Source organism: Nonomuraea sp. NPDC049504, assembly GCF_040676845.1.
GTDB classification, from domain to species: domain Bacteria; phylum Actinomycetota; class Actinomycetes; order Streptosporangiales; family Streptosporangiaceae; genus Nonomuraea; species Nonomuraea salmonea.
The window spans coordinates 282,276-331,602 of sequence record NZ_JBFAPT010000008.1; the positions used below are offsets into that span (position 1 = coordinate 282,276).

Below are 49,327 nucleotides of genomic sequence, written 5' to 3' on the forward strand. Positions count from 1 at the left end.
ACGTGTCGAGGAAGGCGGCGATCGTGCGCAGCTCGCCGGTGCTGAACCGGCTCAGCACCCGCTCGGTGCCGTGCCCGAGCGGCCGGAAGAACGCGCCGGCCAGCTCTTGGGCGGCCTCGCGATAATGCAGGTGGACCACCCGCCGGTCGTGCGCGTCGCGGACCCGGCGGATGTGCCCCGCCCGCTCCAGCCGGTCGAGACAGGCGGTGACCGCGCCCGAGGTGAGGTTGAGCTCCTCGCGCAACTTGCCCGGCGTGATCGGCTCGGCCGCGTCGAAGATCATGATGAGCGCCTGGACGTCGGTGGTGTGCAGCCCCTGCGCCTGGGCGAACTCGTGGGCGATGCGATTGAACTCGGCGGTCATCCGGCGCAGCCGGGCCGCGAAGGATCGCAGGTCGATCTGTGTCTCGCCGTCCCCGTCGCCGCCGTTCATGCGGACCATGCTACATTAGCTTGATAATTGAGAATCTCACTGATCGAGCTACTAGGCATGGCGAAAGGGTGACCCCGCATGGCGCGGCGATCGATCCGCTGGCTCGTCCCGGCACTGCTGGTGCTGGCCTGGCTGGCCGTGGGCGGCGGTCTCGGACCGTTCGCCGGCAAGCTCTCCGAGGTCGCCACGAACGACCAGGCCGCCTTCCTGCCCGAGAGCGCCGAAGCCACACGGGTCCTGGAGGTGCAGGAGAAGTTCCGGCAGGGAGACGCGCAACCCGTCATCGTCATCTGGACCTCCGGCGGCGCCGCCGTCACCCCCGAGCAGACCGCGGCGGCGACCAAGGCGCTCGCCGCCCTGCGCGGCACGTCCGGTGTCGTCGGCGCCCCTTCGCCCGCCTTCGCCTCCGACGACGAGAAGGCGCTGCAGGGCATCGTGCAGCTCAGCCCCGACATCAGCAGCGGCGGCCTCGGCGACGTGCTGGACCGCATCCGCGAGGCCGTCCCCGTCGAGGGTCTGACCACGCAGCTCGGCGGCCCCGCCGCCACCAGGGCCGACCTGGGCGACGCCTTCTCCGGCATCGACGGCCTGCTGCTCGGCGTCGCGCTGATCACCGTCCTGGTCATCCTGCTGGCCGTCTACCGCAGCGTGCTGCTGCCGCTGGCCATCATCTCCGGCGCCGTCTTCGCGCTCGGCCTGGCCTGCGCCGTGGTCTACTTCCTGGCCGACCGCGACATCGTCCGCGTGGACGGTCAGGTGCAGGGCATCCTGTCCATCCTCGTCATCGGCGCGGCCACCGACTACGCGCTGCTGCTCACCGCCCGCTTCCGCGAGGAGCTGGCCGCCGGGCGCGACAGGTTCGCGGCCGGGCGCATCGCGCTGCGCCGCTCGATCGAGCCCATCGTGGCCAGCGCCGCCACCGTGGCGCTCGGCCTGCTCGCCCTCCTGCTCAGCAGCCTGACCAACAACCGCGCGCTCGGCCCGGTCGGCGCCATCGGCATCGCCTGCGCCGCGCTCAGCGCGCTCACCTTCCTGCCCGCCACCCTGGTCCTGCTCGGCCGCGCCGCCCTGTGGCCGGCCAAGCCGCGCCCGGCCGACGCCGGCGCGGGCGGCATCTGGGGCCGCGTGGCCACGCTCATCGACCGCAGGCCGCGCCTGGTGTGGGCCGCGTCCGTGCTGCCGCTCGCCGCGCTCGCCCTCTTCGCGCCCCAGCTCAACGCGCGCGGCGTGCCGCTGGAGGAGACGTTCGTCAACGACGCGCCCTCCGTGGCCGCGCAGGCGGCGCTCAGCGAGCACTTCCCCGGCGGCTCCGGCCAGCCCGCCGTCATCGTCGCGCCGGAGGACCGCGCCGCCGACGTGACGGAGCGGGCGAAGGCCGTCGACGGCGTCTTCGAGGCCGCGCCGGTCAGCGAGAGCGGCCGTCCCGGCGGCGCGGCCAAGGTGGTCGACGGCAAGGTGCTGATCGAGGCCACACTGCGCGACGAGCCCGACAGTGACGCCGCCAAGGACACCGTCAAGCGGCTGCGCGACTCACTGCACTCCGAGGGCGGCGTGCTGGTCGGCGGCTACAGCGCCCAGCAGCTCGACACCACCGACACCGCGAAGAAGGACACGCTGCTCATCGTCCCCGTCGTGCTGGTGATCATCCTGCTCATCCTCATCGTGCTGCTGCGCTCGCTGGCCATGCCCGTGCTGCTGGTCGCCACCGTGGCGCTGAACTTCCTGGCCACGCTCGGCGTCTCCACGCTCGTCTTCGAGCACCTGTTCGGCTTCACCGGCTCCGACGCGTCGGTGCCGCTGTACGGGTTCGTCTTCCTGGTGGCCCTGGGCGTCGACTACAACATCTTCCTGATGTCCAGGGTCCGCGAGGAGACGGAGCTGCACGGGGCCCGCGAGGGCGTGCTGCGCGGCCTGGTCAGCACCGGCGGAGTGATCACCTCGGCGGGCGTGGTGCTCGCGGCCACGTTCGCCGCGCTGGTCGTGATCCCGCTGACGTTCCTCGTGCAGACCGCGTTCATCGTCGCGTTCGGCGTGCTGCTCGACACGCTCGTCGTGCGGTCGCTGCTGGTGCCGGCGCTCGTCCGCGACCTCGGCGGCCGGGCCTGGTGGCCCAGCAGGCTGGGCCGAGCGCACGAGTCGCGGCCGGCCGCCGAGCCGTCACCCGCTCAGCGGCACTGACCAGCTGCGGCGGGCGTTGAGCGTGGCGGGCTCGAACCCGGCCAGCCTCTTGTAGTGCAGGGCGATCTCCTCGCGCTCTGCCCGCGGCATGACGTACTCGATGTCGGAGAAGCCCAGCGGCGCGCGCTCGTCCGCGATCTTCAGGATGACCTCGGGCCCGTCCTTCCTGTTGGCCAGCACGATCTCGCCGGTGACCGGGCGGCGCTGCTCCTCGTAGAAGGCGAGGCCCAGGTCGTTGGCCAGCGCGTACGCCAGCACCCGCGCGTCGATGACCGCCTGCGTGCCGCCGTTGGAGCCCGTCGGGTACATCGGGTGCGCCGCGTCGCCGAGTAACGTCACGTTCCCCTTCGACCAGTACGGCAGCGGATCCCGGTCCACCAGCGGATATTCGAGCACCTGCGCGGCCCCCGCGACGAGCCCGCACACGTCGAGCTCGTCGCAGTGCCAGCCCTGCACGTGGGGCAGCACCTTGGAGACGCCGATCGGCTGGTTCCAGTCGCCGGTGGGCACGCCCCGCACGTCCGTCCTGTGCTGGACGGCCCAGTTGATGAGCTGGGTGCCGTCCTCCGACGGCGGCGCTATGGGGTAGATGACGAGCTTCTGCCCGCGGTCGCCGATCATCAGCATGGACCGGCCGGTCATGAACGGCCTGCCGTAGGTGGTGCCGCGCCACAGCACGTCGCCGCCCGGCACCGGCCCGCCCTCGCCGGGGAACATCGCCCGCCGCACGTCCGACACGATGCCGTCGGCGCCGATCAGCAGGTCGGCGTCGTGGTCGAGAGCGGTGATGCGGGAGCCGAGCACGACCGCGCCCGGGCCGAGCCGCTCGCGTACGGCGTCGAGCAGCAGGAGCAGCAGCCGGCCCCGATGGATCGAGTATTGGGGCCAGCGGTAGCCGGCGGCGCGGCCGCGCGGCTCGGACCAGATGCGCTGCCCGCGCGGGTTGAGGAAGGTGAGGTCGGCCGTGGCCACGCCGGTCTCGGCCAGCCGGTCGCCCAGGCCGAGCTCCATGAGCTCGCGCACGGCGTGGGGCAGGAGGTTGATGCCGACGCCGAGTGGCTGGATCTCCTCCGCCGCCTCGTGCACGGTCACGTCGGTGATGCCGGCGGCGTGCAGGCTGAGCGCGGCGGTGAGCCCGGCGATGCCGGCACCGGCGATGATCACGCGCATCGAGCTGGGTCCGGTCATGAACGCTCCCCGGGACACATGATCCTTGTCAGGAGCGTAGAGCGGAACCAGGAAGATCGCCATGCCCGCCGGCCGGGCGGGACGGCCGGGGGAGCCGGATCACGGGAGGGCGGGGACGGCCGGTGGCGTGTCGGTCCAACCGGCCTCGATCATCGTGCTCTCTTCCCTGCTGGCCGGCTGCGCATCAGGGCCGTCGGTCGCGCTGCCGGACGACAGCAGCATCATCCGCTCGGTGTCCACGATGAACCGCTGGGTGGTCGTTTTCTTACCTCCCGAGCGGGTGTGCACGACGGCGCTGCCGGTGCGGCCGAGCGCGTCCGTGGCCTGGCCGTCGGCGCGGACGTCCGGCATCGTGAGCAGCAGCCGGTACGCGGCGGTGCGGACCTCCTTCGGAGCCGGCAGCTCGTGCAGGAGCATGGGCAGCGCCGACATCACCCACGAGTCCAGTCCGTTCTCCGGGACTCGGAAGACCCGGCCGGCCTGGCGCAGCCAGTCCTTCAGCCGCTCGGCGTCGGCGGGCAGGCGCTGCACCTCCTCGTACGTCAGCCGCTGCCCCGCCAGGAAGAACTGGGTCGTGGTCCGGTTCGGCCTGACGTGCCCGTTGGCCGGCTCGGTGGACATCCTCACCGTCTTGCCGTCGATGGACTCGCTCCACTTGCCGGGGGAGCCGTCACGCTGCCATGCCTGCTCGTCGGCCGCGCTGCTCGGCCGTGCCCCCAGCTCCCTGCCGCCGTTCCAGAACCGGCCGTCGCGCGTGGCCCACTGCTCCATGATCTGCCGCTCGGTCAGCCGGTAAGGGTCCGCCTTGGTGCCGAACCGCCACGGATGCTCCGACGCGTAGATGACCCGGGTGTGCCAGTAGGCGCCCCCGGGGGACACGGCGTCAGCGGTCGAGGCGGTCATGATGCCGGCGCCCAGGGCCAGTCCGCCGGCGACGGCGGCCGCCAGGAGGCCCACGAATCTCGTACGTCTCGTCACGCCCTCCTATACGCCCGAGCCCGGCCGGAGGTTGCCCCGCGAAATAATCGCCGGCCTCCGGGCAACGCGGCTCCCCGCCCGGGCGTATCAGAGGGCGTGACATTGGACAGACGATCGTGAACGGCGTGGAACACGACTTCGGAGCGTTCGTGGCCGCGCGCGGCACGAGCCTGCTGCGCGTGGCGTACCTCGCCTGCGGCGACGCGAGCGAGGCCGAGGACGTGCTGCAGACCGCGCTGGAGCGTACCTATCGGAACTGGGACAGAGTCCGCCACGACAGCCCCGAGCCCTACGTGCGCCGCACCATCATCAACCTCTCCATCAGCCGCGCCCGCCGCCGCGCGATCCTCAGCTTCATCCCCGTGCACACCCCGCCGGAGCGCGCCGCCCGCACGACGGACGCCGACCTGCGGCACGTCCTCATGGAGGCGCTGCGCAAGCTGCCGCCACGGCAGCGCGCGGTGGTCGTGCTGCGCTACTGGGAGGACCTCAGCGAGCAGCAGGCGGCCGAGGTGCTGGGCTGCTCGACGGGGACGGTGAAGAGCCAGGCGTCGAAGGCGATGGCGAAGCTGCGTGCGGCGTTCGGCGGCGCGGACGTGGAGGGAGTGATCAGCAATGCCCACGCTTGAGAACGAGCTGCGCCGGCTCATGGCCGAGGAGACCGCGGACCTGCACGCGGCGCCCGACCTGCTGGACCGGGTGGTCGCCGGCGTCAGGAGCAGGCGCAGGAGGCTCACGGCGACCGCTGCGGCCCTGTCGGTGGCGGTGATCGCGGCCATGCCGGTCGGGTACGTGGCCGCCGGCTCGCTGGCGACCTTCCCCGACCAGGTGACGGCCACGGTGGAGCCGCCGGCCATCGACGACACCCCGCCGATGCGTTCGGATCCGCCGGACCTCGGGGATCTGGGCGACGGCCGGGAGTTCGGCCACGTCAAGGTGGGCTACCTGCCCAAGCGCCTGCAGTGGAAGCACTGGTCGATCGACTTCGGCGACAAGTACAGCGTCACCTACGACTACAAGGGCGACAAGAACGGCTTCTACTGCGTCCAGGTCTACATGTACGAGAACGACGCCTCCTTGGAGCTGACCGACCGGATCCAGATGTACCGGAGCGAGGAGGACGGCGAGGACGTCACCGTCGGCGGCCGGGCCGGCTACCTGGTGATCCAGAACGTCGGCGAGGACGGCATGAAGGGCACGCCGACGCTGTTCGTGCAGCTGAAGGAGCGGCAGTGGGCGGAGATCTCGTTCAGCCCCACCTACGCCAAGGACCTCAGGAGCGCCACAAGGGTCGAGGCGGAGCTGCGCAGGATCGGGCAGGGGCTCAGCTCGACGCTCTGACCGCCGGCCTGGCCACCAGCCGGCGGCCGAACGCGTGGGCCGGCCGCTCGACGTACCGGTAGGACAGGGCGGCCGACCCCACCACCGTGCAGCACACCACCAGCGAATAGCCGATGCGGGTGGGCAGCGGCACCGGGCCTGGGTCGGGGACCAGCCGCCGCAGCACCTGGATGAACAGGGGGTGCAGCAGGTAGACGGAGTAGCTGATCAGCCCGAGGCGGACGAGGGGCTGCGGCATCTCGTACGAGCGCACCAGGCGGCAGGCCAGGAACGTCAGCCAGGCCGCCGCCACCGCCGCCGACCAGCTCCACCGGAACGCCATCGCCTCGTCGTCCGGCATGCCCCAGCCGGGGCCGTACCAGAAGGCGGCGGCGATGGACGCGGCCGGCACCAGCCCGATCATCCAGCGCCCCACGCCGCGCCTGAGCTGCCCGTGGTCGAGCCGGTAGAGCGCGGTGCCGGCGAACATCGTGCCCAGGATCGCCACGCTCTGCCAGGCGCCGATCCTGCTGTTGACGCACAGCAGCACGATGGCCAGCGTCCCCACGGCGGCGCCGCCGGCCAGGCGGAGACGGTGACCGCCCATGAGGACGGCGGCCAGCCCCAGCACCCCCACGCCGGTGGCGGCCACGACGGTCACCTCGACGCCGAGCGCGCTCGACAGCGCGCCCGCGGGCAGCACCCCGCCCACGAGCACGCCCGCCACCGCCACGCCGAGCACGCCGGTCGTGCGGGGGCGTCCCCGCCCGAGCAGGAAGAGCGCGGTCACCAGCAGGTAGAAGACCATCTCGTACGACAGCGTCCAGAACACGTTGACGACGCTGGGCACCTGGAGGAAGTCCTGCATCATGGTCACGTGGGCGACGGCGCCCGTGAGCGGGTGGTCGGCGACCTGGTCGGGCAGCTCCCAGTAGACCGGCACCAGCCCGAACAACGTCCCGGCCAGCGCCACGAGGATCCACAGCGGATAGAGCCTGAACAACCGGCCCGTCCAGAACCCGGTGACGCTGCCCCGCCGCTCCAGCGAGGCCGGCACCACGTAGCCGCTGATGAGGAAGAACACCATCACGCCGTACTGGCCGAAGTCGAACCACGGGCTGACGTTGGCGCGGACCTCGGGGAAGAGCGCGTCAAGCAGATGCTCGAAGAGCACGGCCAGCACGGCCACACCGCGCAACGCGTCGAGCCAGGTCTGCCGCCCGGCCGCTGGCCGTTCGTGCCCCTGCAGGCCGCTGCCCTTCTCGGCGGCCACGTTGGTAACCATCCCATAACGCTAAAGGGTCAAGCTGGGTGAATGCTGAGAGTCAAGACCGGAACCCTCCGCCGGGCACGCTCGTGAGATCCTCGACCGCGTCCGCCGCTCACCGGATGACCTGGGGATTCACGGCGGCGTTCGAGGCGAGCGCGCGGAATGTCGTGACGGCGGCCACGCGATCGAATCCCGCGAGCGTTTCGGCCGCCCGGAACCGCACCTGCCCGTCCTGGGCCTCGTGTCACGGACCATCGATCGAGCGGGCCCGTGACCAGGTGTCATGCCAGGGGCACGGGGCATGAGGGGAGGGCGGCGGCATCTCGGGGGGTGGAGGTGAGCGAGCAGGGGCGCGACGACGGCGCGTACGGTGCGGACCTGGGCCCGCTGGGTGCCGAGAGTCTCCAGCGGTTGCGGGCCGGCCTGCGTCAGATCCAGGAGCTGCACGGCCGGATGGAGCGGCTGCTCGACGCGATCCTGGCGATCAGCTCCGAGCTGGAGCTGAACCAGGCGCTGCGCACCGTCGTGGAGGTCTCGGCCGACCTGGTGGACGCCCGCTACGGCGCGCTCGGGGTGCTGGACGAGCGGGGGCAGTTCAGCGACCTGGTCACCTACGGGGTGCCCGACGAGGTGGTCGACGCGATCGGCCGCATGCCCACCGCCCACGGCCTGCTGGCCGAGCTGGTCTCGCGGCCCCGCCCGATGCGGATCGACGACGTGACCACGCACCCCTCCTTCCGCGGCTACCCCGCCTCACACCCGATCATGAAGTCTCTGCTGGGCGTGCCCGTCCTGGTACGCGGCACCGTCTACGGCAACATGTACTTCGCCGACAAGCGCGGCGGCGGCCCGTTCACCGGCGACGACGAGCGGCTCATCGCGGCCCTGGCCAGCGCGGCCGGCGTGGCCATCGAGAACGCCCGCCTGTACGAGCGCATCCGCCGCAGCGCCGAGACCTTCCAGCGCAGCCTGCTCCCCGAGCTGCCCGACATGAACGGCCTGCGGGCGTGCGCCCGCTACCGCCCCTCCACCGCGATCCCGCCGATCGGCGGCGACTGGTACGACGTCGTCATGCTGCCCGACGGCGTGGCCTGCCTGGTGGTGGGCGACGTGATGGGTCACGACGTGCGCTCGGCGGTCGTCATGAGCCAGATCAGCAACATGCTCCGGGTGATCGCGTACGAGCGGTGCCGGCCGCCGTCCCGCATCCTCGCCTGCCTGGACGAGGTGCTGCACGGCCTGCACGGCGGGCCGATGGCGACGGTGCTGGTGGCCCGCCTGGAGGAGCGCGGCGCCGCGGAGTGGCTGCTGGGCTGGTCGAGCGCAGGCCATCCGCCGCCGCTGCTGGTCACCGGCGACGGCGCGGCCTTCTACCTGCGGGCGGAGGCCGGCCACCCGCTGGGGGTCGCACTCGACCTGCCGCGTCCCGACCACGAGCAGGTGGTCCCGGCCGGCTCGAACCTGATCTTCTACACCGACGGCCTGGTGGAGGAGCCGCCGGAGGGGATCGACGCGGGCATGGCCGACCTCGCGCGCGCCGCCGCCGAGCTGCGCGACCTGCCGCTGGAGGAGATGTGCGACCGGCTGCTCGCGCACCGGGGCGAGCGGTTCTGCGACGACGTCGCCCTGCTCGCCGTGCGGGTGGCCGCGCCCGCGGCGCTGCGGTCATGAGCCGGGACGGCGCTCGCGCAGGATGAGGAAGACCGCCATCGAGCCCAGCGCCCACACCGCGAGCACGAGGAACGGCATCAGCCGCTGGTGGCCGCCGAAGTAGACGGCGGTGTGCTGGGCGTTGACCGAGGCGCCGGGCGGCAGCCAGCGGCCGATGGCGCCGAGCGGCGAGGGCAGCAGCGGCCACGACACCGCGCCGCCCGACGACGGGTTGCCGAGCAGCACCATCAGTCCCCAGGTCGGCAGCATGGCCCAGCGCCCGACGAGGGTGTCGAACATGGTGAACACCATCCCCGACGCGAACATGGTCAGCGCCAGGATGAACCACGACTCCATGATCGGCAGGATGAGCGCGCCGAGCACCCAGTCGACGATGGCGACGATGGCCAGCGCGCCGAGCATCGAGTACGTGACGACGGCCGCGATGCGCTGCCAGGGCGTCAGCCCGCCCGCGTGCACGTTGAGCTGGACGGCGCCGATGAACCCCATGACCACCGCGGCCAGCGTGATGTAGAACAGCGCGAGGCCGCGCGGGTCGCCGCGCTGCAGCGGCTTGATGTCGCGCACGGTCATCCGGACCCCGATGCGCGCCGCCGCCACGGGGGCGGCCTGGGTGAGCACCTGCGCGACCGACGCGCCCGCCGCGCCGGAGACGTCGAGCCTGACGTCCGAGCCGCGCACCACGAGGATCCCGAAGACCCGCTGCTCCTCGACCAGCTGCCGGGCGCGCGCCGGTGACGGCTGGTAGATCAGCGCGAGCGAGGCGTTGAGCTGCCGCTCCAGGCCGGCGGCGAACGCCCTGCCGCGCACGGTCTCGTGGCTCACCCCGACCACCGCGACCGGGATCCGATGCGGGGTGGGGTTGGCCATGGCGTAGGTGTAGGAGCCCGCGAACAGCCCGGCGCCGGCCGAGACGATGAGGATGAGCACGGTGGCCGGCCCGTACGGCGACTCCTTGAGAGCCGCCCAGCGGTGCCGCAACCGTTCGTGCATGCCCTCACGCTAGGCATGCGCGGCCTGCCGCCCCGGCGGTGACACGCGCCCCTTGTGCAGGTTTGATCCTCCGGCGGCGGATAGGCTCGCGCGGTGAACGAGCCAGAACCTTTGACCGACGACCTGCTGGAGATCGCCGACGCGCTGGTGCCGGGCGCGCCGCTGGACCGGGCGCGGCGCGGTCCCGGCGGGGTGCACGACGTGGTGCTGCTGCCGGGCGTGGCCGCGGTACGCGTCTCCCGCCGCCCGCTCGGCGCGGCGCAGATGCCGCGCGGGGTCGAGATCCTGCGCGCGGTCCGGGCGGCCGGGCCGCCCTTCGAGGTGCCTGAGCCGCTGACGCCGGTGACCGACTTCGGCGAGCGCAGGGCCGTGGCGGTCTCCTGGCTCGACGGTACGGGGCTGCCGGAGGGCCAGGGCGATCCCGGGCAGATCGCCGGGCTGTTGGCGGCGCTGCGCGAGCTGCCGGTGACGGAGGAGCTGCGCGGGCTGCTGCCCGCGCCCAGGGCGCACGACGGGCACTGGGCGCGCGTGCTGGAGCACGAGGTGCTGCCCCGGCTGCCGGAACGGCTGCGGCCCGAGGCGGAGCGCAGGCTGGCCGCGGCGCTGGAGCTGGAGACGGTGCCCGACGTGCTGGTGCACGGCGACCTGGCCGGCGACAACGTGCACTGGGCGCAGGACGGCACGCTGGTCGGGGTGCTCGACTGGGACCGGGCGCAGCTGTTCGACCCGGCGATCGACGCCGCGTTCATGGCCTGGCACGGCTGGGAGAACGTGCGGGCGGCCGTGGACGCCGACACCTGTCGCCGGGCCAGGGTCTGGGACCGGTTGTTCGGGGTGAACATCCTCTGCGCGGTGTTCACCATCGGCGGCGATCCGCTGCCTCTCCCGGACAGTTACGCCCGGCACATCGCGGCCTGGATGGAGGCGGAGGCGGGCGCGGTCCGGTAGCCGCTTTACGTAGTGATATTGCCGTCAAGACACCGTGAAATCGCGAAATATGCCCCGGTTTGTGGTGATTTCCGGCCTAGCCTGAACACGAAGGGAGCAAAGCTACGGGGGGAGGGACGACCATGGCTGGAGGTCCCGGATTCGAGCAAGGGGGCGGCTGCGGCCGACGCGGCTGGCGATGCCGCTGGCGGAGGCGCCGCTGGCGCTGGAGGAGAAGGCGCTGGTGGGGCTGGGGCGGCCCCTGGGGAGGCGGCGGCTGGGGCTGGTGACGGCTCCTGACCGTACGAACGATCATGATCGTCCCGGGCCCGGGGGTCCCGGCACGGTCACGACCGCTCGACCCCGGCGCACCACACCCGCAGCACGTTGCGCGTGGCGGTGATGTCGGCGAGCGGGTCGCCGTCGATGAGCAGCAGGTCGGCCCGCAGGCCCGGCGCGATGACGCCGCGGTCGGCCAGCCCGAAGTGGCGGGCGGGCAGCGAGGTGGCGGCCCTGAGCGCGGCCGCCGTACTAAGCCCGGCCTCGACGAGCAGCGCCAGCTCGTCGTGCAGGCTCGTCCCGTACGGGACGGCGAGCGCGTCGCCCAGCTCGTCGTTGGCGTCGGTGCCGGCCAGGATCGGCACCCCGGCCCGGTGCAGGGCCTCGACCGTGGCCCGCGCGGCGGCGAAGCCCTCGGGCCGGCCGGAGAAGCTCGCGATGGCCCGCATCATCGTCAGCGTGGGGACGGCGACGCGCGTCCGCTCCACGTCGGACGTGCCGGCCGGTATCCCCAGCGGGGCATGGGTCACCACGTCGGCGCCCGCGTCGATCGCCATCGTGTAGGCGCCCGGGGATGCCGCGTGCGCGACGACCTGCTTGCCGTGCCGATGCGCCGCCTCGACCAGCGCCCGCGCGACCTCGACTCCCGGTCCGCCCTGGCCGGGCGCCTCCAGGATGACCTTGATGTAGTCGGATCCCTCCGCGACCCGCGCCGCGACCCACCCCTCGGCGGCAGCCGGTTCGGTCACGATGGCCTCCGCGGGCAGGCCGAGCAGCTTGGCGTGCCGCCCGCCGGGCCCGATGGCCGGCAGCCCGGCACTGCGCAGGTCCGTGGTGCCCGACGCGCGCCGCAGGGAATCCGGCAGCTCCGGTGGCCATGAGGCCATGTCGAGCGCCGTGGTCACACCGTGACGGGCCAGCACGTCCAGCGTTTCCCGCCGGCGTACGTGAACGTGCGCGTCGATCAGACCCGGCAGGAGGACGGCGCCACGCGCGTCGACGACCCTCCCGCCACCCGGCCCGCCCTCGATCACCCCGTCGCGCACGGTCACGGTCACCGGCGCGGTCAGCTCCCGTCCGTCGAAGACCCGCACATCGACCACCGAGAACGCTTCAGCCATGTCCACTCCCTTAAGAGACAGTTTTGTCCTCTAACAGAGTGTACGGCGGCGTCCGCTATAACCGGGGGGTGACCTTCCGTCCTGGCACCGAGCCGTCCACGCGGCGGCGGGGCAGTGAGCTGACCAGGGCCATCTACCAGGCGGCCTTCGAGGCGCTCGCCGAGCAGGGGTTCGGTGCGCTCGCGTTCGACAAGCTCGCGCCGCGTGCCGGCACCGGCAAGTCGGTGCTGTACCGGCGCTGGTCCTCGCCGGACGAGCTGCTGCTCGCCGCACTCCGTGACCCGGTCGTCGGGTTCGGCGGGCAGCACGTCCCTGACACCGGGTCGCTCCGCGGCGATCTGCTGGAGCTGCTGAACAGGTTCGCCGCCGTCCTGTCCGAGCCGCGGGGGCGGGCGCTGCACCAGCTCCTGAACGACCGCGGGCGGCCGCCCCGGCTGGCCGCGGCGATCAAGGAGCTGGTGATCGTCCCGCATCGGGACATCCTGCTCGGCTGCCTCAGGGCCGCCGCCGAGCGGGGCGAGGCCGACCCGGCGCGCGTGACCCCGCTGGTGGCCTCGGTGGGGCCGCGCATGCTCCTCGGCGAGTCCGCCGACAAGGGGTTCGTGACCGCCGAGGACGTCGTCACGCTCGTGGACGAGATCCTGCTCCCTCTGGCGGCCCCTCGCTGAGCGGCCGGCGGCGGGCCCCCGGCTCAAGGGCCCGCCGCCTCCCCCGGTCCGGCCGCGGCGGAAGGGCACAGGCGGCGCGGCCGGCCGGGGTGGTTCGCGGAGGGCGTCAGCTGGTGCGGCAGGAGACCGAGGGCCAGGTCCAGTTGCCGCCATGCAGGACGGTGAAGCCGAAGGTGTTGCCGTTGCCGTTCGGCCGCATCGTCATCACGCGCCCGCTGGAGTCCCAGGACGGGCTGCCGTTCCACGTGGCGATGACCCGCTGCGGCTGGTTCAGCGTCACCGTGACGATCCACGAGCTCGACCCCGACGCCGTCACGGACAGGTTGAACCGGTCGCCCCACTGCTGCCCCGGCGTGATGGTGGCGGTGCAGGAGCCGCCGGGCGGCGGGGTGGTGGGGCCGCCGCCGCCGTCGGGGGCGACGGCGCGGCCGGTGCTGGGGGAGATCATGCCGGCGCACAGGTTGCGGCTGCTCAGGTTCGCGGCGATCTGGGGGATGGCGGCCAGAGTGGTGGCGTACTGGTCGTGCATGAGGATGACCTGGCCGTTCTGCAGGCGGCCCGCGGCCTGGACGATCTGGGCGGTGCCGGCGCCGTTCCAGTCCTGGGAGTCGACGTCCCACAGCACCTCGGTGAGGCCGAGCTGCTGCTCGATGGATCGGACCGTGCCGTTGGTCTCCCCGTACGGCGGCCGGAACAGCCGCGGCGCGCTGCCCGTGACCTGCTGGATGATCTGCTGGGTGCGCTGCAGCTCGGAGGTGATCTGCGAGCTGCCGAGCTGCGTCAGGTGGGGGTGCGACCAGCTGTGGTTGCCGATCCACATGCCCGCGTCGCGCTGCGCCCTGACCAGGCTCTGGTTGTTCTGGGCGTTCTGGCCGGTGTTGAACATGGTGGCGCGCAGGCCGTTCGAGGTCAGGGCATTGAGCAGGTTGAGCGTGTTGCCGGGGTTGGGCCCGTCGTCGAACGTCAGCCCGACGTACCCGGCGCTGCAGTCCGCTGCGGCGGCGTGGCGTTGGGCCGCGACGGCTGAGGTGGCGGTGACGGCGAGGCAGGTGGCGAGGATCGCGCCTAAGAGCGCGGTGACGAGCGCGCTGCGGCGTTTCCGGTCGATCATGCTGGTCCCTTTGATCGTCTGAGAGGGCTGCACCTGCGGTCATTGTGAGAACGGCACCGAAAGGTGTCAACGTTCGGCAGAAATGTTTCGGACACGCGTCGGTAATGTGGCGGGCAGCAGATGCTTTCACATGCCTCTACAGCTACCGAAAATTATCGGGTCCATGAAAGCTTCTTCCACGGCCACGGCAGGTCTCGGTCAACGGTGGGCCCCTAGTCGGTCACAGCCGGAGGCGGGCAGAAACCGGTGGGTATATTCGGCAGGAGAGGGCGTTTTATGCGTCTTTTTCAGCTTCTGTCGCAATGTCGCGTGCAGGGGGGTGATCAGGAAGGCCGTCGAGAACCGTACGCCCGTCACCTTCTGAAGAGGGGGAGTTCCCCATGCCCGGCAACAAGGGAGTCGTGTACGAAGGCCCAGGAAAGGTCGAGGTCCACGAGCTCGACTATCCCGATTTCGAGCTGAAGGACGGTCCCGGCGTCAACCCGGGCAACGTCGGGCGCAAGCTGCCCCACGCCGCCGTCGTCAAGACCGTCGCCACCAACATCTGCGGCAGCGACCAGCACATGGTCAGGGGCCGTACGACCGCGCCCCAGGGCCTCGTGCTCGGCCACGAGATCACCGGCGAGGTCGTCGAGACCGGCCCCGGTGTGGAGTTCATCAAGGTCGGCGACCTCGTGTCGGTGCCGTTCAACATCTCCTGCGGCCGGTGCCGCAACTGCAAGGAGGGCAAGACCGGCATCTGCGAGCACGTGAACCCGGACCGGCCCGGTTCGGCGTACGGGTACGTCGACATGGGCGGCTGGATCGGCGGGCAGGCGCAGTACGCGCTGGTGCCGTACGCGGACTGGAACCTGCTGAAGTTCCCCGACAAAGACCGGGCGATGGAGAAGATCCTCGACCTGGCCATGCTCTCGGACATCTTCCCGACCGGCTACCACGGCTGCGTGACCGCCGGCGTGCAGCCCGGCTCGACCGTCTACATCGCCGGCGCCGGCCCGGTCGGACTGGCCGCCGCCGCGTCCGCGCTGCTGCTCGGAGCCGCCGTCGTCATCGTCGGCGACCTCAACGAGCAGCGCCTTGAGCAGGCGCGCAGCTTCGGCTGCGAGACCGTGGACGTCTCGCAGGGCGAGCCCAAGGACCAGATCGAGCAGATCCTCGGCGAGCCCGAGGTGGACTGCGCCGTGGACGCGGTCGGCTTCGAGGCGCGCGGCCACGGCCGCGAGGCGCAGACGGAGCACCCGGCGACCGTGCTCAACACGCTGATGGACATCACCAGGGCGGGCGGCGCGCTCGGCATCCCCGGCCTGTACGTGACCGGCGACCCGGGCGCCGCCGACGAGGCCGCCAAGCAGGGGTCGCTGTCGATCAGGATCGGGCTCGGCTGGGCCAAGTCGCACAGCTTCACCACGGGACAGTGCCCGGTCATGCGCTACAACCGCCAGCTCATGCAGGCGATCCTGCACGACCGCGTCCAGATCGCCAAGGCCGTCAACGCGACGCCGATCCCGCTGGACGAGGCGCCGCGCGGCTACCAGGAGTTCGACCAGGGCGCGGCCCGCAAGTACGTCCTCGACCCGAACGGCTACCTCGGCGCCGCCGCGTAGTTCCGGAGGTACGGTGCCGGGCGTGCTGTGCGGCTCGCCCGACACCGTCCTCGTCCTCATCCGCGGCGACCCCGGCCATTTTGTGGCCTCCCGTCAGTCCCCCTAGCAGGCTGTTCAGCGCTCGACAGCGGCTTTGTCGGGATAAAACCCGTTGAACGAGCGAGTACTCACTCATTAGCCTCCTTCGCATGAGTAAGAGGCGACGGGTGCCGGCCATGGCCCCGGAAGACCGGAGGGCCGCGCTCATCGCCGCCACGCTCCCGCTGCTGCGCGAACACGGCACCGCGGTGAGCACCAGGAAGATCGCCGAAGCCGCGGGCGTGGCCGAGGGCACGATCTTCGGCGTCTTCCCCGACAAGGCGTCACTCGTACGGGCGACGCTCATGCACGCGTTCGACCCGCGACCGGCCGTCGCACGCATCCAGGCCGTCGGCACCGAGACCGACCTGCGCACCCGGCTGAGCCAGGTGGTCAAGCTGGTGCGCGACGGCATGAAGACCAACGAGCGGCTCCACGCCGGCGTCGGGGAAGTGGCGATGCGCGACAAGGAGTTCGCCCAGCACCTGCTCAGCAGCCGCCGCCACATCGCCGACGCGGTGGCCGCCCTCATGGCGCCCGACCGCGACCGGCTGCGCCGTTCCCCCAAGGCCGCGGCGCACCTGCTGCTCATGCTGATCGCGGTCAGCACCCAGGCCAAGTTCGGCCCCGCCGGCGACGAGTTCAGCGACATGGACGACGACGGGATCGTCTCCGTGCTGCTTGACGGGCTGCTCGTACGGCCTTCCCCCACTCCATTCACAGAAAGCACCAGTTGATGCTGTTCCGTCTCCTGCGCGTCCAGCTCAGGCCGTACGGGAAAGAGATCACGCTCGTCGTCCTCTTCCAGTTCGTCCAGACACTGGCCACGCTCTACCTCCCCACGCTCAACGCCGACATCATCGACGACGGGGTCGTCAAGGGCGACACCGGCACGATCATGCGCATCGGGCTGCTGATGCTGGGTGTGACGCTCATCCAGATCGTCTGCTCGATCGTGGCCGTCTACTACGGCGCCTACATCTCCATGGCCCTCGGCAGGGACCTGCGGGCCGCCGTCTTCCACCGCACCCAGGCCTTCTCCGTCCAGGAGGTCAACAGGTTCGGCCCGCCCTCGCTGATCACCCGCACCACCAACGACGTGCAGCAGGTCCAGCTGCTGGTGCTGATGACGTTCACGATGATGGTGGCCGCGCCCATCATGTGCGTCGGCGGCATCGTGCTGGCGCTGCGCCAGGACACCGCGCTGTCGTCGCTGCTGCTCGTGGTGCTGCCGCTGATGATCGTCATCGTGGGCACGATCGTCGTGCTGATGCGGCCGCTGTTCCGTACGATGCAGGAGCGCATCGACCGGATCAACCAGGTGCTGCGCGAGCAGATCACCGGCATCCGCGTGATCAGGGCCTTCGTCCGCGACACGCACGAGCGCGAGCGCTTCGGCGTGGCCAACGACCGGCTCACCGACGTCTCGCTCAAGGTCGGGCGGCTGATGGCGCTGATGTTCCCCTCGGTCATGCTGGTCGTGAACGTCTCCAGCGTCGCCGTCATCTGGTTCGGCGGCCACCGCATCGCCGACGGCACCATGCAGGTGGGCGCGCTGACCGCGGTCATCTCCTATCTCATGCAGATCCTCATGTCGGTGATGATGGCGATGTTCATGTTCATGATGATCCCGCGCGCCGAGGTGTGCGCCGAGCGCATCAAGGAGGTGCTCGACACCGAGCCGACCGTCCACCCGCCGGCGAACCCCGTCACCCCCGGCCGCAACGACGGCGAGCTGGAGCTTCGCTCGGTCGGCTTCCGCTACCCGGGCGCCGAGGAGCCGGTGCTGTCCGGCCTCACCTTCACCGCCAGGCCGGGACGTACGACCGCGATCATCGGCAGTACGGGCAGCGGCAAGACGACGTTGCTCAACCTGGTGCCGCGGCTGTTCGACGCCACCGAGGGCGAGGTGCTGGTCGACGGCGTCGACGTCCGCGACCTCGACCCCGCCGCGCTGTCCCGCGCGGTCGGCCTGGTCCCGCAGGCGCCCTACCTCTTCACCGGCACCGTGGCCTCCAACCTCAGGTACGGCCGCCCCGACGCCACCGACGAGGAGCTGTGGCGCGCGCTGGAGATCGCGCAGGCCCGCGAGTTCGTCGAGGCGATGCCAGGACAGCTCGAAGAGCCCATCGCCCAGGGCGGCACCAACGTCTCAGGAGGCCAGCGCCAGCGCCTGGCCATCGCCAGGGCCCTGGTGCACCGGCCGGAGATCTACCTCTTCGACGACTCGTTCTCGGCCCTCGACTACGCCACCGACGCCCGGCTGCGGGCCGCGCTGGCCGAGGAGATCACCGACGCGACCATCGTCATCGTGGCCCAGCGGGTCAACACGATCCGCGACGCCGACCTCATCCTCGTCCTCGACGACGGCCGCCTGGTCGGCAGCGGCACCCACGCCGACCTCATGACGAGCTGCCCGACGTACAGGGAGATCGTCCTGTCCCAGCTCACCGAACAGGAGGCCGCAGCATGACGGCCCAGGCGCCCGCGCGCCGACCCCAGCCCGGCTTCGGGCCCGGCCGCATGATGGGCGGGCCCGCGGAGAAGGCGCTCGACTTCCGCGGCACGCTGCGCAGCCTCATGCGGCTGCTGCGGCCCGAGCGCGCGCTGCTGATCGTCATCCTCGCGCTCGGCGCCACCAGCGTCGCGCTCACCGTGATCGGCCCCAAGATCCTCGGCTACGCCACCGACCTGATCTTCTCCGGCGTCATCGGAGCCCAGCTCCCGGCGGGCGCCACCAAGGAGCAGGCGGTCGCCGGGCTGCGCGCCCAGGGCCAGGACACCTTCGCCGACATGGTCTCCTCGATGCACGTCGTGCCGGGCCAGGGCATCGACTTCACCGGGCTCGCCCAGGTGCTCGCCTGGGTGCTGGCCGTCTACCTGCTGGCGGCGGCGCTCGGCATCGTGCAGTTCCGCATGACCACGACCGTCGTGCAGCGGGCCGCCGCCCGGCTGCGCGAGCGCATCGAGGCCAAGCTGGGGCGGCTCCCGCTCAGCTACTTCGACTCCCAGCCGCGCGGCGAGATCCTCAGCCGCGCCACCAACGACACCGACAACATCGCCCAGAGCCTGCAGCAGACGATGAGCCAGCTCATCACCTCGCTGCTGACGGTCGTGGCGGTGCTGGTCATGATGTTCGTGATCTCGCCGGTCCTCGCGCTGATCGCGCTCGTCACGGTGCCGGTGACGGTCTGGGTCACCGCGCTCATCGGCAAGCGGTCGCAGCCGCAGTTCATCGCGCAGTGGTCCTCGACCGGCAAGCTCAACGGCCACATCGAGGAGATGTACGGCGGCCACACGCTGGTCAAGGTGTTCGGCCGGCAGAAGGAGGCCGAGGACACCTTCACCGAGCACAACCAGGCCCTGTTCGGCTCCAGCTTCCGCGCCCAGTTCATCTCCGGCGTGATCCAGCCGGCCATGATGTTCATCGGCAACCTCAACTACGTGCTGGTCGCCGTGGTGGGCGGGCTCAAGGTGGCGTCGGGCTCGATCTCGCTGGGCGACGTGCAGGCGTTCATCCAATACTCCCGGCAGTTCAGCCAGCCGCTCACCCAGGTGGCCGGCATGGCGAACCTCGTCCAGTCGGGCGTCGCCTCCGCCGAGCGGGTCTTCGAGCTGCTGGAGGCTCCCGAGCAGTCGGCCGAGCCCGCCAAGCCCGCGCGGCCCGACCAGGTCAGGGGCCGGGTGGCGTTCGAGAACGTGTCGTTCTCCTACAACCCCGACCGCCCGCTGATCGAGAACCTGTCGCTGACCGTCGAACCCGGCCAGACCGTGGCCATCGTCGGCCCCACGGGAGCGGGCAAGACGACGCTGGTCAACCTCATCATGCGCTTCTACGAGGTGACCGGCGGCCGCATCACGCTCGACGGGGTGGACATCTCCGAGATGTCCCGCGAGGAGCTGCGCTCCAACATCGGCATGGTGCTGCAGGACACCTGGCTGTTCGGCGGCACGATCGCCGAGAACATCGGCTACGGCGCCGAGAACGCCACCCGCGAACGCATCGAGGCCGCCGCCGAGGCCGCCCACGTCGACCGCATCGCCCACACCCTGCCCGACGGCTACGACACCGTCATCGACGACGAGGGCGCCGCGGTCAGCGCCGGCGAGAAGCAGCTCATCACCATCGCAAGGGCGTTCCTGGCCGAGCCGGCCATCCTCATCCTGGACGAGGCCACCAGCTCGGTCGACACACGCACCGAGGTGCTCATCCAGCGCGCGATGAGCTCACTGCGCGAGGGGCGTACCAGCTTCGTCATCGCCCACCGCCTGTCCACGATCCGCGACGCCAGCCTGATCCTCGTCATGGAGAACGGCCAGATCGTGGAACAGGGCACCCACGAGTCCTTGGTGGCGGCCGGCGGCGCCTACGCCCGCCTCCACGAGGCCCAGTTCGCCCAGGCCGTGGCGGAGGTCGAATAACGCGACAGGGGAGGGGCCGCGCGTCCCCTCCCCTTACGTCGTCCCGCGCAGCTCGAAGCCTCCGTGTCGATCCGTGTCGATCCGTGTCGATCCGTGTCGATCAGGGTCGATCAGGGTCGCTCAGGTGAGGGCCTGGTCGAGAGGGATGAAGGTGGCGCCGTGGGAGACGGCGCGGGCGCCCAAGATGTGGCCGGCGCACATTCTGGTCTCCGTGCCTGCGGGGTCGATGACCTTCCAGGTCACCGGGGCGCCGCACGGTTCGCCTGGTTGTGGGGTGGGTCTGCGTTGGCCGCAGACCCGGCAGGTCGAGACGCCTGCCATGGAGGTCAGGGTGTTGCCGTGGTCCGGGCAGACGGCCCAGGTCATCGCGCAGGGCTCCACCTGGGTGCGGGCCAGGTCCGTCGCCGCTTGACGCAGGTCGTCGCCGGCGCGGGTCAGCCAGTCGGCGGCCTGGCGGGCCCCCACCAACGGGTCGGTGGCGCCCGGCCGCACGTCGGCGGGGGTGTCGCAGGCGGCCCGGACCTCGGCGGCGAGCGCCTCGGCCCGGCTCGCGAGGGCCCGCAGCTGCGCGGGGGTGACGGTCATGGGCGCCTCCACGGAAAGACCGGTGTGGTGGTGATCCCGACCCTACGTCCTGGCGGTCAGGCGGGCGTGAGCTCGATGTCGCCCGAGTCGCTGGAGAGCTCGATCGTCCGCTGGGCGGCCGGGTCGTGCGCGGTCTTGACGTTCGCGTCGCCGGAGTCCGTCGTGGTCTTCACCTTGTACGGCCCCTCCGGCACCCGCACGGCCGTGTCGCCCGAGTCGGTGAAGGTCGTGAGCACCTGCGGCGGCCCGGCGAAGGCCAGCCGCAGGTCGCCCGAGTCGGTCTTCGTGACGACCCGCCCGGCCGTCAGCCCGTCGCCCTTGATCGAGCCGGAGTCGCTGGTCACCTCCACGTCGCCGGCCAGGCCCCTCAGCGTCGTGTCGCCCGAGTCGGAGGCCAGCTGGACGCGGGTCGCCTTGGGCACCTCGACCCGGTAGGCGACGTCACAGTTGACGCCGATCGAGCCGAAGCCCCAGGTGGTGGGGCAGGTGAACGACAGCTCCAGCGTGTCGCCGCGCACCTGGTGCTCGGTGGTCGGCTTGCTCTTGCGCCAGCTCAGCAGCTCGGTCACGCGGATGCCGGGGCGGTCGGACCCGATCACCTCGATCGTTCCCGCGTCGGTCGTGACGCGCAGCGCCGCCACCTGCTCGGTCACGTCGTACGCGGCCGAGTCCTCGTTCAGTGCCCCCGCCGCGCCGCAGGCCGTCGTCAACGCCGCCATCCCGGCGAGACCCGCGATCAGCGCCGCTCTCCTCGTCCTCATGAGGCACCATTCTCCGCGAACGCCCACGTACCCGGCCTCGGGGTGATCCCTGGATTCGCCCCTGAGACCCGGCCCGGGGGGCATCAGGACAGCTGGCATTGGGCCGACGGCATCCACGGGTTGGCCGGGGGCTCGGCGGTCGCGTTCGCGTAGTCCGGGTACTTCCACCGGCACACCGACGCCGGGTCCACCGCCGACTCCGAGCCGTTGCACCGCGTGTAGCCCCAGCCCGCGTTGTACGACCCCCTGTAGCCCTTGGCCTTGCAGTACGCGTTGACGTCCGACCACGTGATCGTGGCCGTGCTGGGCTCGGGGGCGGGGGCGCTGGTCGTGCGCCTGGCGGCCGGCGACCTGGTCGGTTTGGGGGTGGGCTTGGGCGTACGGGTCGCGGGCCTGCGGGTGGCGGCCGTCGCGGATGGGGTGGGGGTGCGCTCGGCGGGGGTGGGCGGCGCGGTGGACGTGGGCAGGCGGCGCGACGCGGTGGGTGTCGCCGTCTTCGGGCGGGAAGTGGCGCTGGCCAGGTCCTTCGCCTTCCGCGGGGGCGGCTCCGTGGATGTCGGCGTGGGCTCCGGCGTCCTCTCGGTGAGCGTCGGGACGGGGGTGCGGGCCGCCGCCTCAGGCTGGGAGACGGCGGGCGACAGAGTGTGCCAGCCGATCCCGGCCGCCGCGATCAGCGCCACCGCTCCGACCGGCACCGCCACCTTGAGCACCCGCACCCGGCCTCCACCCCGAACGGGCCCCGTTCCGAGCGCCGTCTCCCCGCGCGGCGCGGTGTCGCCGGACCGCCCGCCGGGCAGGGTGCCCGGCACGGAGGCGGTGGCGGGGAAGCCGTGGGGTGGGGTCAGCGGGCCATTCGGAGGCGAGGTGGCCGGGAAGCCATGAGGCGGGGTCAGCGGGCCGCCGGGGGTCGTGACCGGTGGAGCGGCGGGGGTCGGTGGCGTGGCGGGGGCCGGTGGAGCGGCGGGGGTGGGGGACGTGGTGGGGCTGGGGCGGTCCGTCACTCCCGTCGAAGCTCTCAAGCGTTCGACCACCTGCGCCGACGTAGGCCGGCGGGCCGGGTCCTTGGACAGGCAGTCGCGCAGCAGCCACCGCAGCCGCTCGTCCACCGGCGTCAGGTCGGGCTCGCTCGACAGCACCGCGTGCAGCGTCGCGGGGATCCCCTCACCGGGGAAGGCGCGCCGGCCGGTGGCCGCGTAGTACATGGTGGCGGCCCAGGCGAACAGGTCGGCGGGCGCCCCCACGTCCCCGTTGCTGATCTGCTCGGGCGCCATGTACGCCGGGCTCCCGAACGGCTGGCTGGAGATCACCGACTGGCTCTGGTCGAGCGCCTTGGCGATGCCGAAGTCGATGACGACGGGACCGTCGGGCCCGAGCAGCACGTTGGCCGGCTTGAAGTCGCGGTGCACGACCCCGGCGGCGTGGATGGCGGCCAGCGCCGTCGCGGTGTTGATCGCCAGCCGGTGCAGCGCCGCCGCGCCGCGCGGCCCGTCGTCGCGTACGGAACTCTGCAACGAGGGCCCGGGGACGTGCTCGCTGACGATGTACGGCCGCGTCCAGGCGAACCCGGAGTCGAGCAGCTGCGCCGTGCAGAACGGCGCCACCCGCTTGGCCGTCTCCACCTCGCGCAGGAACCGCTCGCGGGCGAGCCCGTCGGCGACCAGGTGCGGATGCAGCAGCTTGATCGCGACGAGCGGCCCGTCGTGGGCCCGACCGGCGTACACGACGCCCTGACCGCCGCTGCCGAGCCGCCGCTCGATCCGGTACGGCCCGACCGTCGCGGGGTCGTCGGGGAACAGGTTGCCGTCGGTGTTCAGGGCGTCTTCTCCGTGATCGGGATCGTCGCGGGACCCCCGGCGGGTGCCTGCGGCTGGTCGGGCGCCGGGATCGGCGCGCCGGGCGGGAGCCTGGCGACCAGCCCCTCGGCGGCGGAGGTGAGCAGCAGCATGAAGTAGTCCTCGCTGGTGTGGTGGGGGATGCCGGCCTTGGCCTGCCGCAGCAGCGCCGAGCCGGCGATCGCGGTGAGCGCGTGCTCGACCACCTCAGACCCGGCGACGGCGGCCTGCTCCTGCTCGGCCACGCTGACGCCGAGCGCGATGGTGGCGATGCCGGAGGCGATCACCGTGGCGGCGGCGGGGTCGTAGCCGCGCTCGCCGAGGGCGCGCAGCTCCTGCTCCATGAGCCTGATGCCGGACTGCCCGCGCGGGAACAGGCGCAGCATGTAGCCGGCGGTGCCGGGATGGTCGTGGGTGAAGCGGCGCAGCTGGAGGGCGAAGCCCACCAGGTGGGGGACGAGCGGCTGCGCGGGGTCGTCGGTCAGCCGCAACTCGTCGAGTATGGCCTCGCCGACCAGTGTCTCCAGGGCCGACCTGCTGGGCACATGGCGGTAGATCGCGGCCGTGGTGACGCCGAGCGCGTCGGCGACGCGCTGCATGGTCAGCTCGTTGAGCCCGATCCGCTTGCCGGCCGCGATGACGTCGGCGACGGTGAAGCTGGCCGGGCGGCCACCCGTCCGCACCGGATCACCCCCCGAAGTTATGGACCATAAGTTAGAGGAATGATCATTCGTGCGCAAGCGGTTCAGGGCGCCGCCCCGAATGGTGGAACGCTCCCGAGTCCGCCGCCCGTCAATGGCGTCCTGCGGCGCCCGCACGTCTTGAGGAACCGTTGAGTCCGCGCCGCCGGTCACGGGCCGACGTGACGAGTTCGCCTATGTGCGAGGCCGAACCGTGTCCTTTGAATTGCTCTTCAACACCGCCGTTTCAGCGCCATTGAAGCCTGGATCGCGCACGCTGCCGGGCCTGGACCGGAATCGGGAGGTGGGCGGAGTGAAGGGGGATGACCAGGGCAAGCGCCGAGGTGGCGGGCGGCCGGAGCCACGCCACGCCCCTAAGATGCACTTCCTGCTGAAGAGCGTTACAGTACCTGCAACGTAAACGTATTTGGAGCACCCTAATGGCGAAGCGCATTGTTGAATCCTTTATCGATGACATCGACGGCAGTGACGCCGAGGGCACGACGAGGTTCGCGCTCGACGGCACGAGCTACGAGATCGACCTCTCCGGGTCCAACAGAGAGAAGCTGGAGAAGGCGCTGGCGCCGTTTATCACCAAAGCCCGCGCCGTCCGCGCCGACAGGGGCACCCGCGGCCGCCGCGGCGGTTCTTCGCGCGCGGTGAGCCGCGAGAAGGCCACCGAGATCCGCAAGTGGGCCAAGGCGCAGGGTCTGCCGGTGAGCGAGCGGGGCCGCATCGCCTCCTCCGTCGTCGAGCAGTACGAAGCCGCCCACTAGAGCACCACCTGACGGACCGGCGGGGAGCGGGTTTCCGGCCGGTCCGGCAGCGCAGGTGGGCTGATCCCTCGTGCCGGAGGCGTCCGCTTCGCCGCCTTCCGCAAGAAAGCCCTTCGACCTGGGCAAAAACCGGGGCAGGATCAGCTCAGGCAGGCTACGGCGCGTCCCGCCCCGGGTAGGTCACCGCGGGCCGGGCCCGCCACCGCCGAGCGAGCCCAGAGCGTGTTCGCTCGACGGGGGAGTGACCTGCGGTGAAAGTCGTCGTCGACCTGACGCGCTGCCAGGGATACGGGCAGTGCGCGTTCCTCGCGCCCGACGTCTTCACCATCCGCGACGAGGCGCTCCTGTACGACCTCGACCCGGCCGACGAGCGGCGCGAGCAGGTGCTGCGGGCCGCGGCGGCCTGCCCGGTGCAGGCCATCCACCTCGACGCGGCCGAGAGCCCGTACGTCCCCCGCCAGAGCGCCCCGCAGAAGGGCCACGGCAAGCGCATCGTCATCGTGGGTGCCTCGCTGGCCGGGGCGCGGGCGGCGGGCGTGCTGCGGCGCGAGGGCTTCGCGGGCGAGCTGACCGTGATCGGCGCGGAACGCGACGCCCCCTACGACCGGCCGCCGCTGTCGAAGCAGGTGCTGACCGGCCAGATCCCGCCCGACCACACCTTGCTGCCGAGCGTGCGCGAGGTGGAGGCCGAGTGGCTGTGGGGCACGGAGGCGACCGGCCTCGACATCGCGGCCAAGCGGGTACGCCTGGCCGACGGCCGCGAGCTGCCGTTCGACCGGGTCCTGCTGGCCACAGGCACCCGCGCCCGTCCCTGGCCCGATGAGACGGAGGCGGCGCTGCTGGGGGTCCACACCCTGCGCACCCAGCAGGACGCCGCCCGCCTGCGCGAGGCGCTGGCCGCCCGCCCGAACCGGGTGCTGATCCTCGGCGCCGGGTTCACCGGCAGCGAGATCGCCTCGGTCTGCCGCGAGCTGGACCTGCCGGTGACGGTCGTCGAACGCGGCCCCGCCCCGCTGGTCAACGCGCTGGGCCGGGTGATCGGCGACGTGGCGGCGCAGCTGCACCGCGACCACGGCGTGGACCTGCGCTGCGACACGACCGTCACGGCCCTGGAGGACGACGGGACCGGCCGGCTGCGCGGCGCCCGGCTCTCCGACGGCAGCACCGTGGAGGCCGAGGTGGCGGTCGTCGCGCTCGGCTCGATCCGCAACGTCGAGTGGCTGCGTGACTCCGGCCTGGCGGCCGGCGTGTGGGGCGTGACCTGCGACGCGGGCTGTCGCGCCGTGGACACCAACGGCCTGGTCATGGACGACGTCTTCGTGGCCGGCGACATCGCGCGCTTCCCGCACCCGCTCTACCAGTACCAGTTCATGACGCTGGAGCACTGGGGCAACGCGGTCGCCCAGGCCGAGATCGCCGCCCACAACATGGTCAGCGACCAGGCGCACCGCTGGCCGCACCTGGCGGTGCCGGTGTTCTGGTCGAGCCAGTTCGGCGTCAACATCAAGTCCGTCGGCGTGCCCACGTTCGCCGACCAGCTCGTCGTCACGCAGGGCTCGGCGGCCGAGCGGCGCTTCGCCGCCGTGTACGGCTACCAGGGCCGCGTCACCGCCGCCGTCACCTTCGACCAGGGGATCTGGCTGGAGTTCTACCAGCGGCTGATCGAGCGGGCCGCGCCGTTCCCGCCGGACTTCCGGCACGTGGACCGGCGGGAGGAGGCGGGGCCCGTGCCGGCGGGGGTGCCCGACCGGGTGGTGGCCACGGCGGGCGCGACCGTCGTGGTGACCGGCCACGACCCGGCGGAGCGCCGCGCCACGCTGCTGCATCCACCCCAGGGGGCGTCATGAGCGTCTTCGACCGCGTCCTCGACCCGGCGAACAGGGCCGACCCCTACCCGCTCTTCGACGAGCTGCGCAGGACTCCGGTGGCGCGCCAGGAGGACGGCACGTACGTGGTGAGCACGTACCGGGAGATCGTCGAGCTGCTGCACGACCCGCGGGTCAGCTCCGACCGCCGCAACCTGCGCGTGCCCGGCGAGTCACCGGACCCGGCGCCGTCGTTCATCGGGCTGGACCCGCCCGAGCACGACCGGCTGCGGGCCCTGACCATGCGTCACTTCGGGCCGCCGCATTCGCCGCGGCTCATCGACGGGCTGCGGCCCGCCATGCTGGAGGTGACGACCCGGCTGATCGACGGTCTGGCGGACCGGCGGCAGGCGGACCTCGTGGACGAGGTGGCCTACCCGCTGCCGGTGGCGATGATCTGCCGGATCCTGGGCGTGCCGGAGGCGGACGAGCCGCGCTTCCACGCCTGGGCCGACCGGATCGTCGACACGCTGGGCCCAGGCGAGCACGACAGGGCCGAACGGGAGCGCGCGCGGCAGGCGGTCGCGGACCAGCTGCGGGGCTACCTCGGGGAGCTGGTCGAGCGGCGGCGCGCGCAACCGGAGGACGACCTGCTGTCCGGGCTGATCACCCAAGGCGGCATGGAGCAGCGCGAGGTGGTCGCCACCGCGGTGCTGCTGCTGATCGCCGGGCACGAGACGACGATCAACCTCATCGCCAACGGCATGCTGACGTTCCTGCGCGACCCGGCCCTGCTCGACCGCCTGCGCGCCGACCCGGGGCTGATCGTGCCCGCGGTGGAGGAACTGCTGCGGTACGAGCCGCCGGTGCAGCTCATCTCGTCGCGGGTGGCGCTGGAGGACGTCGAAGTGGCCGGCGTCACCATCCCGGCCGGGTCACCGATCGTGCTCGCGCTGGCGGCGGGCAGCCGGGACCCCGCCCACGTGTCCGATCCAGGAACCTTCGACCCCTGCCGGCCGGGCAACGAGCACCTGGGCTTCGGCGGCGGCGTGCACTACTGCTTCGGTGCGCCGCTGGCCAGGCTGGAGGCGCAGATCGTGCTGACCGAGCTGATCCGCAGGCTGCGCGCGCCCCGGCTGGCCGCCGACCCGCCGCCGTACCGGCCGAGCCCGATCCTGCGCGGCCCCCGCCACCTGTTCGTCGACTACGACGGGGTCGAGCCCGTGAGCAGCTGATCGGGCACCACCTTGGGCAGGCCGCCGAGCCCCGCGACCACGTCAGCGGCCCCGTCTCCGGCCACCGCGACCACCGTACGGCTCAAACGCCGCATGACCGGCAGTTCAGGCGGCACGTGAACCGCCGGTGCGGCGTGGCGCTGCCGGTGCGACGGAGGCGTTCGCCAGCATGGGGGGAGTCACAGGAAGTGAGGGGGACGGATGCGGGCGATCGCGGCGATGGTGGTGACGGTCGCGCTCACCGCCGCCCCTGCGTCGGCGGGCGAGGACGACGGCAACGACGACAGCGACGACAAGACGCCCAAGTGGCGCAAGCTCACGTCCTTCTTCGTCTCGCCCGAGTCACCTCACCAGAACGACGTCATCCGCGTCCTCCTGCATTGCCCGGACGCCGCGAACCACGCGATCGTCGGCTCCACCGCCTTCCCCCTGAAGGGCTCGTGGCGCACCTTCCGCGAGGTGGGCGTGGGCCTGACCGGGCGGAACTTCGGCCGGCGCGGCGTCATCATCTCCCGCTACGCGCCGCCCGGCCACCACGACGTGTCCATGAAGTGCGTCAAGGTGCGCATCGACAAGAAGACGAAGATCAGGAAGGTCAAGGTGATCAGCCGCGCGTCCGCGTCGCTGTTCGTCCGTCCCTTCCGTATCCGTCAGTATTTCTGAGCCTGCTCGGCCAGCCACTGCTCGAACGTGGTCGGCGCGATGCGCACGCGCTCGCCCGGCAGCATCACGTCGCCGGCCATCGACGCGTCGAAGACCCCGTGCCACGTCGGCACCAGCTTCACCTCGCGCCCCCGCGCCTGGTGCGTGCGCCTGGCCATGTCCACGAGGTCCTGCGGGTCGGGGCCCGCGACGTCGGCGTAGCGGCCCTGCGGCTCGCCGAGCGCGACCTCGGCCAGTACGGCCGCTATGTCGGACGGCGCGATCGGCTGGACGAGCAGCGGCGCGAGGGTGGCGACGCCGTCCTGCTCGGTCCAGCTCGCGACCATCTCGGCGAAGTCGTGGAACTGCGTGGCAGGCACGATCGTCCACGGCACGGGACCGGCCTCCACCAGCCGCTCCTGCTCCCGCTTGCCCGCGTAGTGCGCGTTGCCCGGCACGCGGTGCACGCCCACGATCGACAGCAGCACGTGGTGCCGCACGCCGGCGCGCTGCTCGGCGGCCAGCAGGTTGGCCGTGGTGGTGCCGAAGAGCTCGACGGTCTCCTCCCTGCTGACCGGCGGGGCGCTGATGGCGTCGACGACCGCGTCCACGCCGGTCAGCGCCTGGTCGAGGCCCTCGCCCGTCACCAGGTCCACGCCCAGCGACCGGCTGACGCGGACGACCTCGTGCCCGTCGCCCTCCAGGAAGGCGACCGTACGGGAGCCGATGTTGCCGGTGGCCCCGGCGACTGCGATGCGCATGATGACTTTCCTCTCCTCGTGCTACGGCGTCACCATATCTCGGACTAAATAGATCCTCAATCTCCCCGATATGATGGTCGGCGTGAAGCTGCCTGTGAGCACCGAATGGTTGTTGCACTGCGCGTCGACGCTGGCGCAACTCGATCCCGGAGCGACCGCGTCGGCCGCACAGCTCGCCGACTACTACGACCTTCCCGCTCCCTACCTGGCCAAGCAGCTTCAGGCGCTGGTCAGAGCCGGAGTGCTGGCCGCCACGACGGGGCCGAGGGGAGGGTTCAGGCTCGGGCGGCCGCCGGGGGAGATCACGCTGCTGCAGATCGTGGAGGCGGTCGATGGGGCGGCGTCGCCGTACGAGTGCCGCGAGATCCGCATGCGGGGGCGCGGCGCGCTGCCGGAGGAGGACTGCCAGGAGACGTGCGTGCTCGCGGCCACGATGTACGAGGCCCACGAGGCGTGGCGGCGCAGCCTGGCGGGGGTCACGCTGGCCGACATCCTCGCCGGCCTCCCCGAGGCCATCCCGGCGCGCACCCGGTCGATCATCGCGGGAACGCCGAGGGCGCCCCGCTGACGTCGGTCAGCGGGGCGCCCCGTCGTGCGGGAGCCCGCCCGGTCGCCACGACCGCCGGGCGGGCCCGGTATCAGCCCGCGTCAGTCCGCGAGCTCGATGGCGGCCCCCGGGCACACGGCGGCCGCCTCGCGCACCACGGCGTGCTGGTCGGGGCCGGGCGAGTCGTCCAGCAGGATCACGATGCCGTCGTCCTCACGCTGGTCGAACACCTCGGGCGCGAGCAGCACGCACTGCCCCGCGCCACAGCACTTGTCCTCGTCGACGATGACCTTCACGATGTCGTCTCCTTCTCGATTCAGGGGTTCACCAGCGGACGGGCAGCGTACGCAGGCCGCCGACCGCCAGCCCCTCCACCCGCTCCAGCTCCGCCACCGGCACCGCCAGCTCGAGCGAGGGCAGCCTGCGCAGCAGCACCTCCAGCACGACCTGCAACTCGGTGCGCGCCAGCGACTGCCCCAGGCACGAGTGCGCGCCGGAGCCGAAGGCGAGGTGCGGGTTGGGGCTGCGGGTCAGGTCCATCTCGCCGGCGTGCTCGAACGCGCTCTCGTCCCGGTTGGCCGCGGCCATGCTGCAGATCACCGTGGTGCCCTTGGGCAGCACCTGCCCGCCGACCTCGCTCTCGACGGGCAGGTAGCGGGGCAGGCCGAACCCGGAGTTCGCGTCCATGCGCAGCGACTCCTCGACCGTCGTACGGATCAGCGCGGGCTCGTCCAGCAGCCGCTCCCACCTGCTCCGGTCGGCCAGCAGCATCGCGACCATCTTGCCGATCATGTTCGCGGTGGTCTCGTGCCCGGCCACCAGCAGCCCCATGCCGGTCACCAGGATCTGCAGGTCCGACAGCCCGCCCTGTTCGGGGCCGCCGGCCGCCAGCAGCTCACTGAGCAGGTCCTCGCCCGGCTGCGCGCGCCTGGCCTCGACGTGGTCGGACATGTACTGGAAGAACTCCGCCTGCGCGGCGTCGATCTCCTCCTTGGTGTAGCGGGTCAGGTTGAGGAACGTGTCCGACCAGTACGAGAACCGGTCGCGGTCCTCGGCGGGCACCCCGAGCATGTCGCAGATCACGTACACCGGCAGCGGGAAGCCGAGCGACGCCTTGAGGTCGGCGGGCGCGCCGCGCTTGACCATGTCGTCGATGAGGTCGTCGGCGATCTGCGCCATCGCGGGCCGCAGCGCCGCCATCCGCTTGGCGGTGAACCACCGGCCGACCAGCCGCCGCCAGTGCTGGTGGCCCTCGCCGCCGTCGGGGATGATCTGGGCGACGTCGCTGTTGAACACCCCGCCGCCGTCCGCCGACAGTCGCGCCGCGTCGGGGGCGGTGAGCCGGCGGGTGAAGCGCGGGTCGGCGAGCACCGCCTTGACGTCCTCGTAGCGGGTGATGAGCCGCGCGCCGTCGCCGCTCGGCAGCTTCACGTGCGCCACCGGGCACTCGCCGCGCAGCCGCGCCCACTCCGCGGGCGGGTCCAGCGCCGCGTCGTTGGGGATCGGGTAGTTCAGGACCTGCTCATTGACGCTCATGCGGCCTCTTCTCGTGAACGGATCGGCTTCTATGCCGGGGTGAGGTGCTGCTGGCGGAGCACGCGGGCCTGCTTGGCCATGTTCCAGCCGAGCACGCCGGTGACCCGGCCCTCCTCGCGGTAGACGGCGGCGAAGCGGTGCTGCTCCGGGTCGCCGTCGGTGACGCTCGCCACGGCCTCCTGCGACGGCAGGCCGTGCGCCTGGATCTTGACGTCGTACTGGTCGGTCCAGAAGTAGGGGATGGGCGTGTACGGCCGGTCCGCGCCCAGCAGGTTGGCCGCCACGACCTGGGCCTGCTCGGTGGCGTTCGTCCGGTTCTCCAGGCGCAGCCTGCGGCCCATGACCTCGTGGTGGAAGGACGCCACGTCGCCGACCGCGTAGACGCCGTCGGCAGCCCGGCAGCGCGCGTCGCACTCCACCCCGTCGCCCAGCCGCAGCCCGCTGCCCGCCAGCCAGCCGGTCGCCGGGCGGGAGCCGATGGCCGCCACGACGGCGTCGGCGTCCAGCGTCTCGCCGGTGGCCAGGCGCACGCCCCTGACCCTGCCCGCCGCGCCGGTCAGCGCCTCGACGGTGACGCCGAGCCGCAGCCGCACGCCGCGTTCCTCGTGCGTACGGGCGAGGTGCCCGGCGATGACGTCGCCGAGCTGGTCGGCCAGGATCGCCCGGCCCATGCCCACGAGCGTCACGTCGAGGCCCATGCTCCTGGCCGTCGCCGCGATCTCCGCGCCCAGCACGCCCTCGCCGACGACCACCAGCCGCCTGGCCGCGGTCAGGCCGAGGCGCAGGGCGAGCGAGTCGTCCAGGCCGCGCAGCACGTGGACGCCCGCCAGGCCGTCCTGGCCCGGCAGCCGGCACGGGACCAGGCCCGTCGCGATGACGACGGCGTCGGCGCGCACCACGCGGCCGGACGCCGTGGTGACCGCCCGCTCCCGCGCGTCCAGTGCCGTGGCGGGCTCGCCGCGGACGAAGGCGGCGCCCAGCGCGTCGAGCTGCTCCTGCGTCCGCAGTTGCGCGCGGGCCGGTTCCCACGCCCCGGCCAGCACCTGCTTCGACAGCGGCGGCCGGTCGTAGGGCAGGTGCGGCTCGGCGTCGAGCAGCGTCAGACGGCCGGTGTAGCCCTGGCGGCGCAGCGCCTCTGCGGTGCCCAGGCCCGCGGCGGAGGCGCCGACGATCAGGATGCTCTCTGGCGGTGTCACTCCGCCTTCCTCCCGTGCCCAGCTGCGTGTATGCGCATATGTCCTGGTCCTTTCCGGCATCTCGCCCTGAAGATTACCCTACACATGTAGGAAAACCTTCACCTGTAGTCAGAAGGTAGGGTGAAGCGCGTGGCGACCACAAGAGCAAGCAACACACCGTCGGGTGACCGGCGCGTCCGCCGCACCCAGACCGCCCTGGCCCGCGCCCTGCTGCGGCTCGTCGAAGAACGCGACCTGTCCCGCATCGCCGTCGCCGACGTCGCCGAGCTCGCCGGAGTCAGCCGCTCGACCTTCTACGACCACTACCGCGACGTGCACGAGCTGGCCGAGGCCGCCTGCACCGCGATGATCGACCGGCTCGTCGAATCCCTGCCCATGCCGGCCGTCGACGCGGAAGACCCGCTCGCCGAGGCCGCCGCGTCCCTGGAGGCGTTCTTCGCCAGCCTCGCCGAGCACGCGGGGCTCTACCGTGCGCTGCTCGGGCCCCAGGGCAGCGCCCGCGTCGCCGACCACATCCGCCGCCGTACCGCCGCCGCCATCCACGCCCGCCTCAGCGAGGAGCCCACCGCGCAGGACGACGACCCGCACGACGTGAGCGCCGCGTTCACCGCGGGAGCCCTCATCGGGGTCGCCTCCGACTGGCTGCACCGCGGCTGCCCCCGCACCCCGGCCGAGATGGCCGCCCTGACCTGGCCGCTGATCACCGCCGTTCACCCCCTCCCGCTCCGGCCCCGCTCTCGCAGCTGAGTGGTTGATCCACTTAGGATGCGGTTCATGCCGCTACACCTCCCTCCGCCCGACGACCGGCTGTCCGGACACACCGGCTACACCCGGGCCCACTGGGAGGCGATGGCCGACCACCTGCTGGCGTCGGTGGCGCCGTACGCGACGGAGGGCTTCTCGCAATACCGGCTGCCCGGCGAGCCCAGCATCTCCGGCACGGTCAGCGACGGGCTGGAGGGCTACGCCCGCACGTTCCTGCTGGCCGCCTTCAGGATCGCCGGCGCTCAAGGCGACGTGGCGCCGGAGCTGATCGAACGGTACGCGAGCGGCCTGATCGCCGGCACCGACCCCCGCCACCCCTTCGCCTGGCCGCCGCTGACCGACATGGCGCAGCCGCTGGTCGAGGCCGCCTCGATCGCGCTGGCGCTGCACGAGACCCGGCCGTGGATCTTCGACCGGCTCTCACCGGAGCAGCGGGAGCGGGTGGTGAGCTGGCTCGCCGGGTTCATCGGGAGGCGCACCCCGGACAACAACTGGGTGCTGTTCCAGGTGATCGTCGAGCAGTTCCTGGCCGAGGTTGGCGGCCCCTACGAGCCGGACGAGATCACCGGCGGCCTGGAGCGCATCGAGGAGTGGTACGCCGGCGACGGCTGGTACACCGACGGCAAGGGCAAGAACTTCGACTACTACTGCGGCTGGGCGCTGCACCTCTACCCGTCCCTGTGGGCGCGGATGGCCGGCGACACCGCCCGCGCCGAGCGCTACGCGGGCCGCCTGCGCCTTTTCCTTGAGCAGTACCAGCACTTCTTCGCCGCCGACGGCGCTCCCGTGCACCAGGGGCGGTCGCTGACGTACCGGTTCGCGACGGTCGCGCCGCTGTGGCTGGGCGCGCTGACCGGCGCCACGCCGCTGCCGCCGGGCCGCACCCGCCGCGTGGCGAGCGGCGTGCTGCGGCACTTCGCCGAGCGCGGCGTGCCCGACGAGCGCGGCCTGCTCACCCTCGGCTGGTACGACCCCTTCCGCCCGGTCGTGCAGCCCTACTCGGGCCCCGCGTCGCCCTACTGGGCCAGCAAGGCGTTCATCGGCCTGCTGCTGCCGCCCGAGCACCCGGTGTGGACCGACCCGGAGGAGCCGGCCCCGATCGACCTGGCCGACCAGAGCGTGGCCATGCCGGGGCCCGGCTGGCTGCTGCGCGCCACCCACGAGGACGGCGTCGTGCGCCTGCTCAACCACGGCAGCGACCGCGACCGCGTGCGGAGCGGGGACGGCGTCCCCGACCCCCACTACCTCCGCCTGGCCTACACCAGCCACACCGGGCCGGAGGCGAGCGGCGTGGACAACAACCTGGCCGTCATCGCGCCCGGCGGCGACACCTGCCTGCGGCGATCCATCGAACCCCTCGCCGTCTCGGACGGCTTCGCCGCCTCGGCCTACCAGGACGGCGACGTCCGCGTGGTGACGGCCGTCGTGGTCGCGGGGGCGTCTGAGATCAGGATCCACCAGGTGACCGCGCCCGCCGGGCACCACGTACGTGACGGCGGACACGCGCTGGCCGCCGAGACCCCGCCCGAGCTGCGGCAGGGCGACGGAGTGGCGTCGGCCAGGCGCGCGGACGGCCTGACCAGCGCCGTCCGCGCCCTGCACGGCTTCACCGGCACCGGCCTGGCCACGGCCGAGCACGCCAACGCCTTCGGCCGGCACTCCGCCACGCCGTACGCGGTCGCGACCGGCCACCCCGGCGGCACCGCCGTCTACGTCAGCCTCGTCCACCTGTCGGGCACCGGCGAGGAGCCGCCCACGCCGTCGGCCGAGGTGACGGACGGCGCGGTCGTCCTGGGCCTGAAGGACGAGACGGTCACCGTCCGCCTCGGCCCCGTCCCCGCCCGCACCCGGTGAGCCGCGTCACTTCTTCTTGAAGGTGTCCTTCACCTTCCTGCCCGCGTCCTTGATCTTCTCGCCGGCCTGCTTCAGGCCGCCCTCGGTCTGGTCGGCGCGCCCCTCGGCGCGCAGCTCCTCGTCGTCGGTGACGTCGCCGACGTTCTCCTTCGCCCGTCCCTTGAGCTCCTGAGCCTTGTTGCGGAACTTGTCGTCGGTGCCCATGTCCGTGCCTTCCTGCTCGATTTGCCGCAGGCCCTTGTCCTTACCGAGCGGGAAGGGCGGAAACGTGGTCCCAGGACGCGAGCCGGGCGTGGATCTCCTCCCGTACCGGAAGGGTGAGCGCCTCGGCGTGGGCGCGGGCGAGCAGCTCCTCGATCGAGACCCGCTCGCCCGTCTCGGCCGCCCGCACCGCCGCCTCCACCATGGCCAGGCTGCCGATGTTGCGGGCGATCGCCCCCGAGGGCACCGTGCCGTCCCGCACCGCCGCGACGAACTCCACCAGCGCCCCCGCGATCTGCTCATGCTCGCCGGGCGGCACGAGCAGATCAGCGCCGGCCCCGTCGAGGCTGGAGCCGACCCGCTGCTCGCCGTCCCAGGTGGCGCTGCCGCCGGGACCGACGGCCCGCCACTCGCCGTTCCACGAGGTCTCCAGCCCGTCGGCGCACCAGCTTCCGTTGTAGACGTAGCGGACGCCGCCCTCGAACTGGAAGGTCGCGGTGGCGGAGGCATCGCCGCGGTACCAGCTCCATGGCGGGTTCCAGCTCTCGCACGTCACCGACACGGGATCGGCGCCGAGCAGGTAGCGGGCCGCGTCGAAGGCGTGGATGGCCATGTCGACCAGCAGCGGCTGGTCCATCTCGTCGCGGAACCCGCCGAAGCGCGGCCCGCGGAAGAACGACGTGGTGAGCAGGCCGGGCGGGCCGAGCCGGCCGATCAGCCGTCGGTACTCGGCCAGCGCCGCGTAGTAGCGCCGCGACTGGCTGATCATCAGCAGCCGCCCCGACGCCTCGGACGCGGCGGCCTGCACCAGGGCCTCGGCCAGCGTCGGCGCGGCCGGTTTCTCGCACAGCACCGGAACCCCGGCGAACAGCGCCTCGACGCTGACCGCGGTGTGCGCGGCGGGGACGGTGACGTTGACGACCGCGTCGGGCTCGACCGCAGCGAGCAGCTCGCCGAGCGAGCCCGCGACCGGGGCCGCGCAGCCCGTCTCGCGCAGGGCCGCCCGCGCCCGCTCGACGTCGAGGTCGGCCACCCCGGCCAGCTCGACGTCGCCGGAGGCCGCCAGCGTACGCAGCCAGGCCAGCCCCATGGCCCCCGCGCCGACCTGGACGACGCGCAGCGGCCGGGTCATCCGGCGTCCTTGTTGTGCATGGCCCCCCGGTAGCCCTGGCCGTTGAAGAAGTCGTCCCTGTCGTAGCGCAGCAGCGTCGGCAGCGCCCGCCGGTCGGGGTCGCCGGCCGCCCACTCGACGCCGTTCGCGATGACCTGCAGCACGTCGGGATGGTGGTAGACGGGGTAGTCCTGGTCGCCGGGGCTGAAGTAGAAGATCTTGCCGTTGCCGCGCAGGAAGGTGCAGCCGCTGCGGAACACCTCGCCGCCGCTGAACGAGCTGATGAAGATGAGCTCGTCCGGGGTGGGGATGTCGAACTGCTCGCCGTACATCTCCTGGGCCGGGATCTCGATCGGATGCGGCACGCCGCGCGCGATGGGGTGCGCCGGGTTCACCGTCCAGACCAGCTCGCGGTCGTTGTCGCTGCGCCAGCGCAGCGTGCAGGTGGTGCCCATCAGCTTGGTGAAGATCTTCGACCAGTGGCCGGAGTGCAGCACCACCAGGCCCATGCCGGACAGCACGTGCCGGTGCACCCGCTCGACCACCTCGTCGGCCACCTCGCCGTGCGCCGCGTGCCCCCACCAGGTGAGCACGTCGGTGCCGGCCAGCACCTCCTCGGTCAGTCCGTGCTCGGGGTCGTCGAGGGTGGCGGTGGCGACCTTCGCCCGCTCGCCCAGCCGGGCCTCCACGCCCCGCCTGATCGCGTTGTGCATGCCGTCGGGGTAGATCTCGGCCACGTGGGGTTCGGCCTGCTCGTGCCGGTTCTCGCCCCACACCAGGACATTGAGGGTTCGAGTGGTCAAGGGGACATCCTTTCCATAGATCACTTGACGGCGCCGCTGACGGCGCCGGCCGCGATGTAGCGCTGAGCGAAGATCAGCAGCAGCCCCGCCGGGACGGACGCCAGCACGGCCGTGGCCATGACGGCGGCCCAGTCCTGCGAGTTCGCGCTGATGTAGTCGTAGATGCCGAGCGTGATGGGCCTGACCTCGGGCGTGCTGGTCAGGGTGAGGGCGAACAGGAAGTCGCTCCACGCCGACAGGAAGGTGAACAGGGCCGCCGTGACGATCGCGTTCCTGCTGATCGGTACGACGATCGCGAGGAACGCCCGCAGGTTGCCCGCCCCGTCCACCATCGCCGCCTCCACGAGCGCCGGCGGGATCGACCCCATGAACGCCCTGATGAGCAGCACCGCGAAGGGGATGCCCGCCGCCGAGTTGGCCAGGATGAGGCCGAAGACGCTGTTGATCAGGAACAGCGAGTTGAACAGCGGATAGAGCGCGTTGGCGATGACCATCGCCGGGATCATCTGGGTGATCAGCAGCACGAGCAGGAACACCGTGCCCGCCTTGGTGCGGAAGCGGTACAGCCCGTACGCGGCGGGCGTCGCGATCGCCAGCGTCAGCACCACGGTCCCGAGCGCGATGACCAGGCTGGTGACGAAATTGCGGCCCTGCTCGGTCACGGCGGTGGCGTAACCGGACAGATCTGGGTGAACGGGGAAGAAGTCGGCAGCGGCGGCGCCCGAGGCGGCCTGGAGGCTGGTGTTGACCATCCAGTAGACCGGGAAGATCATCACGGCCAGGAAGACGACGCCGAGCACCGTCATGGGCAGTTTCCGCGCGGTCGAGTTCCGTGCGGTCGAGTTTCGTGCGGTCAAGGTGTGGTTCACGTGCGGCGCCTCACTCGTGCGGCTCGCGGCGCGAGATGAACAGGTAGACGAGGGCGAAGACCAGCGAGACCACGATGAGGACGTTGCTGATGGCGGCGCCCTGGCCGAAGTCGAACTCGACGAACGACTTGTTGTAGGCGTTCGTGGCCAGCGTCTGGGTGGAGTTGGCGGGGCCGCCGCCGGTCAGGCCGAGGATGATGTCCACGACCTTGAGCGTGTAGACCACGCCGAGCACGATGACGACGCTCACCACCGACCGGATGCTGGGCCAGGTGATGTGCCGGAACGCGGTCCAGCCGGTGGCGCCGTCGAGCGCGCCCGCCTCGTACAGGTCCTTCGGCACCGCCTGCAGGCCGCTGTAGAGGATGGCGACGTTGAACGGGATGCCCAGCCAGATGTTCACCCCGATCACGCCGGCCAGCGCGAGCGTCGGATCGACCAGCCACGGCACGGCCGGGATCCCGAACAGGCCGAGGAACTGGTTGAGCGCGCCGCTCTCCTGGTCGAGCAGCCACTTCCAGACCGCGCTCGAGGCGATGAGCGGCAGCAGCCACGGCAGCAGCAGCAACGCGCGCAGGAAGCCGCTCAGCGGGAAGTTGCGCTTGAAGAACAGCGCCAGCGCCAGCCCGATCACGAACTGGAAGGTGATCGAGCCGATCGTGAACAGCGCGGTGTTCGCCAGCGTGGTCGTGAACAGGTAGCTGGACAGGATCGTCACGTAGTTGGTGAGCCCGACCCAGGGTGCGTGCCCGCTGTAGAAGGTCGAGGTCGTGTACTCCTGGAAGCTCATGACGACGTTCTGGACGATCGGATAACCGAAGAACATCGCCACGAAGGTCATCGCGGGCAGCGTGAACAACCACGGCGTGGCCCGCTTGAGCAGGCGCGCCCACAGCAGGTCGCGCCGGCCGCGCGCGGCGGCCGCGGAAAGGCTGAGATCGGCTGAGGTCACCACGCGGCTCCTTGTCACTCGCCCTGCGCCTGGCGCAGGGCCTCGGCGGGCGCGGCCTTGCCGGTCAGCGCGATCTGCACGGCGTTGTAGATCTTGGTGGCCGCCTTCGGCCAGTCGGGGCCGAGGGCCGCGGTACGCGAGCGCGCGGTGCGTACGGTGGTGACGAACGTCGCGATCGCCGGGTCCTCGGCCGCGGCGCGATCGGCGACCCCGGGGTTCGTCGGGACGGTCTGCGTGACCTTCGCGGTCTCACGCTGCAGCTCCGGCGAGACCAGACATTTCACGAACCGCCCCGCCTTGGCCATTCTCGCCTTGTCGCCGGTGCGCGGCACCGTGAAGAGTTCGCCGCCGAGCGGGGCGACCGTGGGTTGCGTGGCCAGCCGGGTCGGGATGGTGAACGTGCCCCAGTCGACCTCGTGCTGCTTCCTGAGCGCGGGGATCTGCCAGGGCCCGTTGACCACCATCGCGGCCTTGCCGGCCATGAACTGGTCGATGACGTCGTCCTGGCTCCAGATGATCGAGCTCTTCGACATCGAGCCGTCGTTCTGCAGATCGACGAGGAACCGCAGCGCCTGAGCGGTCGGGGGAGTGGTGATGTCCTGCTCGGTGCCGCCGTTGCCCCACATGAACGGCAGGAACTGCCAGGAGCCCTCGTAGGTGTTGACGTTGCTCATCGCGAAGCCGTACCGGCCGGGGGCGGTCAGCCTTTTCGCGGTGGCGCGGAGTTCGTCCCAGGTTCTGGGGACTTTCGTGATGCCGGCCGCCCGGAACAGCGCTTTGTTGTAGAAGATGCTGAGCGTGTTGACCGAGGGGGCCAGGCCGTACACTTTCCCGGCGTACGTGCCGGCCTTCACCACGGCCGGCGTCATTCCCTCGCCGTGCAGGCCGTAGTCGGACAGCGGGGTGAGCGCGCCCGACTCGGCGATCTGCTGCACGTCGGGATTGTCGAGCATGAGCACGTCGGGCAGGGTGCGCGAGGAGCTCTGCTGGAGCACCTTCGGGATCAGCCCGGGGCCCGCGACGTGGTCGATCCTGATGTCGAGGCCGGTCTGACGTGCGCACGAGTGGTAGAGCGGGTCGTGCAGCTCGTCGTAGTAGTCCTGGATGACGAGGGGGCCGGTGGCTTGCGCGCCGGCGGCGGTCCCGCCGCACGCCGACAGGGTGAGGGGGAAGAGAACCGCCGCGACAGTCACTTTGGGCGCCTTCCCGTGACGCTTTTGTGCTGTCTCCATGTGAGCTACTCCTAGGGGGTCGCCACGGAGTCGATGAAGGGTCGTTTACCGGGAGAAAGGGGCTGCGGGAAGTGATGCCGCCACTCGCGGGGCGGCCAGGGCAGTGATCGAAATAAAGCGCTTAACCGCGCTGGCTTGACCGATATGTTGCGCCTGTCCGACGGCGATGTCAACAACAAGTTAAGCGTTTTACGAAACGCGGGCGGGCGATATAGTCGCAGATGCTTCGCGCGGCCCTGACGAGTCGGGAGGCGGCATCCATGGTCACGATGCGCGACGTCGCCGAGCGGGCGAACGTCTCGATCGCCACGGTCTCGTTCGTCATCAACGGCACCAAACGGGTCGCGCCCGAGACCCGCGCCCGCATCGAGGCGGCCATCCAGGAGCTCAACTACCGGCGCAACGTCGTCGCCCGCGCCCTGGCCAGCTCGCGCACCCGCATACTCGCGCTGCTCCACCCCGACCTCGAGTCCAAGCCCAACGCCACGGTGATCCAGTTCGTCATGGGCGCGGCCCACGGCGCCCGCGAGCGCGGCTACGACCTCGTGCTGTGGCCGGTCAACGACGACGAGCAGATGTCCCACCTGCTGGCCGGCGGGCTCGTGGACGGCGTGCTGCTGATGGAGGTGCAGATCCGCGACGCGCGGGTGGCGCGGCTGCTGGCCTCACGGGTGCCCTTCGCGCTGATCGGCCGCACCGAGGACGACGACCTCCCGTACGTCGACATCGACTTCGCCACCACCATCCACCAGGCCGTCGAGCACCTGCGCGGCCACGGCCACGAGCGCGTCGCGCTGGTCGCCCAGCAGACCGACGCCACCACCGAGCCCGGCCGCATCATGCGGGTCGAGTCGGCCTACCTCGACGCGATCGCGCCGCTCGGCCACCCGCCCGCCGTCATCAGGGTCGAGAGCACCTCCGCCGGAGGCCGGGCCGCCGCGCGCCGGCTGCACGACGACTTCCCCGAGGTCACCGCCGTCGTGCTGGTCAACGAGGGCGCCGCGGCGGGCCTCGCCAAGGGCACGCGGGCGCTCGGCCGTCAGGTGCCGGGCGACCTGTCGATCATCTCGGCGGCGACCACGCGCGAGCTGGGCGAGATGATCGAGCCGTCGCTGACGGTCATGGCGGCGCCGGCCGCCGAGCTCGGCCGGATGGCCGCCGACGCGCTGATCGACCGGCTCGAAGGGGCCGAGGAGGCGCCGCCGCGGGTGCTCATCCCGTGTGCTCTGGTGCCGGGGGAGTCGGTGGGGCCGCCGCCGGCCCGCTGACGTCGAGGCCCGCCTGGGGGCCGACGAGCCGGGCCAGCGCCTCCTGGGCGGTCGCGCGCACGGCGGCGGGGTCGTCGAGGTCGAAGCCCACGACGAGCCCGTCCCTGAGCATCAGCAGCAGGTCGGCCGTCTGCTCGGGGTCGGGGTGCCCGGCCTCGGCCAGCAGGTCGCGGTAGAGGTCGCGGTTCCAGCGGCGGTGCTCGACGATGGCCTGCCGCACCGGGTGGGCCGGGTCGGGATATTCGGCCGCGGTGTTGACGAACGGGCAGCCGCGATAGCCGGGCCCGCTGCCGAACTCGCAGAGGTGGACGAAGAACGTGCGCAGCCGCTCGTACGGGGCGTCGTCGCGGCTCAGCCCGGCCGCCGCCGTGCGCTGCAGCCCGCTCTGGTCGGTGATGTAGGCCCTGACCAGGTCGTCCTTGCTGGGGAAGTGGTGGTAGAAGGTCGCCTTGGCCACGCCCGCCTCGGCGATGATCCGGTCGATGCCGACCGTGTGGATGCCCTCGGCGTAGAACAGCCGCGTCGCCGTCTCCAGCACGCGCTCGCGGGCGGGGCTCGGCCGGCGTCCCTGCAACGTTCCTGCGCTCACAGGTTGACGATACCAGACAGATCTGTCTACTATCGGGCTCCACACCGAACAGACAGGTCTGTCTAGCTAAGGGGCACGACATGAGCATCTACACCGCCATCGCCACCGCGGCCGGCCGCGACGGGCGCGCCGTCAGCTCCGACGGGCGGCTCGACGTCAAGCTGGCGCTGCAGAAGGAGCTGGGCGGCGACGGCGAGGGCACCAACCCCGAGCAGCTCTTCGCCGCCGGTTACGCCGCCTGCTTCGCCTCCGCCATGCGCTTGGTGGCCGGGCAGCGGCAACTCGACGTCGCCGACGCGGCGGTCACGGCCGAGGTCGGCCTGTCGCCCAACGGCAAGGGCGGCTTCCAGCTCTCGGTGACCCTGCGGGCCGAGCTGCCCGACCACATCGGCCCCGAGGCGGGCCAGGCGCTCCTTGAGGCGACCCACCAGGTGTGCCCGTACTCCAACGCCACGCGGGGCAACATCCCGGTCGAGCTCGTCATCGAGTAGGGCGTTGCACCTTAAGCGCCTTTGTCAGGGAATCTCCCGAAGATCGCGGTCAAGGTCCCCCCTGTGATGGTGTGGCCTTCGGGGGAGACGCGTGGGCAGACTGTGGGGCCGGTCGTTGCGGACGCGGCTGGCGTTGTTCGCCAGTGTCACGATGTTGCTGCTGAACATCATCGTGAGCGCTTTCGTGCTGCTCGGCATCAGGAACGAGGTCGCCGAGATCCGCGCCCACGAGCTGTCCACCAGAGCCGTACGCGTGCTGATCCTGATCAAACGGGGGCGCCTGCCCCAGGTGCTCGACCAGGACGGCACCGACGGCATGCAGGTCCTCGACCACACCGGCCGGCCGGTCGCCTGGACGCCCAACCTGGCCGGCCAGCCGCGCCTCACCACCGTCGTGCCGCACCGCTCCCTGGCCAACGACGCCGGGACCGTGTGCGGCATCCCGGCCTTCGAGGGCGAGTGCAAGATCACGGTGACCGTGATCGCGTACCAGCCGGAGGGGGAGTGGCTGGTCTACGCCTTCGGCCCCGCCGTGCCCTGGTACGTCAGCCCGGCGACGCTGATCTTCCAGACCGGCGTGTCGGCCGCGCTGGTCGCGCTGACCTGGTTCGGCGTGTCCCGCATCGTGGCGAGGACGCTGGCGCCCGTCGGCAGCATCACCAGGAAGCTCGCCGAGATCAGCGCGGGCGGCGGCGGCCTGCGGGTGCCCGTTCCGGTGAACGACGACGAGATCAGGGCGCTGGCCGAGACCAGCAACCAGACCCTGGAGCGCCTGGAGTCCGCGCTCGCCGGGCTCCAGGACGCGATGGAGCGGCAGCGCAGATTCGCCACCGACGCCTCCCACGACCTGCGCAGCCCGATCACGGCGATGCGGGCCCAGATGGAGGACGCCATGCTCCACCCCGAGGAGGCCGACTGGGCGGAGACCGGCACGAAGGTGCTGGCCAGCCTCGACCGGCTGCAGGCCATCGTGGGCGACCTGCTCACGCTCACCAAGCTCGACGCCGGAGCGCCCGACCAGCGCGAGCCGGTCGACCTCTCCGAGCTGGTCGCCGCCGAGACCGCGCGGCCGCGCTCCAAGGAGTTCGTCACGACCCTGGAGAGCGGCGTCGTCGTCATGGGCGACCGGCTGCAGCTGGCCCGCCTGCTGACCAACCTGCTCGACAACGCCGAGCGGCACGCCGAACGGCGGGTCATCGTCACCGTGCGGCGGCAGGGCGACGACGCGGTGGTGGAGGTCGTGGACGACGGGGCCGGCATCCCTCCCGAGCACCGCGAGTTCGTCTTCCAGCGCTTCGCCCGCCTCGACGCCGCCCGCAACCGCGACGCCGGCGGCACCGGACTCGGGCTGCCCATCGCCAGGGAGATCGCGACCGCCCACCTCGGCACGCTGTCCATCGAGGACTCCGACACCGGCGCCCGTTTCGTGCTGCGCCTGCCGATCCTGGAGGAGGACTGAGCCCGCCGTGACGGGTGCGCAACCAGCGACATGACTGACTTGAGGAGGATCGGGGCACATGCAATTCCGGATCAGGTTTGTGCCACCGGAGGGAGAGCCACATGGATCAGCCGGGTACCGGTAGCCGGAACGTCCACGACGGCGCGGGTGCGGCGACCGGCCGCGTACGCTGCACGCCTCCTCCCGCCGCCGAGCTGTACGAGATCGTGGTCCTGGACACCACCGGCGGCGATCCGCACTGGCACACCATCGGCTGGGGCGTGAACCGGGGAGACGCCGACACCATCGCGCAGTCGTACGTCACTCGCCCGGTGTGCCCGTACGAGGAGGCGCGGATCCGGCAGAACGGGCACCTGGTGGGGGTGCACCGCCGGCAGCCCTGACCCTCCGTGCGGTCAGGGCGTGGCGTGGCCGGCGACCAGGACGGCCCCCAGCGCCTGCTCCACGTCGTCGTGGAAGGTCGCCGCGCGATCGGCGCCCGTGATCTCCAGCAGCCTGGCCGGCATCGGCTGCACCCCGGCCAGGTGCAGGCCGGCGCCGTGGGCGCGGGCCAGCGCCCCGGCGGCGAGCAGCACCGCGAGGCCGGAGCTGTCGATGAAGGTCAGCTCGCGCATGTCCACGATCACGTGGTCGTCGAACCGGCGGCGCTGCCCGCCGATGAACTCCTCCAGCTCGGCGGAGGTGCTGATGTCGACCTGGCCGGCCACGGTGAACAGCGTGGCCCCTGGATAGTGGCGACAGGTGAGTTTCACGGGCTCTCCTGGCGTTGGTCGGCCGGTGGCTGGTCGTAAGGGGTATCGCGGGGACGCCAACCGATGCTGCAACCTTATGCCCGCCGATCAGACACCCGAAAGAGGATTCGTCAAAGAATCTTCAGGAAGGATCCTGGGCGGACCGGTCGTCCATCACGCCGTACGCCGTCGCGCGGAAGAGGAACGACGCCCACGACCGGTAGGGCCGCCAGGCGTCGGCCAGCCGCCGGTACGCGGACGGCGGCGCGTCCTCCGCCAGCCCGTACGCCTCCCGCAGGATCGCGAACAACCGCGGCTCGTCACCGGGGAACGCGTCCGGCGCCCCCGCGCCCCTGATGAGGATCAGCCCCGCCGAGAACGGCCCCACGCCGGGCAGCGACCGCAGCTCCGCCAGCGCCTCCTCCGGGGCCAGCGAGCGCAGGTGCTCGGTGGTCAGCAGGCCGTCGAGCGCCGCCCTGGCCAGGCCGCGCAGCCACTCCTCCTTCTGCGCCGGCAGGCCGAGCCCGCCCGCGTCCAGGAGCGAGACCGGCGGCGGGAACGCGGGGAACGGCTCGCCGTCCACCACCACCTCCGCGCCGTACCGCTGCGCGATGCGCTGCTTGATCGCCGACGCCACGACCATCGACGAGCGCTGCACGATCACCGCCCAGCAGGCCGCCTCCCACGGGCTCCAGAAGCACACGGGACGCAGGCCGGGACGCAGCCGCAACAGGTCGCCGAGCACCGGGTCGGCGTCGCCGAGCTTGGCGAAGCCGGTGCCGTCGACGTCGAGCGAGAAGATCCGCGCCACCTCGCCGCGGATCGCCGGGCCCGCCGGGCGTGTGGTGCTGACCGACACGCCGCCGGGGACGCCCGTCACGCTCACGCCGATGGGCCGCCAGTCGGCCTCCGCGCAGTACGCGAAGCGCAGCGTCCGCCCGTCGGAGGGCAGCCTGCTCGTGGCCGGCCAGTCCGCCACGAAGCGCAGGGAGTCGGCGAACTCGAACGGGCCCTCGGCGGTCAGCGTGAATCCGTGCGTGGTCATGCCGCTGATGTTAGGCGGCGTCCGGCGCCTGGCGTACGGTGAAATCCTGACGCTGACGTCAGCAGCACCTGAGGGGGAGATCGGATGCGGATCGGCGAGCTCGCCGCCCAGGCCGGGGTGAGCGTGCGCGCGCTGCGCTACTACGAGGAGCAGGGCCTGCTCTTCTCCGAGCGCACGCCCAGCGGGCAGCGCGTCTATGCGGACGGCGCGGTGGAGCGGGTCAGGCTCATCCGGCAGCTCTACGCGGCCGGGCTGGCCAGTAAGGCCATCGAGCCGATCATGCCGTGCGTGATGTCGGGCGAGGTCGTGCCCGAGCTGATCGAGCGACTGCGGGCCGAGCGGGAGCGCATGGACGCCAAGATCAACGAGCTGGTCGAAGCCAGGACCAAGCTCGACTCGATCCTCGCCGTCGCCGACGCCGTCGCCCACGAGGGCGGGAACTGCCCCCGATGACCCAGGAGGGCGCGGACGCTCCCGGCGGGGGCGTTCCCAGCGGGGGCGTTCCCGGCGAGGGCTTTCCCGGCGGCCCCGGCCGCGCGCCCGAGACCGCGTTCGTGCTCGGGGGCGGGGGTGTGCTGGGCGCCCACGAGGTGGGGATGCTGCGGGCGCTCGACGAGGCGGGCATCCGTCCCGGACTGGTGGTGGGCACGTCCGTCGGCGCGCTCAACGGCGCGGTCATCGCCGCCGACCCGGCTCAGGCGGTCGCCAGGCTGACCGGTCTGTGGCATTCCGACATCGTCCGTACGGCCTTCGCCGGCTCCTGGGCGGCCCGGCTGTCCACGCTCGCGAAGACGCGCACCCACCTGCACCCCAACGAGCCGCTGCGCGGCGTGCTGCGCGAGACCGTGCCGGCCGCCCGCATCGAGGAGCTGTCCGTGCCGTTCCAGTGCGTGGCCGCCTCGGTCGAGCGCGCCGCGGCCCACTGGTTCAGCTCGGGGCCGCTGGTGGACGCGGTGCTGGCCTCGTGCGCCGTACCGGGGCTGCTGCCGCCGGTGGTGATCGGCGGCGAGCACTTCTACGACGGCGGGCTCGTGCACAGCATCCCCATCGGCAGGGCCGTGCAGCTCGGCGCCAAGCGCGTCTACGTCCTGCACGTCGGCAGGATCGAGCGCCCGCTCAGCCCGCCGCGCAGGTTCTGGGAGGTGGGCATGGTGGCGTTCGAGATCGCCCGCAGGCACCGCTTCGCCGAGGACCTCGCCACGCTGCCGCCCGGCGTGGAGGTGCACGTGATGCCCTCGGGGGTGACCACGCCCGCCTCGCCGCTGCGCTACCGCGACGGCTCCCAGGTGGCGGCCTGCATCGACCGCGCCTACCAGGCGTCTTCCCGCTACCTGCGCGAAAGAGGAGGATGAGAGTACGCCCTTGAGGAGGCCGCCGTGCTTCCACCTCGCATCCTGCGCAGGGTCGTCTTGGCGCCCCTGGTCATCGTGGTCACCGTGTTCATGCTGGTGACGCTGCCGTTCTGGCTGGTCGTCACGGCCGCCGCCTCGCTGCGCCTGCCGCCGCCGCAGCGCAGGGGCGCGCGGTTCGTCTGGTTCGCGGTGGCGTGGCTGACGCTGGAGTCCGCGGTGCTCATCGCCTGCCTGTGGCTGTGGGTGGCGGGCGGCGCGAAGCGGCAGGAGCGGCACTACGCGCTGATCGGCTGGTTCCTCACCCGCGTGTACGGCGCCGCCGAGCGCATCTTCCTGCTCACCACCGACATCGAGGAGCCAGAGCCGACCCCCGAGGAGCAGGAGGCCAGGCTCTCCCGGCCGGTCATCGTCCTGTCCAGGCACGCGGGCCCCGGCGACTCCTTCCTGCTGATCCACCACCTGCTGGCCCGCTACCACCGGCGGCCCCGCATCGTCATGAAGGCCGCGCTCCAGTACGACCCGTCGCTCGACGTCGTCGTCAACCGGCTGCCGAACGCGTTCGTGCCCCGCAGCACCGACCAGAGCGGCGTCACCGCGGAGATCCGCCGCCTCGCCGCCACGATGGGCGACAGGGACGCGCTGGTGATCTTCCCCGAGGGCGGGAACTTCACCCCCCGCCGCCGCCGCCTCGCCATCCGGCGGCTTGAGGAGAAGGGCCTGACCGGCGAGGCGGGCCGGGCCCGCGACATGGACCACCTGCTCCCGCCCCGCCCGAACGGCGCCATCGCCGCCATCGAGTCCTGCCCGCCCGCCGACGTCATCTTCGTCGCGCACACCGGGCTCGACCAGCTCGTCACCGTGGGGGACGTCTGGCGCAAGCTTCCCGTCAGCGCGCACATCACCGCGAAGTGGTGGCGCGTACCGGCCGCCGAGATCCCCAGGACCCGCGAGGAGCGCGTCCGCTGGCTGTACGACCACTGGGCGCTCATCGACGCCTGGATCACCGAGCAGCGCGGAAGCCGTCCAGAAGCCGGGACACCGTCCGATGGCGCAGGTCGTCCGGCCAGCCGCCCGCCAGCGCGCCGTGGGTGGCGGCGGTGAGCACGGCCATGACCTCGTCCAGCCGGACGTCGGGGCGTACGGTCCCGGCTTCGCGCGCCGCCTCCAGCAGCGTGCCGAACGCCTCGCCGAGCGCCAAGATCTGCTCGCCCGGCTCGATGGGCGCGCCTTCCTCGGCGAGCAGGCTCACCACGGCGCCGATCCTGGCCGAGCCGCCGACGAGGAACGCGAAGTAGTCGAAGAACGCCGACCCAGGATCCCCATCGGCGATGAGGGACTCCGCCCTGGCGATGAGCCGCCGCCGCAGGTCCTTCATGATGGCGGCGAGGAGGGCGTGCTTGGTGGGGAAGTGGCGGAAGATCGTCCCGATGGCGACGCCCGCTCGTGCGGCGACCTCCTCCGTGGACGCCGATGTGCCCCGCTCGGCGAACACCTCCTCTGCGGCGGCGGAGCGGGTCGCGGCCATGGCGGAGGAGGGCCGCGCGTCCCTCCCCGTCGCCTTCGAGGAATTCCGCGACGTGACCGTCCACGAGACCGCCGACCCGGAGGTGATCGTCACCGAGTACCGGCTGGTGGGCACCCTGCGGGGGAGCGACGTGCGCGCCCAGGCCGCGTTCGTGGTGGTGCTGCGCGCGAGGGACGGGCGGATCGTGCATTGGCGCGAGTACCAGGACCGCGCCGCCATCGCCGAAGCCCTCGCTTGATCCACCACACCGCCGCCCTTGGAGCATCCCTCGCCTTCGGCTGCTCCTCCCCGCGGCCGCGCCTTTTCGGCCGGGCTGCGGTTCTGTCCGCGGGCCCACCACCACCACCACCCACTTCCCGCGTCTCCCGTTCGGAGAATCTCAGTGATTCTCTTGCCTGCTTCGCTGGCATCTGCCTCGAGTGCTCGAGGTCTTACGTCGCCTCCACAGGCGTTTAGCGTCTCCGGGGAACTGCCCGGCGACGT

General features: G+C 71.9%; 51 protein-coding genes (1 of these 51 running past the window's edge). 25 read left to right on the top strand and 26 right to left on the bottom strand.

Annotated elements, in window-relative coordinates; genetic code table 11:
- Positions 1–433, bottom strand: partial view of a MarR family transcriptional regulator gene (locus AB0K28_RS18170; protein WP_345388312.1) — the 5' portion only. 41 nt of this gene lie to the left of the window's left edge; 433 of the gene's 474 nt are visible here — the first part of the coding sequence; it begins with the start codon at positions 431–433; the stop codon falls past the left edge of the window.
- Positions 434–511: 78 nt separating this feature from the next.
- Here AB0K28_RS18170 and AB0K28_RS18175 point away from each other — a divergent pair, with 78 nt between their 5' ends.
- On the top strand, positions 512–2,611 hold the full coding sequence (locus tag AB0K28_RS18175) for an MMPL family transporter (protein ID WP_364371056.1): 2,100 nt from the start codon (positions 512–514) through the stop codon (positions 2,609–2,611).
- On the opposite strand, the gene AB0K28_RS18180 is transcribed toward AB0K28_RS18175, so the two are convergent.
- Positions 2,591–3,799, bottom strand: a complete 1,209-nt coding sequence (locus tag AB0K28_RS18180; RefSeq protein ID WP_364371059.1) for a flavin-dependent oxidoreductase — start codon at positions 3,797–3,799, stop codon at positions 2,591–2,593. The two genes, AB0K28_RS18175 and AB0K28_RS18180, sit on opposite strands and share 21 nt — an antisense overlap.
- Positions 3,800–3,898: 99 nt before the next feature.
- Positions 3,899–4,777 carry a hypothetical protein gene (locus tag AB0K28_RS18185; RefSeq protein ID WP_364371062.1) on the bottom strand — a complete coding sequence of 293 codons (879 nt, stop codon included), beginning with the start codon at positions 4,775–4,777 and terminating at the stop codon, positions 3,899–3,901.
- Between the two features lie 125 nt (positions 4,778–4,902).
- Between AB0K28_RS18185 and AB0K28_RS18190 the strand changes: the two genes are divergently transcribed.
- Together AB0K28_RS18190 and AB0K28_RS18195 are read left to right on the top strand one after the other, a co-directional pair.
- The gene (locus AB0K28_RS18190) at positions 4,903–5,406 is read left to right on the top strand and encodes a SigE family RNA polymerase sigma factor (protein ID WP_364371065.1); all 504 of its coding nucleotides are present in this window, start codon (positions 4,903–4,905) and stop codon (positions 5,404–5,406) included.
- Positions 5,393–6,118 carry a hypothetical protein gene (locus tag AB0K28_RS18195; protein ID WP_364371068.1) on the top strand — a complete coding sequence of 242 codons (726 nt, stop codon included), beginning with the start codon at positions 5,393–5,395 and terminating at the stop codon, positions 6,116–6,118. Before AB0K28_RS18190 ends, AB0K28_RS18195 begins: the two co-directional genes overlap by 14 nt.
- Here the strand turns inward: AB0K28_RS18195 and AB0K28_RS18200 are convergent.
- On the bottom strand, positions 6,102–7,382 hold the full coding sequence (locus AB0K28_RS18200; protein ID WP_364371071.1) for an acyltransferase: 1,281 nt from the start codon (positions 7,380–7,382) through the stop codon (positions 6,102–6,104). The genes AB0K28_RS18195 and AB0K28_RS18200 overlap by 17 nt on opposite strands.
- Before the next feature lie 321 nt (positions 7,383–7,703).
- Here AB0K28_RS18200 and AB0K28_RS18205 point away from each other — a divergent pair, with 321 nt between their 5' ends.
- Complete coding sequence (locus tag AB0K28_RS18205; protein WP_364371074.1) at positions 7,704–9,038, top strand: GAF domain-containing SpoIIE family protein phosphatase; 1,335 nt, start codon at positions 7,704–7,706, stop codon at positions 9,036–9,038.
- On the opposite strand, the gene AB0K28_RS18210 is transcribed toward AB0K28_RS18205, so the two are convergent.
- Positions 9,033–10,031 (bottom strand): ABC transporter permease, encoded by a 999-nt coding sequence (locus tag AB0K28_RS18210; RefSeq protein ID WP_364371077.1) that lies wholly within the window; start codon positions 10,029–10,031, stop codon positions 9,033–9,035. The genes AB0K28_RS18205 and AB0K28_RS18210 overlap by 6 nt on opposite strands.
- A 93-nt stretch (positions 10,032–10,124) precedes the next feature.
- On the opposite strand from AB0K28_RS18210, the gene AB0K28_RS18215 reads away from it, so the two are divergent.
- Positions 10,125–10,979 carry an aminoglycoside phosphotransferase family protein gene (locus tag AB0K28_RS18215; RefSeq protein WP_364371080.1) on the top strand — a complete coding sequence of 285 codons (855 nt, stop codon included), beginning with the start codon at positions 10,125–10,127 and terminating at the stop codon, positions 10,977–10,979.
- A gap of 326 nt (positions 10,980–11,305) precedes the next feature.
- On the opposite strand, the gene AB0K28_RS18220 is transcribed toward AB0K28_RS18215, so the two are convergent.
- Entirely contained in the window at positions 11,306–12,358 is a 1,053-nt protein-coding gene (locus tag AB0K28_RS18220; RefSeq protein WP_364371083.1) for an amidohydrolase family protein, read from the bottom strand.
- Positions 12,359–12,426: 68 nt separating this feature from the next.
- Between AB0K28_RS18220 and AB0K28_RS18225 the strand changes: the two genes are divergently transcribed.
- Positions 12,427–13,026 (top strand): TetR/AcrR family transcriptional regulator, encoded by a 600-nt coding sequence (locus tag AB0K28_RS18225; protein WP_364371086.1) that lies wholly within the window; start codon positions 12,427–12,429, stop codon positions 13,024–13,026.
- Positions 13,027–13,132: 106 nt separating this feature from the next.
- Here AB0K28_RS18225 and AB0K28_RS18230 read toward each other — a convergent pair whose 3' ends face one another.
- Positions 13,133–14,137: a polysaccharide deacetylase family protein gene (locus AB0K28_RS18230; RefSeq protein WP_364371089.1), complete on the bottom strand. Its 1,005-nt coding sequence runs from the start codon at positions 14,135–14,137 to the stop codon at positions 13,133–13,135.
- Positions 14,138–14,517: 380 nt separating this feature from the next.
- Between AB0K28_RS18230 and fdhA the strand changes: the two genes are divergently transcribed.
- The 4 genes from fdhA (at position 14,518) to AB0K28_RS18250 (ending at position 20,241) form a co-directional block, all read left to right on the top strand.
- Positions 14,518–15,741: a formaldehyde dehydrogenase, glutathione-independent gene (gene fdhA, locus AB0K28_RS18235; RefSeq protein ID WP_345388286.1), complete on the top strand. Its 1,224-nt coding sequence runs from the start codon at positions 14,518–14,520 to the stop codon at positions 15,739–15,741.
- A 188-nt stretch (positions 15,742–15,929) separates the two neighbouring features.
- Positions 15,930–16,556 (top strand): helix-turn-helix domain-containing protein, encoded by a 627-nt coding sequence (locus AB0K28_RS18240; RefSeq protein ID WP_364371093.1) that lies wholly within the window; start codon positions 15,930–15,932, stop codon positions 16,554–16,556.
- Positions 16,556–18,292 (top strand): ABC transporter ATP-binding protein, encoded by a 1,737-nt coding sequence (locus AB0K28_RS18245; protein ID WP_345388281.1) that lies wholly within the window; start codon positions 16,556–16,558, stop codon positions 18,290–18,292. Before AB0K28_RS18240 ends, AB0K28_RS18245 begins: the two co-directional genes overlap by 1 nt.
- Entirely contained in the window at positions 18,289–20,241 is a 1,953-nt protein-coding gene (locus tag AB0K28_RS18250) for an ABC transporter ATP-binding protein (protein WP_364371096.1), read from the top strand. Before AB0K28_RS18245 ends, AB0K28_RS18250 begins: the two co-directional genes overlap by 4 nt.
- Positions 20,242–20,361: 120 nt before the next feature.
- On the opposite strand, the gene AB0K28_RS18255 is transcribed toward AB0K28_RS18250, so the two are convergent.
- From AB0K28_RS18255 to AB0K28_RS18270, 4 genes are all read right to left on the bottom strand, one after another.
- Positions 20,362–20,826, bottom strand: a complete 465-nt coding sequence (locus AB0K28_RS18255) for a hypothetical protein (protein WP_364371099.1) — start codon at positions 20,824–20,826, stop codon at positions 20,362–20,364.
- A 56-nt stretch (positions 20,827–20,882) separates the two neighbouring features.
- Complete coding sequence (locus AB0K28_RS18260) at positions 20,883–21,587, bottom strand: DUF4097 family beta strand repeat-containing protein (RefSeq protein ID WP_364371102.1); 705 nt, start codon at positions 21,585–21,587, stop codon at positions 20,883–20,885.
- Between the two features lie 83 nt (positions 21,588–21,670).
- Positions 21,671–23,401 (bottom strand): protein kinase, encoded by a 1,731-nt coding sequence (locus AB0K28_RS18265; protein WP_364371204.1) that lies wholly within the window; start codon positions 23,399–23,401, stop codon positions 21,671–21,673.
- Positions 23,398–24,102 (bottom strand): TetR/AcrR family transcriptional regulator, encoded by a 705-nt coding sequence (locus AB0K28_RS18270; protein ID WP_364371105.1) that lies wholly within the window; start codon positions 24,100–24,102, stop codon positions 23,398–23,400. The genes AB0K28_RS18265 and AB0K28_RS18270 overlap by 4 nt, the downstream gene beginning before the upstream one ends.
- Positions 24,103–24,539: 437 nt before the next feature.
- On the opposite strand from AB0K28_RS18270, the gene AB0K28_RS18275 reads away from it, so the two are divergent.
- The 3 genes from AB0K28_RS18275 to AB0K28_RS18285 all read left to right on the top strand — a co-directional run bounded on the left by AB0K28_RS18275 (position 24,540) and on the right by AB0K28_RS18285 (position 27,915).
- On the top strand, positions 24,540–24,875 hold the full coding sequence (locus tag AB0K28_RS18275; RefSeq protein WP_345388266.1) for an Lsr2 family protein: 336 nt from the start codon (positions 24,540–24,542) through the stop codon (positions 24,873–24,875).
- Positions 24,876–25,126: 251 nt separating this feature from the next.
- A complete protein-coding gene (locus tag AB0K28_RS18280) occupies positions 25,127–26,722 on the top strand; it encodes an FAD-dependent oxidoreductase (RefSeq protein WP_364371108.1) in 1,596 nt (531 codons plus the stop codon).
- Positions 26,719–27,915, top strand: coding sequence for a cytochrome P450 (locus AB0K28_RS18285; protein ID WP_364371111.1), 1,197 nt, complete (start codon positions 26,719–26,721; stop codon positions 27,913–27,915). Before AB0K28_RS18280 ends, AB0K28_RS18285 begins: the two co-directional genes overlap by 4 nt.
- Here AB0K28_RS18285 and AB0K28_RS18290 read toward each other — a convergent pair.
- Entirely contained in the window at positions 27,885–28,010 is a 126-nt protein-coding gene (locus AB0K28_RS18290; RefSeq protein ID WP_345388260.1) for a hypothetical protein, read from the bottom strand. The two genes, AB0K28_RS18285 and AB0K28_RS18290, sit on opposite strands and share 31 nt — an antisense overlap.
- 106 nt (positions 28,011–28,116) lie before the next feature.
- Between AB0K28_RS18290 and AB0K28_RS18295 the strand changes: the two genes are divergently transcribed.
- Positions 28,117–28,578 carry a hypothetical protein gene (locus tag AB0K28_RS18295; protein WP_345388258.1) on the top strand — a complete coding sequence of 154 codons (462 nt, stop codon included), beginning with the start codon at positions 28,117–28,119 and terminating at the stop codon, positions 28,576–28,578.
- Here the strand turns inward: AB0K28_RS18295 and AB0K28_RS18300 are convergent.
- The gene (locus AB0K28_RS18300; RefSeq protein ID WP_364371115.1) at positions 28,566–29,318 is read right to left on the bottom strand and encodes an NAD(P)H-binding protein; all 753 of its coding nucleotides are present in this window, start codon (positions 29,316–29,318) and stop codon (positions 28,566–28,568) included. The two genes, AB0K28_RS18295 and AB0K28_RS18300, sit on opposite strands and share 13 nt — an antisense overlap.
- Before the next feature lie 82 nt (positions 29,319–29,400).
- Here AB0K28_RS18300 and AB0K28_RS18305 point away from each other — a divergent pair, with 82 nt between their 5' ends.
- A complete protein-coding gene (locus tag AB0K28_RS18305) occupies positions 29,401–29,886 on the top strand; it encodes an Rrf2 family transcriptional regulator (protein WP_364371118.1) in 486 nt (161 codons plus the stop codon).
- Between the two features lie 80 nt (positions 29,887–29,966).
- On the opposite strand, the gene AB0K28_RS18310 is transcribed toward AB0K28_RS18305, so the two are convergent.
- The 3 genes from AB0K28_RS18310 to AB0K28_RS18320 are packed head-to-tail and all read right to left on the bottom strand — an operon-like array spanning position 29,967 to position 32,597.
- Positions 29,967–30,161, bottom strand: a complete 195-nt coding sequence (locus AB0K28_RS18310) for a ferredoxin (RefSeq protein WP_345388252.1) — start codon at positions 30,159–30,161, stop codon at positions 29,967–29,969.
- Between the two features lie 28 nt (positions 30,162–30,189).
- On the bottom strand, positions 30,190–31,401 hold the full coding sequence (locus AB0K28_RS18315; RefSeq protein ID WP_364371122.1) for a cytochrome P450: 1,212 nt from the start codon (positions 31,399–31,401) through the stop codon (positions 30,190–30,192).
- A gap of 29 nt (positions 31,402–31,430) precedes the next feature.
- Positions 31,431–32,597, bottom strand: coding sequence for an FAD-dependent oxidoreductase (locus AB0K28_RS18320; RefSeq protein ID WP_364371125.1), 1,167 nt, complete (start codon positions 32,595–32,597; stop codon positions 31,431–31,433).
- A gap of 129 nt (positions 32,598–32,726) precedes the next feature.
- Here AB0K28_RS18320 and AB0K28_RS18325 point away from each other — a divergent pair, with 129 nt between their 5' ends.
- Both AB0K28_RS18325 and AB0K28_RS18330 read left to right on the top strand, forming a co-directional pair.
- Entirely contained in the window at positions 32,727–33,344 is a 618-nt protein-coding gene (locus AB0K28_RS18325; protein WP_364371128.1) for a TetR/AcrR family transcriptional regulator C-terminal domain-containing protein, read from the top strand.
- A gap of 27 nt (positions 33,345–33,371) precedes the next feature.
- Complete coding sequence (locus AB0K28_RS18330) at positions 33,372–35,216, top strand: DUF2264 domain-containing protein (protein WP_364371131.1); 1,845 nt, start codon at positions 33,372–33,374, stop codon at positions 35,214–35,216.
- Between the two features lie 6 nt (positions 35,217–35,222).
- Here AB0K28_RS18330 and AB0K28_RS18335 read toward each other — a convergent pair whose 3' ends face one another.
- The 6 genes from AB0K28_RS18335 to AB0K28_RS18360 form a co-directional block, all read right to left on the bottom strand.
- Positions 35,223–35,420 (bottom strand): CsbD family protein, encoded by a 198-nt coding sequence (locus AB0K28_RS18335; RefSeq protein ID WP_364371134.1) that lies wholly within the window; start codon positions 35,418–35,420, stop codon positions 35,223–35,225.
- 40 nt (positions 35,421–35,460) lie between these two features.
- Positions 35,461–36,549, bottom strand: a complete 1,089-nt coding sequence (locus AB0K28_RS18340) for a Gfo/Idh/MocA family oxidoreductase (protein WP_364371137.1) — start codon at positions 36,547–36,549, stop codon at positions 35,461–35,463.
- Positions 36,546–37,331, bottom strand: a complete 786-nt coding sequence (locus tag AB0K28_RS18345; protein WP_364371140.1) for a ThuA domain-containing protein — start codon at positions 37,329–37,331, stop codon at positions 36,546–36,548. Before AB0K28_RS18345 ends, AB0K28_RS18340 begins: the two co-directional genes overlap by 4 nt.
- 20 nt (positions 37,332–37,351) lie before the next feature.
- A complete protein-coding gene (locus AB0K28_RS18350; RefSeq protein ID WP_364371143.1) occupies positions 37,352–38,137 on the bottom strand; it encodes a carbohydrate ABC transporter permease in 786 nt (261 codons plus the stop codon).
- A 73-nt stretch (positions 38,138–38,210) separates the two neighbouring features.
- Positions 38,211–39,152 carry a sugar ABC transporter permease gene (locus AB0K28_RS18355; RefSeq protein ID WP_364371145.1) on the bottom strand — a complete coding sequence of 314 codons (942 nt, stop codon included), beginning with the start codon at positions 39,150–39,152 and terminating at the stop codon, positions 38,211–38,213.
- A gap of 14 nt (positions 39,153–39,166) precedes the next feature.
- On the bottom strand, positions 39,167–40,345 hold the full coding sequence (locus AB0K28_RS18360) for an extracellular solute-binding protein (protein ID WP_364371148.1): 1,179 nt from the start codon (positions 40,343–40,345) through the stop codon (positions 39,167–39,169).
- Between the two features lie 299 nt (positions 40,346–40,644).
- Here AB0K28_RS18360 and AB0K28_RS18365 point away from each other — a divergent pair, with 299 nt between their 5' ends.
- Positions 40,645–41,652 carry a LacI family DNA-binding transcriptional regulator gene (locus AB0K28_RS18365; protein WP_364371151.1) on the top strand — a complete coding sequence of 336 codons (1,008 nt, stop codon included), beginning with the start codon at positions 40,645–40,647 and terminating at the stop codon, positions 41,650–41,652.
- Here AB0K28_RS18365 and AB0K28_RS18370 read toward each other — a convergent pair.
- Positions 41,597–42,241, bottom strand: a complete 645-nt coding sequence (locus AB0K28_RS18370; RefSeq protein WP_364371154.1) for a TetR/AcrR family transcriptional regulator — start codon at positions 42,239–42,241, stop codon at positions 41,597–41,599. The genes AB0K28_RS18365 and AB0K28_RS18370 overlap by 56 nt on opposite strands.
- A gap of 80 nt (positions 42,242–42,321) precedes the next feature.
- Between AB0K28_RS18370 and AB0K28_RS18375 the strand changes: the two genes are divergently transcribed.
- From AB0K28_RS18375 to AB0K28_RS18385, 3 genes are all read left to right on the top strand, one after another.
- Positions 42,322–42,732, top strand: a complete 411-nt coding sequence (locus AB0K28_RS18375) for an organic hydroperoxide resistance protein (RefSeq protein WP_364371157.1) — start codon at positions 42,322–42,324, stop codon at positions 42,730–42,732.
- A gap of 91 nt (positions 42,733–42,823) precedes the next feature.
- A complete protein-coding gene (locus AB0K28_RS18380) occupies positions 42,824–44,191 on the top strand; it encodes a HAMP domain-containing sensor histidine kinase (protein ID WP_364371160.1) in 1,368 nt (455 codons plus the stop codon).
- A gap of 101 nt (positions 44,192–44,292) precedes the next feature.
- Positions 44,293–44,574 (top strand): hypothetical protein, encoded by a 282-nt coding sequence (locus AB0K28_RS18385; protein WP_364371163.1) that lies wholly within the window; start codon positions 44,293–44,295, stop codon positions 44,572–44,574.
- A 12-nt stretch (positions 44,575–44,586) separates the two neighbouring features.
- Here AB0K28_RS18385 and AB0K28_RS18390 read toward each other — a convergent pair whose 3' ends face one another.
- Positions 44,587–44,943 carry an STAS domain-containing protein gene (locus AB0K28_RS18390; protein ID WP_364371166.1) on the bottom strand — a complete coding sequence of 119 codons (357 nt, stop codon included), beginning with the start codon at positions 44,941–44,943 and terminating at the stop codon, positions 44,587–44,589.
- Between the two features lie 121 nt (positions 44,944–45,064).
- Positions 45,065–45,967, bottom strand: coding sequence for a hypothetical protein (locus AB0K28_RS18395; protein ID WP_364371169.1), 903 nt, complete (start codon positions 45,965–45,967; stop codon positions 45,065–45,067).
- 84 nt (positions 45,968–46,051) lie between these two features.
- On the opposite strand from AB0K28_RS18395, the gene AB0K28_RS18400 reads away from it, so the two are divergent.
- Genes AB0K28_RS18400 through AB0K28_RS18410 form a run of 3 tightly spaced genes read left to right on the top strand, consistent with a single transcriptional unit; the run spans position 46,052 to position 48,420 of the window.
- Positions 46,052–46,420: a MerR family transcriptional regulator gene (locus AB0K28_RS18400; protein WP_364371172.1), complete on the top strand. Its 369-nt coding sequence runs from the start codon at positions 46,052–46,054 to the stop codon at positions 46,418–46,420.
- Entirely contained in the window at positions 46,417–47,319 is a 903-nt protein-coding gene (locus AB0K28_RS18405) for a patatin-like phospholipase family protein (RefSeq protein WP_364371175.1), read from the top strand. Before AB0K28_RS18400 ends, AB0K28_RS18405 begins: the two co-directional genes overlap by 4 nt.
- A 24-nt stretch (positions 47,320–47,343) precedes the next feature.
- Complete coding sequence (locus tag AB0K28_RS18410) at positions 47,344–48,420, top strand: 1-acyl-sn-glycerol-3-phosphate acyltransferase (protein ID WP_364371178.1); 1,077 nt, start codon at positions 47,344–47,346, stop codon at positions 48,418–48,420.
- Here AB0K28_RS18410 and AB0K28_RS18415 read toward each other — a convergent pair.
- The gene (locus AB0K28_RS18415) at positions 48,320–48,844 is read right to left on the bottom strand and encodes a helix-turn-helix domain-containing protein (RefSeq protein ID WP_364371181.1); all 525 of its coding nucleotides are present in this window, start codon (positions 48,842–48,844) and stop codon (positions 48,320–48,322) included. The genes AB0K28_RS18410 and AB0K28_RS18415 overlap by 101 nt on opposite strands.
- On the opposite strand from AB0K28_RS18415, the gene AB0K28_RS18420 reads away from it, so the two are divergent.
- Positions 48,843–49,082, top strand: a complete 240-nt coding sequence (locus tag AB0K28_RS18420) for a hypothetical protein (protein WP_364371184.1) — start codon at positions 48,843–48,845, stop codon at positions 49,080–49,082. The two genes, AB0K28_RS18415 and AB0K28_RS18420, sit on opposite strands and share 2 nt — an antisense overlap.
- Positions 49,083–49,327: the final 245 nt, after the last annotated feature.

What these genes read in the sequence shown, in the direction of transcription:
- AB0K28_RS18175 (WP_364371056.1), top strand. Translation starts at nt 512, where the DNA reads ATGGCGCGGCGATCGATCCGCTGGCTCGTCCCGGCACTGCTGGTGCTG.
- AB0K28_RS18180 (WP_364371059.1), bottom strand. Translation starts at nt 3,799, where the DNA reads ATGACCGGACCCAGCTCGATGCGCGTGATCATCGCCGGTGCCGGCATC.
- AB0K28_RS18195 (WP_364371068.1), top strand. Translation starts at nt 5,393, where the DNA reads ATGCCCACGCTTGAGAACGAGCTGCGCCGGCTCATGGCCGAGGAGACC.
- AB0K28_RS18200 (WP_364371071.1), bottom strand. Translation starts at nt 7,382, where the DNA reads ATGGTTACCAACGTGGCCGCCGAGAAGGGCAGCGGCCTGCAGGGGCAC.
- AB0K28_RS18210 (WP_364371077.1), bottom strand. Translation starts at nt 10,031, where the DNA reads ATGCACGAACGGTTGCGGCACCGCTGGGCGGCTCTCAAGGAGTCGCCG.
- AB0K28_RS18220 (WP_364371083.1), bottom strand. Translation starts at nt 12,358, where the DNA reads ATGGCTGAAGCGTTCTCGGTGGTCGATGTGCGGGTCTTCGACGGACGG.
- AB0K28_RS18230 (WP_364371089.1), bottom strand. Translation starts at nt 14,137, where the DNA reads ATGATCGACCGGAAACGCCGCAGCGCGCTCGTCACCGCGCTCTTAGGC.
- fdhA (WP_345388286.1), top strand. Translation starts at nt 14,518, where the DNA reads ATGCCCGGCAACAAGGGAGTCGTGTACGAAGGCCCAGGAAAGGTCGAG.
- AB0K28_RS18240 (WP_364371093.1), top strand. Translation starts at nt 15,930, where the DNA reads ATGAGTAAGAGGCGACGGGTGCCGGCCATGGCCCCGGAAGACCGGAGG.
- AB0K28_RS18245 (WP_345388281.1), top strand. Translation starts at nt 16,556, where the DNA reads ATGCTGTTCCGTCTCCTGCGCGTCCAGCTCAGGCCGTACGGGAAAGAG.
- AB0K28_RS18250 (WP_364371096.1), top strand. Translation starts at nt 18,289, where the DNA reads ATGACGGCCCAGGCGCCCGCGCGCCGACCCCAGCCCGGCTTCGGGCCC.
- AB0K28_RS18255 (WP_364371099.1), bottom strand. Translation starts at nt 20,826, where the DNA reads ATGACCGTCACCCCCGCGCAGCTGCGGGCCCTCGCGAGCCGGGCCGAG.
- AB0K28_RS18260 (WP_364371102.1), bottom strand. Translation starts at nt 21,587, where the DNA reads ATGAGGACGAGGAGAGCGGCGCTGATCGCGGGTCTCGCCGGGATGGCG.
- AB0K28_RS18275 (WP_345388266.1), top strand. Translation starts at nt 24,540, where the DNA reads ATGGCGAAGCGCATTGTTGAATCCTTTATCGATGACATCGACGGCAGT.
- AB0K28_RS18285 (WP_364371111.1), top strand. Translation starts at nt 26,719, where the DNA reads ATGAGCGTCTTCGACCGCGTCCTCGACCCGGCGAACAGGGCCGACCCC.
- AB0K28_RS18290 (WP_345388260.1), bottom strand. Translation starts at nt 28,010, where the DNA reads ATGCGGCGTTTGAGCCGTACGGTGGTCGCGGTGGCCGGAGACGGGGCC.
- AB0K28_RS18295 (WP_345388258.1), top strand. Translation starts at nt 28,117, where the DNA reads ATGCGGGCGATCGCGGCGATGGTGGTGACGGTCGCGCTCACCGCCGCC.
- AB0K28_RS18300 (WP_364371115.1), bottom strand. Translation starts at nt 29,318, where the DNA reads ATGCGCATCGCAGTCGCCGGGGCCACCGGCAACATCGGCTCCCGTACG.
- AB0K28_RS18315 (WP_364371122.1), bottom strand. Translation starts at nt 31,401, where the DNA reads ATGAGCGTCAATGAGCAGGTCCTGAACTACCCGATCCCCAACGACGCG.
- AB0K28_RS18330 (WP_364371131.1), top strand. Translation starts at nt 33,372, where the DNA reads ATGCCGCTACACCTCCCTCCGCCCGACGACCGGCTGTCCGGACACACC.
- AB0K28_RS18335 (WP_364371134.1), bottom strand. Translation starts at nt 35,420, where the DNA reads ATGGGCACCGACGACAAGTTCCGCAACAAGGCTCAGGAGCTCAAGGGA.
- AB0K28_RS18340 (WP_364371137.1), bottom strand. Translation starts at nt 36,549, where the DNA reads ATGACCCGGCCGCTGCGCGTCGTCCAGGTCGGCGCGGGGGCCATGGGG.
- AB0K28_RS18350 (WP_364371143.1), bottom strand. Translation starts at nt 38,137, where the DNA reads ATGACGGTGCTCGGCGTCGTCTTCCTGGCCGTGATGATCTTCCCGGTC.
- AB0K28_RS18365 (WP_364371151.1), top strand. Translation starts at nt 40,645, where the DNA reads ATGGTCACGATGCGCGACGTCGCCGAGCGGGCGAACGTCTCGATCGCC.
- AB0K28_RS18375 (WP_364371157.1), top strand. Translation starts at nt 42,322, where the DNA reads ATGAGCATCTACACCGCCATCGCCACCGCGGCCGGCCGCGACGGGCGC.
- AB0K28_RS18385 (WP_364371163.1), top strand. Translation starts at nt 44,293, where the DNA reads ATGGATCAGCCGGGTACCGGTAGCCGGAACGTCCACGACGGCGCGGGT.
- AB0K28_RS18395 (WP_364371169.1), bottom strand. Translation starts at nt 45,967, where the DNA reads ATGACCACGCACGGATTCACGCTGACCGCCGAGGGCCCGTTCGAGTTC.
- AB0K28_RS18400 (WP_364371172.1), top strand. Translation starts at nt 46,052, where the DNA reads ATGCGGATCGGCGAGCTCGCCGCCCAGGCCGGGGTGAGCGTGCGCGCG.
- AB0K28_RS18405 (WP_364371175.1), top strand. Translation starts at nt 46,417, where the DNA reads ATGACCCAGGAGGGCGCGGACGCTCCCGGCGGGGGCGTTCCCAGCGGG.
- AB0K28_RS18420 (WP_364371184.1), top strand. Translation starts at nt 48,843, where the DNA reads ATGGCGGAGGAGGGCCGCGCGTCCCTCCCCGTCGCCTTCGAGGAATTC.
- AB0K28_RS18415 (WP_364371181.1), bottom strand. Translation starts at nt 48,844, where the DNA reads ATGGCCGCGACCCGCTCCGCCGCCGCAGAGGAGGTGTTCGCCGAGCGG.